This window comes from Kribbella sp. NPDC004138 (assembly GCF_053603655.1).
The window spans coordinates 112,308-169,978 of sequence record NZ_JBSGFZ010000004.1; the positions used below are offsets into that span (position 1 = coordinate 112,308).

At 64.3% G+C, this 57,671-nt stretch carries 43 protein-coding genes and 1 tRNA gene (2 of these 44 cut by a window edge); 24 read left to right on the top strand and 20 right to left on the bottom strand.

The features are described 5' to 3' along the window. The 5 genes from ACWEOO_RS06660 to ACWEOO_RS06680 all read right to left on the bottom strand — a co-directional run. Positions 1-1,936 carry the 5' portion of a GmrSD restriction endonuclease domain-containing protein gene (locus ACWEOO_RS06660; RefSeq protein WP_452142341.1) on the bottom strand. Its footprint begins 209 nt before the window's first position, so the window shows 1,936 of its 2,145 coding nt (coding positions 1-1,936); the start codon lies at positions 1,934-1,936; its stop codon lies beyond the left edge, outside the window. Between the two features lie 178 nt (positions 1,937-2,114). Beyond that, complete coding sequence (locus ACWEOO_RS06665) at positions 2,115-3,089, bottom strand: DUF6308 family protein (RefSeq protein WP_452142141.1); 975 nt, start codon at positions 3,087-3,089, stop codon at positions 2,115-2,117. Continuing rightward, positions 3,074-3,739 carry a hypothetical protein gene (locus ACWEOO_RS06670; RefSeq protein WP_452142142.1) on the bottom strand — a complete coding sequence of 222 codons (666 nt, stop codon included), beginning with the start codon at positions 3,737-3,739 and terminating at the stop codon, positions 3,074-3,076. The genes ACWEOO_RS06665 and ACWEOO_RS06670 overlap by 16 nt, the downstream gene beginning before the upstream one ends. 60 nt (positions 3,740-3,799) lie before the next feature. Next, positions 3,800-8,509, bottom strand: coding sequence for a DEAD/DEAH box helicase (locus tag ACWEOO_RS06675; protein WP_452142143.1), 4,710 nt, complete (start codon positions 8,507-8,509; stop codon positions 3,800-3,802). Further along, complete coding sequence (locus tag ACWEOO_RS06680; protein WP_452142144.1) at positions 8,506-11,835, bottom strand: hypothetical protein; 3,330 nt, start codon at positions 11,833-11,835, stop codon at positions 8,506-8,508. Before ACWEOO_RS06680 ends, ACWEOO_RS06675 begins: the two co-directional genes overlap by 4 nt. Positions 11,836-12,707: 872 nt before the next feature. On the opposite strand from ACWEOO_RS06680, the gene drmD reads away from it, so the two are divergent. From drmD to ACWEOO_RS06720, 8 genes are read left to right on the top strand one after another with little or no spacing between them, the layout of a single operon-like run. After that, positions 12,708-15,866: a DISARM system SNF2-like helicase DrmD gene (gene drmD / locus ACWEOO_RS06685; RefSeq protein WP_452142145.1), complete on the top strand. Its 3,159-nt coding sequence runs from the start codon at positions 12,708-12,710 to the stop codon at positions 15,864-15,866. Next, complete coding sequence (locus ACWEOO_RS06690) at positions 15,863-19,993, top strand: Eco57I restriction-modification methylase domain-containing protein (protein ID WP_452142146.1); 4,131 nt, start codon at positions 15,863-15,865, stop codon at positions 19,991-19,993. Before drmD ends, ACWEOO_RS06690 begins: the two co-directional genes overlap by 4 nt. Then, positions 19,993-23,784: a DISARM system helicase DrmA gene (gene drmA / locus ACWEOO_RS06695; protein WP_452142147.1), complete on the top strand. Its 3,792-nt coding sequence runs from the start codon at positions 19,993-19,995 to the stop codon at positions 23,782-23,784. Before ACWEOO_RS06690 ends, drmA begins: the two co-directional genes overlap by 1 nt. Next, a complete protein-coding gene (drmB, locus tag ACWEOO_RS06700; RefSeq protein WP_452142148.1) occupies positions 23,781-25,688 on the top strand; it encodes a DrmB family protein in 1,908 nt (635 codons plus the stop codon). Before drmA ends, drmB begins: the two co-directional genes overlap by 4 nt. Next, positions 25,685-26,494 carry a DISARM system phospholipase D-like protein DrmC gene (gene drmC, locus ACWEOO_RS06705; protein WP_452142149.1) on the top strand — a complete coding sequence of 270 codons (810 nt, stop codon included), beginning with the start codon at positions 25,685-25,687 and terminating at the stop codon, positions 26,492-26,494. Before drmB ends, drmC begins: the two co-directional genes overlap by 4 nt. Next, entirely contained in the window at positions 26,491-28,446 is a 1,956-nt protein-coding gene (locus tag ACWEOO_RS06710) for an HsdM family class I SAM-dependent methyltransferase (RefSeq protein WP_452142150.1), read from the top strand. The genes drmC and ACWEOO_RS06710 overlap by 4 nt, the downstream gene beginning before the upstream one ends. Further along, entirely contained in the window at positions 28,443-29,987 is a 1,545-nt protein-coding gene (locus tag ACWEOO_RS06715; protein WP_452142151.1) for a protein kinase domain-containing protein, read from the top strand. The genes ACWEOO_RS06710 and ACWEOO_RS06715 overlap by 4 nt, the downstream gene beginning before the upstream one ends. Positions 29,988-30,036: 49 nt before the next feature. Further along, the gene (locus ACWEOO_RS06720) at positions 30,037-32,061 is read left to right on the top strand and encodes a UvrD-helicase domain-containing protein (RefSeq protein WP_452142152.1); all 2,025 of its coding nucleotides are present in this window, start codon (positions 30,037-30,039) and stop codon (positions 32,059-32,061) included. A gap of 98 nt (positions 32,062-32,159) precedes the next feature. Here ACWEOO_RS06720 and ACWEOO_RS06725 read toward each other — a convergent pair whose 3' ends face one another. From ACWEOO_RS06725 to ACWEOO_RS06760, 8 genes are all read right to left on the bottom strand, one after another. Then, positions 32,160-32,780, bottom strand: a complete 621-nt coding sequence (locus tag ACWEOO_RS06725) for a DedA family protein (RefSeq protein WP_452142153.1) — start codon at positions 32,778-32,780, stop codon at positions 32,160-32,162. Then, a complete protein-coding gene (locus tag ACWEOO_RS06730) occupies positions 32,773-33,015 on the bottom strand; it encodes a hypothetical protein (RefSeq protein WP_452142154.1) in 243 nt (80 codons plus the stop codon). The genes ACWEOO_RS06725 and ACWEOO_RS06730 overlap by 8 nt, the downstream gene beginning before the upstream one ends. A 244-nt stretch (positions 33,016-33,259) precedes the next feature. Then, the gene (locus ACWEOO_RS06735) at positions 33,260-34,192 is read right to left on the bottom strand and encodes a hypothetical protein (protein WP_452142155.1); all 933 of its coding nucleotides are present in this window, start codon (positions 34,190-34,192) and stop codon (positions 33,260-33,262) included. Next, a complete protein-coding gene (locus tag ACWEOO_RS06740; protein ID WP_452142156.1) occupies positions 34,185-35,240 on the bottom strand; it encodes a UbiA family prenyltransferase in 1,056 nt (351 codons plus the stop codon). The genes ACWEOO_RS06735 and ACWEOO_RS06740 overlap by 8 nt, the downstream gene beginning before the upstream one ends. Before the next feature lie 89 nt (positions 35,241-35,329). Beyond that, positions 35,330-35,488 carry a hypothetical protein gene (locus ACWEOO_RS06745; protein WP_452142157.1) on the bottom strand — a complete coding sequence of 53 codons (159 nt, stop codon included), beginning with the start codon at positions 35,486-35,488 and terminating at the stop codon, positions 35,330-35,332. Positions 35,489-35,584: 96 nt separating this feature from the next. Further along, entirely contained in the window at positions 35,585-36,520 is a 936-nt protein-coding gene (locus tag ACWEOO_RS06750) for a hypothetical protein (RefSeq protein WP_452142158.1), read from the bottom strand. A gap of 879 nt (positions 36,521-37,399) precedes the next feature. Continuing rightward, the gene (locus tag ACWEOO_RS06755; protein ID WP_452142159.1) at positions 37,400-37,798 is read right to left on the bottom strand and encodes an Imm1 family immunity protein; all 399 of its coding nucleotides are present in this window, start codon (positions 37,796-37,798) and stop codon (positions 37,400-37,402) included. Further along, the gene (locus ACWEOO_RS06760) at positions 37,795-38,445 is read right to left on the bottom strand and encodes a DddA-like double-stranded DNA deaminase toxin (protein ID WP_452142342.1); all 651 of its coding nucleotides are present in this window, start codon (positions 38,443-38,445) and stop codon (positions 37,795-37,797) included. Before ACWEOO_RS06760 ends, ACWEOO_RS06755 begins: the two co-directional genes overlap by 4 nt. Before the next feature lie 246 nt (positions 38,446-38,691). Between ACWEOO_RS06760 and ACWEOO_RS06765 the strand changes: the two genes are divergently transcribed. The 3 genes from ACWEOO_RS06765 to ACWEOO_RS06775 all read left to right on the top strand — a co-directional run bounded on the left by ACWEOO_RS06765 (position 38,692) and on the right by ACWEOO_RS06775 (position 40,165). Next, positions 38,692-39,048, top strand: a complete 357-nt coding sequence (locus ACWEOO_RS06765) for a hypothetical protein (RefSeq protein WP_452142160.1) — start codon at positions 38,692-38,694, stop codon at positions 39,046-39,048. A 54-nt stretch (positions 39,049-39,102) separates the two neighbouring features. After that, positions 39,103-39,603, top strand: coding sequence for a hypothetical protein (locus ACWEOO_RS06770; protein WP_452142161.1), 501 nt, complete (start codon positions 39,103-39,105; stop codon positions 39,601-39,603). 301 nt (positions 39,604-39,904) lie between these two features. Beyond that, complete coding sequence (locus tag ACWEOO_RS06775) at positions 39,905-40,165, top strand: hypothetical protein (RefSeq protein ID WP_452142162.1); 261 nt, start codon at positions 39,905-39,907, stop codon at positions 40,163-40,165. A gap of 579 nt (positions 40,166-40,744) precedes the next feature. Here ACWEOO_RS06775 and ACWEOO_RS06780 read toward each other — a convergent pair. Continuing rightward, a complete protein-coding gene (locus ACWEOO_RS06780; protein ID WP_452142163.1) occupies positions 40,745-41,104 on the bottom strand; it encodes a hypothetical protein in 360 nt (119 codons plus the stop codon). A 26-nt stretch (positions 41,105-41,130) separates the two neighbouring features. Beyond that, on the bottom strand, positions 41,131-42,411 hold the full coding sequence (locus ACWEOO_RS06785) for a helix-turn-helix domain-containing protein (protein ID WP_452142164.1): 1,281 nt from the start codon (positions 42,409-42,411) through the stop codon (positions 41,131-41,133). Between the two features lie 295 nt (positions 42,412-42,706). Between ACWEOO_RS06785 and ACWEOO_RS06790 the strand changes: the two genes are divergently transcribed. The 7 genes from ACWEOO_RS06790 to ACWEOO_RS06820 all read left to right on the top strand — a co-directional run bounded on the left by ACWEOO_RS06790 (position 42,707) and on the right by ACWEOO_RS06820 (position 45,783). Further along, positions 42,707-42,907 carry a hypothetical protein gene (locus ACWEOO_RS06790; protein ID WP_452142165.1) on the top strand — a complete coding sequence of 67 codons (201 nt, stop codon included), beginning with the start codon at positions 42,707-42,709 and terminating at the stop codon, positions 42,905-42,907. Between the two features lie 82 nt (positions 42,908-42,989). Further along, positions 42,990-43,316, top strand: a complete 327-nt coding sequence (locus ACWEOO_RS06795) for a hypothetical protein (protein ID WP_452142166.1) — start codon at positions 42,990-42,992, stop codon at positions 43,314-43,316. Next, positions 43,258-43,776, top strand: coding sequence for an Imm1 family immunity protein (locus ACWEOO_RS06800; RefSeq protein ID WP_452142167.1), 519 nt, complete (start codon positions 43,258-43,260; stop codon positions 43,774-43,776). The genes ACWEOO_RS06795 and ACWEOO_RS06800 overlap by 59 nt, the downstream gene beginning before the upstream one ends. A gap of 100 nt (positions 43,777-43,876) precedes the next feature. Further along, a complete protein-coding gene (locus ACWEOO_RS06805; protein ID WP_452142168.1) occupies positions 43,877-44,116 on the top strand; it encodes a hypothetical protein in 240 nt (79 codons plus the stop codon). After that, positions 44,094-44,606 (top strand): DUF6879 family protein, encoded by a 513-nt coding sequence (locus ACWEOO_RS06810; RefSeq protein ID WP_452142169.1) that lies wholly within the window; start codon positions 44,094-44,096, stop codon positions 44,604-44,606. The genes ACWEOO_RS06805 and ACWEOO_RS06810 overlap by 23 nt, the downstream gene beginning before the upstream one ends. A gap of 4 nt (positions 44,607-44,610) precedes the next feature. Next, positions 44,611-45,468, top strand: coding sequence for a helix-turn-helix domain-containing protein (locus tag ACWEOO_RS06815; protein ID WP_452142170.1), 858 nt, complete (start codon positions 44,611-44,613; stop codon positions 45,466-45,468). Between the two features lie 81 nt (positions 45,469-45,549). Then, positions 45,550-45,783 (top strand): hypothetical protein, encoded by a 234-nt coding sequence (locus ACWEOO_RS06820; protein ID WP_452142171.1) that lies wholly within the window; start codon positions 45,550-45,552, stop codon positions 45,781-45,783. Between the two features lie 14 nt (positions 45,784-45,797). Here the strand turns inward: ACWEOO_RS06820 and ACWEOO_RS06825 are convergent, their stop codons facing one another. Next, positions 45,798-46,340, bottom strand: a complete 543-nt coding sequence (locus ACWEOO_RS06825; RefSeq protein ID WP_452142349.1) for a hypothetical protein — start codon at positions 46,338-46,340, stop codon at positions 45,798-45,800. Between ACWEOO_RS06825 and ACWEOO_RS06830 the strand changes: the two genes are divergently transcribed. The 4 genes from ACWEOO_RS06830 (at position 46,339) to ACWEOO_RS06845 (ending at position 48,678) form a co-directional block, all read left to right on the top strand. Next, positions 46,339-46,914 (top strand): hypothetical protein, encoded by a 576-nt coding sequence (locus tag ACWEOO_RS06830; RefSeq protein ID WP_452142343.1) that lies wholly within the window; start codon positions 46,339-46,341, stop codon positions 46,912-46,914. The genes ACWEOO_RS06825 and ACWEOO_RS06830 overlap by 2 nt on opposite strands. Next, positions 46,859-47,542, top strand: coding sequence for a diguanylate cyclase domain-containing protein (locus ACWEOO_RS06835; protein WP_452142172.1), 684 nt, complete (start codon positions 46,859-46,861; stop codon positions 47,540-47,542). Before ACWEOO_RS06830 ends, ACWEOO_RS06835 begins: the two co-directional genes overlap by 56 nt. A 5-nt stretch (positions 47,543-47,547) precedes the next feature. After that, a complete protein-coding gene (locus ACWEOO_RS06840; protein WP_452142173.1) occupies positions 47,548-47,991 on the top strand; it encodes a hypothetical protein in 444 nt (147 codons plus the stop codon). 111 nt (positions 47,992-48,102) lie between these two features. Further along, positions 48,103-48,678, top strand: coding sequence for an HD domain-containing protein (locus ACWEOO_RS06845; protein ID WP_452142174.1), 576 nt, complete (start codon positions 48,103-48,105; stop codon positions 48,676-48,678). A 423-nt stretch (positions 48,679-49,101) separates the two neighbouring features. Here ACWEOO_RS06845 and ACWEOO_RS06850 read toward each other — a convergent pair whose 3' ends face one another. Then, positions 49,102-49,878 (bottom strand): NAD-dependent epimerase/dehydratase family protein, encoded by a 777-nt coding sequence (locus ACWEOO_RS06850; RefSeq protein ID WP_452142175.1) that lies wholly within the window; start codon positions 49,876-49,878, stop codon positions 49,102-49,104. A 243-nt stretch (positions 49,879-50,121) separates the two neighbouring features. Between ACWEOO_RS06850 and mobF the strand changes: the two genes are divergently transcribed. Together mobF and ACWEOO_RS06860 are read left to right on the top strand one after the other, a co-directional pair. Continuing rightward, positions 50,122-53,949: a MobF family relaxase gene (mobF, locus tag ACWEOO_RS06855; RefSeq protein ID WP_452142176.1), complete on the top strand. Its 3,828-nt coding sequence runs from the start codon at positions 50,122-50,124 to the stop codon at positions 53,947-53,949. Positions 53,950-54,131: 182 nt separating this feature from the next. Then, positions 54,132-54,470 carry a DUF3024 domain-containing protein gene (locus tag ACWEOO_RS06860; protein ID WP_452142177.1) on the top strand — a complete coding sequence of 113 codons (339 nt, stop codon included), beginning with the start codon at positions 54,132-54,134 and terminating at the stop codon, positions 54,468-54,470. A gap of 51 nt (positions 54,471-54,521) precedes the next feature. On the opposite strand, the gene ACWEOO_RS06865 is transcribed toward ACWEOO_RS06860, so the two are convergent. From ACWEOO_RS06865 to ACWEOO_RS06875, 3 genes are all read right to left on the bottom strand, one after another. Then, positions 54,522-55,610 carry a pentapeptide repeat-containing protein gene (locus tag ACWEOO_RS06865; RefSeq protein WP_452142178.1) on the bottom strand — a complete coding sequence of 363 codons (1,089 nt, stop codon included), beginning with the start codon at positions 55,608-55,610 and terminating at the stop codon, positions 54,522-54,524. Positions 55,611-55,813: 203 nt separating this feature from the next. Next, complete coding sequence (locus tag ACWEOO_RS06870; RefSeq protein ID WP_452142179.1) at positions 55,814-57,382, bottom strand: helix-turn-helix domain-containing protein; 1,569 nt, start codon at positions 57,380-57,382, stop codon at positions 55,814-55,816. Between the two features lie 243 nt (positions 57,383-57,625). Further along, a tRNA-Lys gene (locus ACWEOO_RS06875) sits at positions 57,626-57,671 on the bottom strand (it continues 30 nt past the right edge of the window).

Below are 57,671 nucleotides of genomic sequence, written 5' to 3' on the forward strand. Positions count from 1 at the left end.
CCTGAAGCACCGTGGCTCGACCATCGGCAAATTTTCCCTGCCGAGCTCGCAGCTCCTGGCCTGCCTCGAGCAAGCCCTCCCGCAGCAGATCGGCCACGGTCACAGTGACGGAGCTCGCCGCTCGATCTGCGCCCAACGGCAGCGCGCCGACATGTCCGGCGGGAACCGGCCAGATGGCCAGGATGGCGTCGACCATCTCGCGGGTGCGGGCTGCGATTCGCGGCTCGTCCCACGGTTCGTCGAATGCCTTCACCGATTGATTCATCAGCATCACATCGTGCGCCCTCAGGTGGTTGAGCTTGCCTGTTGCGCCCAGCCACGGTCCGTTGGACACCTTGCTGTTGAGCTGACTTGTGAGCAGAGTCAGGTTCCCCATCAGGTGGACCGAGCCGGCGCGAGCAGTGCGGGCCGCCAGATCAGTGCCGACGCTCCAATGGCTTTCCCACTGTTGCGGGAGAAGATGCTCGATGTGATGGGTGTCCCGTGCAACACGTTGACCGGTAAGGCTGGGCTTGCCGGAGTCGTATCCGCGCATGTGATCCTCGATGGCCTCGAGAATCATCCGCAGGCGCCCGCGACGCATCCGCTTGTACACAGGCATGATCTCAAGAGCACGCCGCAGTTCTTCGTCACCAGGCCAATAGGTTCCGGGCGCATCGAGCTCGCGGAGGAAGCGGGTGACCACGTCGACGCAATCAGTCCGAGGGCGTGCGTTGAGCTCGTCGAGCATCAGGGCAACGGCGCTACCCAAGCTTTGCGTCGAGAGCCGGAGCAACGCCCGCCGTACGAGCCAACTCTCCAGGCAGGCGAGAACAGCGTCGATCTTGCTTTGGGGTATCGGATCTCGGGCTGAGTCGGTCAGCCACAGCAGCACCGACTTCGTGATCTCGGAATCCAGTGCACCTGTCCGGTAGACGAAGAGCTGAATCCGGTCGAGAGCACCCTCCTTGAGCGCTGCGGCTTGGCTCCATCCCTGGTAGCGAACCGCAGACTCATGGATCATTGGCAACAGCTCGTTCATCGCCGGAAGCTCACCGTGCTCACTCAACGCCTTGAACGTGCCGAACAACTCACGCGTACCGATCTCCCGGCTCGTCTGCGCGACCAGCCATTGGTTTAAGAACAGGGAGCTCCGCGCGATCGCATTGCGCCCCGTGCCTACCTCCCGCTCCCAGAACGCCGTCTCGAAAAGGTGCCAGTAGCGCTGGTACGCCTCCTCGGCCGCTGAATCCTCAAGAGACAGACGCTGGAACACAAAATTCTTGATGAGGTCGGCGGCCGTGAGGGGGGTACCCCGCGCGTTGAGGGTCTCGAAGATCTCCTGGGAGTCCTCAGTAGCCTCCAGTTGGATCACCACCAACTGAAGTGCAGTTAGCAGCACGTGGGCGAGAACTTCGCCGCGGTTCGGCTCGGATCCGCCCTCCAGCCACGAGCTCATTTCCACAGCGAAGAATTGGTGGCAGCTCACCATACGGCTCGCCCGATGGGTGAGCTGGGCGTAGTCGACCGGCAGCTCAGCAGCCATGACCTCGTTGAACGCGGGGCGGTCACGGTTGGTCGGCCAGACTTTGAACCGGTCTTGTTGGGACTTGCAGAAGTGAGCAGGATTTACGACGAGGTCCTCAACCTGCTTGGCGGGGATCCCGTCACCGGCCAGCGTCAACACCTGGTGAGCGGCGTCGTACGCCAACTGGAGAGTCGTCAGACGTTGCTGGCCATCGATGATGGTCCACTGCGGCAGATTGCCGATCGTCACCGGCTGGGTCTGGATGACGACCGCGCCCAAGAAGTGAGGCGTCGGCGGGAGACCCGTAGCAACCATACGGTCGGCCTGCCTGCGGATATCGTCCCAGAGCATCTGCCATTGGCCTTCCTTCGACCACACATATGGCCGTTGGAACAGCGGAACGAGAAGTCGCTGCGGGGCGAAAAACACATCGTGCGGGGTCCGGACCCTGGTCTCCAATAGTGCTCCTCACTCGGATCGATATCTGGCGCGCCTACACGCTCACGAACTTACCTTGCACCACTGCTGCCGCCTGCGAACCCTTACAATCGGCCTTCACCGGTGCCAGCCACGCGGGATGTGACACAGATGGCGCCGAGCCGACGAGTCAGCGACGCTCAAAGGAACCGGCGCCGCCGGCGCGCCAGGCGACGATGTCGAGTGCCCGTAACAAGCTGATCCTTGGGCTGGTGGCGACGTTCGCGATCTCGGTCCAGATGTCGAGCTGATCGACCAGATCCTTACGCATAGCCATCGCGAGGACGACGAAGAACTCGCCCCACGGCCGACCTCGTCGGACGGGAAGCGGCGCTCCCTGACCGACTTGGTAACAGCGGCGGACACGTTCGTCGTAAAGCGGGATCAAGCCCGGCCGTTTGCGGTGCAGGATCTTGGCGAGGATCGTTCCTCGCACGTCCGGGATGCCGGGATCATCGAGCACGCCGAACAGGTGCCTGATCGGCTCCAGGTCGTGGTCTCCGGCGGAGGTCAGCTCTGCGTCCTCAGGGATTGCAGCGAGGCATTCCTGCATCCGGGCCCGCTGCTCCTGCAGGCCGTAGTAGGCCTTCAGAGTCAGACGATTGACGTTCAGGAGCACCGGTGCCAGAAGATCAGCATCGTCGATTCTGTTCGGGTCGGACCTCGCCTCATACGCGTCGTACGCGGGATATGCCCAGGCCGACGCTCCGGTCAGGTATTCGCGAGCCCATTCGATCGCCTGCTCCCGCTCAACAACCACACCACCCACCCGTACGCAGTTCGGGTCGATGGCGGGCACATCCATGGTTGCGGTCTTTCCGCGGGCCTCAGGGTGCGCTCGCTCGAACGCGCTGACCAGCAGCGTCGCCACCTGCTGCACGGTGACATCGAGCGGAACGGAGACCTCGTACTGCATCGCCGAGCGCCGCCCAACGTGGGTCAGCATCATGCTGAGCCGGCCGAGTCCATCCGGCACCACCGTGGCCTCGACATCCTCGACTCGAGCCCGCATCGCTCCGAACTGGCCACTCGGCCTGAACCCGACTACCTCGAAAGTACTCTGCCAGCTCGGCCCCGAGTCAGCATGGCTCATGAGATCGCCCATCCAGACGACGTTGAATTCCAATCCTCCGGAGCGTCACCGAAGACTTTGCGCGCAGAGGCAATGACACCCCGACCGATCACATGGTTGCCAGCGCTCCCTAGTACTGCGCCAACTCCAAGCGGCACCTGCTTACTCAACACCAGCAGCCCTTGCCTCGTCCCGTACTTCGTGATGAATCGAGGTCCAAGGAGCTTGTTGAGGCGATTGATAGACGTTATCGGGATCGCAGTCACGATACGCCTCGCCCAGTGAGGCCCGGTTCGACCTACTGCCGCTCTGAGGGCACCGGTAGCGCTGTCGCCGATAAGAACCGTCAGCACCAACAGTCGCCGACGTTCGAGGTCCTCCGAATGGAGGCCATGCACCTCAGCGCACGACAGTACGTATAGAACGGAAGCCTCAGTCAGCGCAGCCATGTCGACCAGGGCTCCGGGTATACCCACTCCTGGAACCACCGCCGTCGCCCCCGCCGCACCTCCCGTCGTCGTGACGGCGATCAGATAGGTACGGTCGAGGTACCTGAGCAGTTCACGCGGGCCCATCTCAGGATGAACGCGACGTAGACGAGAAACGTTGGCGACGGCCAGCGCCTGCTGTGCCACCAAGGCTTTCTCAAATCCCCGCCGCGCGATGTCCTTCGGATCGATCACACCTGTCTCCTATCGCTCCAGCGTGCTGGAGAGCCAACAGCATCTGTGCCCGAGTCATGGTCATGCTTGATGCCGCCCCAACTGCTCGGCAGGCATAGGCCCGTCGCCACCGTTGCCGAGGAGCCTGTGCAAAAGCTGTTGGGCGGAGCCCCGGGAGAGTTCGTCATGGTCGCGCTGATTGCCGTAGCTACGCAGGCAGCCGTAGCAAGAGGTTTCCGGACCGCATTCGCACGAGCTCACGCGCCGCAGCGCAGCCTCGAGAACACGCTCGAGGTTGGCCTCGATCTGCAGCACGTGACCTGCGCCGCCGGCGACTGCGTCGAAGAGGACTACCAGCCATTGATCAACACCGAACGGTGACAGCGATCCTCCGACATCGTCGCGCGCGATTTCGAGCACGTCACATGCTGCCTCGATGATCGCGTAAAGGACTGACTTCCACGCATGTTGCTCACCGTTGAAGCCCGGCAGGGAAATGTCGAGTGTCAACAGGTCTGTCTCGTAGTCATGGGCCAGGTCGAGCATTCGCTGCGGGCCGGAGCAAGGCAGATTCTTGAGCAAGTGATTGTGTTTCGGCGGCTTCCTCGGATGCAACATCCTGGCTGCCCCGTGACCACACCAGTCACACACCCAGAACCCCATGCTGGAGGGGCCATCAGCAACGGCGATCAGGCGGCCGCGCGGACCGACAGTAACGGCGATCTCTCCGCCGTGAAACATCAGCTTGCGAGATCCGGCCTCAGGTGGCTGGGACAGAACATGGACGGCGCCGCTCCAGGAGCGTCGAGGCGGCCGTGGGCCTGGCTTCTGCGGCTCCCGGCCTGCCACGAACCCGTACTCCGGAATCGTGAGGCTCCTGGGCACCGACTGCGCTACCTCCCCACAATGTTCGCAGCCGGGCTCGACATGCTCGACGCCATGCCTGAACCCCCCGCAGCGCCTGCACACCTGGTACTGGTACTCCACGAGATCGCGCCCCGGGAGCCGGTATATGCCGCGCGAGGTCCACAGCTGACCGCCGGCCACGATGCTTGCATCCGGAGCGTACTCGTAGATCGCTTGCGACAAATCTCGCGTGAGGTCGAGGTTTGCGCCAGCACGTGTCGCGTAGCCGAGATTGGTACGCAACTCGACTGAGTCGACCGGGAAGCCGTATTTCGGCAGAACGTTGCGGTTGGCCAGGAAACCAAGGAGATCCCGCTTGCGTAGCGTGTTACCAACCTGCTGATAACGCTGTGCCAACTGGAACTTCTGGCTCTGCGCGGCTTCATATTGGAGCTGCTCCAGTGTGACAACCTCGTTCTCGAGTTCGGCACGCACCGCATCGAGCAGCTCGATCAGCCTGGTCGCCCATGTCCCGCCAGCGACGTCCAGCTCGCGCGCGACGTCAGCGGGAAGGATGTGGCCGAGTGACTCTGTGATCTCGTCAGGTACAGGGGTGAGGTAGCCGTTCACCAGTGTTACCGAGGCGTCCTGGCCGCTCTCGGAGAGGAAGAAATCGCCGGCAGTCCTGTCGATCCGCCCCGCGGACTCGAAGCGCCATCGGAAGAAGGCCGCCATCGCAACCGAATGCGCATGCCGTCGGTCGATACGCTGGTTCGTCAGTGGAACGTACGGCGCCCGGACTGCTCCGGTGATCATGACCTCCGGCTCAGCGAACCGAGTCAAGTCATGGGACCGTCGTTGTGCGTACGTCACTACCAGGGCGGCCGCGCCGGAGCGGCGACCAGCACGGCCTGCACGCTGTAGGTAGTTGGCAGTACTCGGAGGCATGTTCCGCAAGAACACGGCCTGGAGATCACCGACATCGACCCCCAGCTCGAAGGTTGTCGAGCAGGACAATGTATTGACGTCACCACGAATGAACTTCTGCTGGATCGCGGCAGCTTCGGTATTCGACCACTGCGCGGTGTGCTCCATTGCCTTGAGAGAGACGGCGTGCATTGACCGGTAGATCGACCTGTAATGGTCCTCGTCATTCTCCACCGGTGGAATGAACCTCTCGAGGGTTCCCTCACAACCGATGGCTGCACACACGCCACGTACCGAGACTGGGGCCATACGACGGCATACGTCGCATTGATAGACTGGATTGGCGTCGGTGACCCAGCTCAGCCGCAGGCGCTCATGGTCAATCTGCTGGACAACGCCAAGGCCGCGCTCGGTAATCGGCTTAAGCCAGTCGATCGGCGTATGTGATGCGGTCAGAAAGTTCCAAATTCCGTTCAGCAGCTTCAGAGCGTCGCCATCGACGCCTAGGGCTTCCAGGACACGCCGTGTGTAATCGACGCGCCGGTTGCTTCCCTTCCCAGGAAGCCAGGAAAGCACCTTGCGGACGGCTTCTGGCCCTGAAAGCCGGAGCCAGATCGGTCCCAGCCTTGGCGCGAAGATCTCGTGGTTGGGGGGTACTTCGTCTGGCATCGTGACTGCGCCCTGCTGCCGGACCGATCTCAAGAGTTCCTGGATGAAGGCCCATGCCTCATCCTCGTCCAGTCCCAGATCGATCAACGGGCGCGGCGCTTGCCAATTCGGATCCCGGTAGAGAGCAACGCGCATCAGCCCAAGGCCTTCGAGCGACTGCCTGTCATCGGTAGCAAGTACCTCAGCCATCACCCAAGGAGCGATGACGCGAGCTTGCTGCTGAGCGGTCATGCCACCATAGAAGTGTTTGACGGCCGACGCAGCCGCGCGAGTCGTGAATACCACGTCGTCTGGCGCCACGGGATCCTCGTTGGCGCGTGCCGCGACCAGACCTTGCGTGATCAAGCGTCGGCGCTGCAGACGCGCGTAGGAATCCTCGAGATATGGCGCGAAGTAGGCCGCGGCCTGGCGACTGTCGCTGAATGCCAGAAGTTTCCGGCCCTCGCCAGGCCGTTGCCCCTCGCTCAGGTCGGCGCTCGGCGGGAGCTTCTGGTAGAGCGACGTCGTGATGACTGCGCCGCTGGCGTCCGAGCCTGTCTCGAAGACGCGTACGGTGCCTGAACCACGTGCCCCACAGACCAGGCAGCCGGCGATGTCCTCGCCACTCTGCTTGAGACGTCGTACTGCGCGGAGTTCGCTGGATGCGCAGGCCTTACAGACGCCCGCGCTGGCCTTTTCGATATTGCCACAAGCCGTACACAACTTGACGTCGTCAGCCGTGATATCTACCCCATCGTCAGCAACTGCGTCTTCGTCTTCGTCGGTCAACGCCAGCTGCTCACCGAGCACCATCCAGGTGCCTTTACTTCCCGCCTTCCGTGGACGCAGACGAAGCACGCCATCTTCGGGGGTCGGCGTACCGACGACATGGACGGCGCCGCATCGCTTGCAGGATCCAATCTCGAACACCGGCGCCAAGCAGTCCGGGCATGTGTCGTGCCGTGCGAGGTGGACATGCGGTCCTGTGGACGATAGGCAGGCGAAAGCGCCTTCGGTGGCTCGCAGGAAGAGGTGGTACCGCGCGGACAGCGGTGTCGTGCCGTCCTTCGCGCGCAGAGCACTGCCAACTTCGACCAGTGCCGCTAATCCGACGGCGTCCTCGGACCCCGCGCCGAAGACATCGGATGCGGCTTCATCGAAGGTCTGCGGGCCAGCGGCCAGCCGGCTGCGGAGCAGCGCCAGCGACTGCTCGTGGAGCAGGGCATCTGCCGCGGTCTGGCGAGCATCAGGTGGTTGCCATCCTGCATGACGCGCTGCTGCCAACACCGCTGCGTCCCTGTCATCTGCCTGGGCCAGTCCGATGTAGTCGCGTGCTGAGAGCGGGCCCCAGTACGGACCAGCTGGCGCATCGACACGCGTGGCGGTCACAAGGTCCTGCCGCTCAGGTGCACCATCGATCCACTCGAAGGGCTGACCAAACAGGTTCGATGCGAACCGGGTGACCTCTTGCGGGTCAGAGTCACCGCCTACGGTCGCCGAGGTAGCGATGCACTGAATCGGCCGGTCGCGCGCGACTCGGTCACGTACGCGCCGGAGGAGCATCGCGATCTCGGCTCCCTGGCTGCCGTCGTACACGTGAGCCTCGTCGACGACGATGAACCTCCACTTGGAGTCGTCCCCGACCGCGAAGAGATCCATGTCAAGCGGGCGCAGGAGCAAGTATTCAAGCATCGCAAAGTTGGTCAGCAGCACATGCGGAGGCGTGGCACGCATCTCCTGCCGGCTCAAGAGCTCATTCGGGAGCATCGGCTCACCGATGTTGAGTTCGCCGAAGACCTCCCGGGCACGCTGGGCATCGTTCTCGGTGTCGCCGGTGTAGCGGCCAAACGTGATGGCGGGATATCCCGCCAAGAGCTGACGAAGGCGCTTCATCTGATCGTTGGCCAGTGCGTTCATCGGGTAGAGGAGAAGCGCTCGTACGCCAGGGCCCAGCTCACCCCGCTCGTGCTCGCGGACCAGACTGTCCAGGATGGGCAGCAGAAACGACTCCGTCTTGCCGGAGCCAGTACCGGTGGCAACAACAACATTTCGACCGTCAGCCACCTTCCGGATAGCCTGCTCCTGGTGCACATATAGGGCGCGATCCAGAGGGAGCGCTTCGCTGGCCAGATCGACAAAGCCAGGGGCGATGACGCCTGTCTTGATGAGATCTTGTATGGACACGCCGGGAGCGTACGGTGGAGTCGCTTCCAAGTACGGTCCCTTGTCGAGCATCGGCGTCTGATCGATCGCCGTTCTCAACGCGGCGCCGATCTTCGCATCTCGTACGGCCAGGAGGGACTGTAAGTATCGCCTGTACGCGCGCTTGATCTCGTCGGCCGTGGCGATACCGTCGATGCTCGTCGTCACTGCTTCGTCTCCTGGCTTTTGCTGGTCACTGAGCTTGCCGTGAGAAGCTCAGCGAGGACTAGATCGATGGTGACCAGTTGAGGAACGACTGTGGCCAGGGCGGTCCAGACGCGCGACCGCCGGTCGAGCCAGCCTCCGGCGAGTTCGTTGCCACGCGCAGCACTTCTTGCGGCGAGCGCAAAACCCAACGAGATGGACGGAATGACCCGCCACCCACCGGTCGCGGTCAGATGGCGCCGGGCAGCGAAGGCAGCTTTGGCCACTGGGTCACCGAGCATCCTGATCATCCGGTCGGCCTCAACTAGGATTGTGTGTGCATTTCTCACCGACCAGTCAAGGCGCCGGTCCCGACGCTCCTTGACCAGCTGCATTGCTGCAATCACTCGAGACTCTGCCGACAGGAGGCCCTGGGGAATCAAACCGGCCTGGCGGACGAACTCCTCACGCCTCACTGGCTCGCGATCGAATATGTCTGCAGCCGCGTCCAAACGTCCTGCCGTTGCAAATCTGTCGCTTCCCCCGAGCAACTCGCTTACCATCTCGCCACAGACACCGATCGCGGCCTCTACTTCGTCCGCGGACCACTCCGCATCCGCTCCTGAGAGGAGCGCCGCTGGAAGGGCGCCGCGCATCGACCATTCCGGTGCCTGATCATCGTGAGCATCCTTCAGGTTTGCCCAGGCCAAATGGGCCCGGACGATGAGGTTCGGGATAGCGTCAGTTGGCGCTTGAGAACTGGTCAGTGCAAGAAGCGCCCGACGCGGGTCTTTGTGTACTGCCATGTCGATCGCATGCGCGATGTCGTCGATCCGAGATCCCACCCCGAGCTGGACCAAAAGACCGCGAACAGACCACAAGCGGGTGAAATCCTCGATGGGCGACGGGAAGTCCCGTAAGCCTGCCAGGAAGGCTGACAGCGCGCTTGACTCGGCGTCATCGTCCAGGATGTAGCCGTCGGCTTCCACGAACCTGACTTCCGGTCCCTCGGGCCACACTGGCACGGGTAGCGGAGCCCAGGGATCATCGACACGGACCAGTACGCGTAAAGGACCGCCATCGACCAAGCACTCCGGCAGGGGTGCTCTTCCGTCGGTCACTGGGATTATCGCTGGCGGACGCCACGGCGCGCGGGTGGCGTAGACGAGCGCCGTCAGACCCTCCACATCAACACAGTCGGCGAGCTCAAGGACACCGTCATCCACGATGATGCGCCTGACGAGTTGCCGAGGGCTGACCGTTGCTACGACCAGACTGCCGTCAGCGCCCAGCGCCAGCTTTGCCTGCGGGTTCGCGGTGAGGGTGTCCACAACCCGGGCGAGCTTGAAGTGGAACACGCCGGCCCGACCGAAGAGGGGCTCAACGACTTGGAGGGCACCCGCAGAGGTGATGACGTGCAGTTTCGGCTCGGCATCTGCGTCCAAGTTGAGGATCAGGCTGCCTGGTTGCTCGATGATCTCTTCTCGGGCAAGTCTCAGCGGGCGAATCGACGGATTGGTGACCGTCTCCGACGACTGATAAGACACGGACATGTGAGGAGGCATCACGACGAGCGTTCGGGACTGATCGCGAGTACCGAGGCGGACGTAACGCTCTCTCTGGTGCTCGGCGAAATCGATTGACGCGCTGGTGCCGTCGGCGTTGGACGGCAGTGTCAGCCGCGCGTGACAGGGCTGCAATCCCGACGATGTGAATCGGCGCCACGGCGGATTGAAGGCTGCTCTGAGGCCTTCCATTACCGTCACTGTCCTTGTGGCTCCGCGTCCCCATGGTCCTCGGACTCGGACCGTGAACGTTCCGACGACGGGTCGCGGGATGACATCCCAGATGGAGTGCGGACCGGCCGCGCCACCGTCTGTGGATTTCCATCGGGCGACCTGACGTCCCGTCGCATCGAGGAGCTCAACCTCCCATTCGGCGCCTTCGAGTTGCTCAGGGAGCCGAATACGAGGGATCGACGGGACGATCTCATGACCTGTCGAGGTCCGCACTCCGCGCAGTGGGGCGTCTATCTCGATGCGAGCCGATGCCCGATCACGGACAACGCGGTCGCTGCCTCCTACGGAGAGCCTGCGTACGAGCCGAAGATCCAGCTGAAGGAGACACCAACCGGCCCAGCCCGGCGGTAGCGGACTCTCCGAGAGCTCGGCTGCTTCCCCGACGACCTCGAGTGAACTCGGCTCTCCGGGGAAGAGCAGCCACGTTGGCCGTGCAGGCACTGGAAGTCCTGGCGGGAGAAGGACTCCGTCTTCCCCAAATGCAAGCAATGGGTCGGCGTCGTTGATCACGGGAAAGACGACCCGGAGATGTTCATGGCCGTCGAGTGCGACCGACGCTGACCGCACTGGAGAATCGATTGCAACATCCGTCGATGGCGCAGGCTCGCCTGAGCCTGGCCACAGCGCCTGTGTCGGAACCCTCCTGGTCTCGCCATCCAGGTCGACCCGCCATACGGCCTGCCCATCTGGAGCGTCACCGACCGGCGGAAGCCGCAACAGCACCCCCTGGTCGAAAGGGTCGACGATCAGTTGCGGCTGGACATCGCCGGAGGCCAGCACCGCGCCGCCGTCCCGGCGAGGTGTGATCCCCCGCTCCTGGTGGAATCTCCGCGCAGCGGCGCGGTATCTCGCCGGCAGGGGGACATCCTCACCTGATACGCCTGACGCAACGGCGTCGACGAGGTCGAAGGCCCGGTCGGCGACATCGACTGCAAACTCTCGGCCGTAGCGCAGGAACCGCTGAACCGGCACGTCGACGTTCTGAAATCCAACACCTGCGGCTCTGGTAGCAGCCCAAGACACAAAGGCTTCGGGGGTCAGGCCTGTAACAACGCTCCGCTTGTACGTCAGAATCTTGAAGAAGTCGCCGAGGCAGTACGTCGGCATTCCGGCGTGGATCAGGATGCGGCCAACGTACTTCGACCCAGCGTCGCCGTCGCCGTCATCGAAGGTCGGCAGCCGCAAGCGCCGCAGATTGGCGAGGAACGCCTCCCCCCACTCGGCGTGGAACACCTGCTCGTTGCTGATTCCGAGGAGGGACGCCAACTTCGGCCAGAAGATGCCACGCTCGTAATGATCGGCCGCAACACCAGCCATCGTCAGCACAAACACGGACGGCCATCGCCGAAGTAGTCGCACCCTCTCCGCGGCTCCGGGTTGACGCTTATACAGATGACCGAGGGCAGCCAGCGCCTGCTCGCGATGGGCGCGATCGATCTGATCGAAAACCTCAGCAGCGAGGGAAACGACTTCGACGCGGCGGCGCCAGTCACCTTCGCGGATATCCAACAACTCCGTGCGAGTCACAGTCCGCGGCGTCTCGATCCCCACAACATCCCCCAGTACTCCCGCTGTGCAGCAACAACGTCCCCCAGATCACTTTGCTACGTCACCGTTGCGCGACGGTTCCGCATTCGGGCAGCCCTAGGCCGCCTAACATTCAGGCAAAGACTGTGCTGCCCGGTCCGCGCGCCATGCACTGATCATCGTTGTAACGCGCCCACCGTTACACCGAGTTGCCACAGACATCAGGCCTCGATCAGGACGTAGCCGCGCCGGATACATTCCTGCAAGGAATCGCGCAGCTGGCGACTGACCTGCTCGCCAAGGTCTCGGGGAACGCTGCATCCCCCTCCGCCGCTGCTCCCGTAGCCGGGCTCTTGACCGACCTCACACCGCAGAGACGGCGGAACGCCGCGTCCGACCGCCACACACAGCTCGTGCGAGTGATCACGGCATTGCAGTCGAACTCGGACTCGATGGCTGTTGTCGTTCATGTCTTCCTCTCGTGCCGGCGAGTGCCAGCAGGACTGTCTGTCTTGAGTGGCCTTGTCGGCTGCGTTGTCGACCGATCCCAGCAAGGCGACGCCTCCGACTACGCCGGCGACGAACACCACGCTGAGGACTGAGCCCTCGGCCTTCCCGATCTGAACGATTCGCGCTGCTCGGCGAGCAGCGGATGAAGAGTCAGGCCGAGCCGGCGTACCAACCAGACACCGGCTCGACCGCTCCTCCCCACGACCCCAGTGAATCATGTGTGAACTCAGTTCACAAGCTACAATTCGGTGTAATATGAACACAGCTGCCCTGGTGTGTAACAACCAGAGCACGCAACCGATAACCCGGGTACACAGCGTGACGGTCGCCTGGAAGACTGCGGCCTTGTCGGTGTTGCTGGGCGGCGACGACACGGAGGGGATGGAATGGCGAACGGCAGAACGTCCGTTCAGGCAGCTGAATCGGACGGCCTGGGGATCGGCGCACTGGTCGAGGTTCGAGGTCAGCGATGGATCGTCGGAGACCTCGACAGTGGCGACTCGTGCACGTTGGTCACGCTGCAGAGCACCGAGGACGGCCGGTACGGCGACACTCTCGAAGTCGTGTGGGAGGTGGAGCCGGGGCGCCGCATTCTGCCCAGCGGTTCGTTGCCTGAGATCGCCGCCCGCCGCATGGATCCGCCCGAGCGGCTCGCGGCCTTCCTCGACGCAGTGCGGTGGTCCGCGGTGACGTCGGCCGACACCCGACTGCTACAGGCTCCATTCCGGTCCGGCGTGGCGATCGAGGACTATCAGCTCGAGCCGGTCGCACGAGCGGTTGACGCACCCCGGGTCAACCTGCTCCTGGCTGATGACGTCGGCCTCGGCAAGACGATCGAGGCCGGACTGGTCGCCCAGGAGCTCATGCTCCGCCACCGGGCCCGCCGGGTAATGATCGTCTGCCCGGCCGGCCTGACCCTGAAATGGCAGGACGAACTGGCGGAGAAGTTCGGTCTCGACTTCACCATCGTCGACTCCGACCGCTGCGCCGACGTACGCCGTACCTATGGCAGCGCGGCCAACCCGTTCCACATCTATCCGCTCACCATCGTCAGCCTGCCGTGGTTGCGGGGCCCGAAAGCACAGCGTTTGCTCCGCGAGGTCGTGCCGGCGGAGGGCCCGTCGTACCCGCGGACCTTCGATCTGCTCGTGCTGGACGAGGCGCACCACGTCGCACCAGCTGCTCCGAAGCAGCGATACGCCGTGGACTCGCAGCAGACGAAGCTTATCCGTTGGCTCGCCCCGCACTTCACGCACAGATTGTTCCTCTCGGCCACGCCCCACAACGGCTACCAGGAGTCGTTCACAGCGCTCCTCGAGATCCTCGACGATCAGCGCTTCGCCCGCGGGGTCGAGCCAGACCGGCGTGCGGTTCGCGAGTCTGTTGTACGGCGACTCAAGCGCGACATCGTGAACGCCGACGGGCAACCCCGGTTCGTCGAGCGGGTCGCGACGGCGATGCCGGTCGAGTATCCGGAGAGCGAGCGGGAGATCCACGGCCTCCTGACCGACTTTGCCCGCATCCGGCGGCAGCGGATCCCGACTCGCGGTGGGCGGAAGGCGACCGACCTGGTCACGTTGCTGCTGAAGAAGCGGATGTTCTCCAGCCCGGCTGCGCTCGCGCACACCGTCGGCGTCTACATCGAGACGCTCGAGACCAAGCGCGGCACGCGCCGCGCGGTCGCGGGCGACGATGTGCCGGAGTGGTTGGACGAGTTCTTCGAGGTCACAGCGACGTACGACGACGAAGAGCTCGCCGACGCCGAGGATGACGCGATCGGCCGCTCGCAGTCACTACAGGCCTCGGCGGATGACGTCGAGACGAGCCTGCTCAGGCGGATCGAGTCCTGGGCACTGGCTCAGGAGGCCCGCCCGGACGCGAAAGCCCGCGAGCTCGTGAAGTACCTCAGTGCGGTTTGCCGTCCCGACGGCGCGCACTGGTTGAACAACCGCGTCGTCGTGTTCACCGAGTACCGCGACACCCAGCGTTGGCTCGCGGACATCCTCCGCCAGGAAGGGCTCGGCGGAGACCGGCTCGAGCTTCTGCACGGCGGCCTGCCGACCGACGAGCGTGAACGCCTCCGACTCGCGTTCCAACGGGAGCCGAGCGAGCATCCGGTGCGAATCCTGCTCGCGACCGACGCTGCAAGCGAGGGCATCGACCTGCAGAACTACTGTCACCGGCTCGTCAATTACGACATCCCCTTCAACCCGAACAAACTCGAGCAGCGGATCGGCCGCGTCGATCGGTACGGCCAGACCGTGGCACCCGACATCCGGCACTTCGTCGGCACTGGGTGGGATCGCGCCGCCGACTCCTACGAGGCGGATCTGGAGTTCCTGTCCCGGGTGGCGAAGAAGGTATCCCGGATGGAGGAAGACCTCGGCGCGGTCAACAGCGTGCTGGCCGACGCAGTCCAACGTCGGATGCTGGGGCAGCGAGTCGATGTCGACGTCGAGAACGTCCACAAGCCGACCGAACGCGACCTGCCTGCTGAAGCGACATCCGGCGTTCGCGAGCAGGTACGTCGTTTGCGGGACAACGTCGAGCAGACCACGCAAGCGCTCAACATCACGCCGGGTAGCGTCAAACGCGTCGTCGATACAGCTCTGGGACTTGCCCGGCAACAACCGCTCAAGTGGCACCTCGACGAGAAGGCGCTCGCCGAGGGCATGTACGACGTACCTCCACTGACGGGGTCATGGCAGCGGGCAACAGTCGGCCTGTACGAGAAGCTCGACCGACCCGGCGAGGATCCGCGGCAACTGCCGATCACCTTCGACGGTGCGGTGGCGAACGGCCGTGACGACGTCGTACTGGCTCACTTGAACCACCCGCTGGTCGCTATGTCGACGAGACTACTGCGAGCTGCGGTGTCGAGCCCTGAGGTCGGCCTGCATCGCGTCACGGCTGTGGTGAGCGACGATCCGACGCTCGAAGACGTGCTCGTCGGCGCGTACTCGCGGTTTGTCCTCGTCGGCGCAGACGGTGTGCGCCTGCATGAGGAGGTCCTGTATGCCGGTGGATGGATCCCGCAGACCGGGCGATTCCGCCGGCTCGAGAACCTCACTACGCTCGGCGGTCTGCTGGACCGCGCACTGTCGGAGGGCATCGAGGCATCCGCCGTCGTGCAGGCGCGGATCGCCGAGCGCTGGCCAAACGTCAGCGACGGCCTGCTGGCCGCGATCGACTGGCGGGCTCGGAATCGGCAGGAGTCGTTGGATCGCCAGCTTGCGCAGCGTCGGGAATCCGAGGAGGCCCGGATCACTGCGAACCTTGACCGGTTCGCCGCGACATTGCGCGACAAGCTCGCGCAGGAGGACGATGACGACGGCATGCTAATCCCCACGATAGATCTGAAGAGTCCCGAAGAGTTGGCTCAGTACCGGCGCGACCGCGCGTCGTGGGAGACAAAGCTCGCCGGCATCAACGAGACCCGCGATCGTGAGCTCGCCTTGATCGCGGACCGGTATCGGGACACTCAATGGCATCAGTTCCCGGTCGCCGTCGTGTTCGTCGTACCGCGGCGGGAGGCAGTCCGATGAGCCCGGCACCCCGTCGGCGTCGTGGCCACGCGCCGGACGGCGCGCAAGAGCACCGCGACTGGCTCGCTCTGGTCGAGACCTCCGGTCCGTTCCTCAGCATTCCGGTACTTCGTCGCGCCTGGCCCAGTCTTGACGCGATCGATGCCAAGCAGCGTGAACGTCTCCGTATCGAACATGCGGCCTGGCAGGAGGACGCCGGTGCCGGGCAAGCGGCGTGGATCGACTACGTTCTGCGCGAGCTCCTCGAATGGCGCGACGATCTGCATACCGACGACCTTGATGCATTCACGGTCGAGGTCGGTGAGCACGATAGTCAGGTGACACCGTCCTTCGTGCTGCCGAGCCCTGGCGAAGACCCGAAGCTCGACAATGCGCGGCTGCTGGGCATGGTCGTGGAGTCCGGCCAGCACCCGACGGCCCGCTTCGCTGGGTCAGAGTGGGCGGCAACTCCAGTGGACCGGATCGCGTTGCTCTGCAGGCGGCATGGGGTCGAGCTCGGCCTGATCACGGATGGCCGGTGGTGGGCGCTCGTCTACGCGCCGAAGGGCAAAGCGACCGGCACTGCCGTGTTCGACGCTGTCGCGTGGCCGGAGGCTGCGGAGCGCATTGTCCTTCGAGCGTTCTACTCCTTGCTTCGCCGTCAGCGGTTCTTCGGTGTGCCGGACGACGAGACACTGGTTGCCCTGTTGCATGGCAGCGAAGCCGCCGGCGAGGAGATCACCGAGCGGCTTGGCGTGCAAGTCCGGCAGGCGGTTGAGCTGTTGGTCGCCGCGATCGGCCGATCCGACTTGCAGGCGCGGGAACGCGACGAGCCTGGACTGACCGATGTGTCGGCGCACGACGTCTATCGCGGCGCGGTGTCGGTGATGATGCGGATCGTGTTCCTCCTGTTCGCAGAAGAGCGAAGACTGCTGCCGTCGGACAACGACCTGTACGCAAGCTCCTACTCAGCCGGCCGGCTGTGCGCCGAGCTGGAGGAGCGGGCACTGGAGGGCACCGAAGACGAGCTAGCGAACACGTACGGCGCATGGCATCGGCTGCTCGCCCTGTTCTCGGCCGTGTATCACGGATTCGAGCACCCACGACTCGTCATGCATGGGCACGACGGTTCATTGTTCAACCCGGATGCTTACCCGTGGCTGCCGCTGACCATCGACGACCGGACAGTACTGCACATGCTTCGCTCAGTGCAGTACGTCGAAATCGGCACAGGCAGGTTGCGCGAACGACGCGCGCTGAGCTTCCGATCGCTCGACGTCGAGCAGATCGGCTATGTGTACGAAGGCCTGCTCTCCTTCAACGGCTACTACGCCGACGAGCTCATGGTGGGTCTGGTCGGCAAGGAAGGTCTAGAGGAGGAGGTCCGCCTGCGCGACCTGGAGTCGCTTGCTGCTACGACCACCGATGTGCCTGCACTCGCAGCAGCGCTGGCCGAGCGCTACAAAGACTCCAAGATCGGCTCGACCGCGGCGCTCACGAAGAGGCTCACACCACTCGACGGCGTGGACCGCGAAGAGGCCCGCAAGCGCCTGCTGGCTGTTGTCGCTGGCGACTACCCATTGGCCGAACGGCTCCTCCCGTTCTATGGGATCATCCGCCAAGATCTACGCAGCCTGCCGGTCGTCATTCTGTCCGGTGGCCTATTCGTCACGGAGTCATCGCTCCGGAAGACAACCGGAACGCACTACACGCCCCGTCAACTGGCTGAACAGGTCGTTGAAGGCGCACTGGAGCCGCTCGTCTTCTCACCTGGACCGCTCGACACTGCCGATACCAAGCAGTGGGTGCCGAAGTCGAGCGCAGAGATTCTGTCGCTCAAGGTCGCCGACATCGCAATGGGCTCCGCAGCATTCCTGGTCGCCGCGGCTCGTTACCTAGGCGCTCACCTAATCGGCGCATGGTCGCGCGAGGACGATCCGCGGGCGGTCGAATACGTCGCCCGCGGCAACGATGGAGGTGCCGAAGCAGACGAGGATCCGCTCGTCATCGAGGCTCGGCGCCAGATCATCGAGCACTGCCTGTACGGCGTCGACATCAACCCAATGGCTGTCGAGATGGCCAAACTATCCCTGTGGTTGGTCTCGATGGACCCCGAGCGCCCCTTCACCTTCCTCGATGACCGTCTAGTGGCAGGCGATTCGCTGCTGGGCATCACGTCGCTGGAGCAACTCGAATACATGCACCTCAACCCAGCCGCCGGCCGCAAGCTCCACGAGGATCTGTTCAGTTGGGCCTCTGGCGTACGGTCGCTGGTTGGTGAGGCGGCTGCTGAGCGTCGCAAACTGACCGAACTCGACTCCGACGGCTCCGATCCACTCGCAGCACTGACCGCCAAACGCGCCATCCTCAACGACGTCGGCGACCGCACGAAGCAACTGCATCTGTTCGCGGACCTCATGGTCGGTGCCTCCCTAGCCAACGCCAATCGTGGCCCTGCCGGGTTCGACACAGCATCTGTCACCTCAGCCGAACTCGCCGCCAAGGTCGCATCAGGCGCTGCAGATGATACGGACACCGAAGACAAGCGCGTCCGCTGGCTGGCCACCGACCGAGTAGCCGATGGCTTCGACCGCAAGCCCATCCACTGGCCACTAGAATTCCCTGAGGTTTTCGAGAACGGCGGCTTCGATGCGATCATCGGGAATCCCCCATTCATGCGCGGCTCCGGCATTACAGGGAATCTCGGGCATGCGTACCGTGAATATCTCGTCAATCAGATCGGCCACGGCCTTCGAGGGAATGCCGACATTGTCGCTTTCTTCATCCTGCAGTCACATAGTCTCGTAAACTCAGTTGGCCAAGTCGGCCAAATAGCGACCAATACGCTCGCACAGGGAAACGCACGAGATGTTAGCCTTGGACAACTCTTGATCAGCGGCGTCACCATCCGCAAGTCGATAAAGAGTGAACCATGGCCAACACGGAGTGCCGCTGTAGAATATTGCGCAATTTGGACGTCGCAACTGGCTCTTGGCCATGGAGTGCCTTGCATATCCGACGGGCGGCCTGTCGCTGGAATAACGTCGTCACTTGATCCCGCCTCCAGAGCCGAAGGAGACCCTGAGACTCTTGCCGCAAACAAGGGCATGGCATTCATCGGAACATACCCTCTCGGCACAGGCTTTGCCCTTGACACCGTCGCTGCCGCGACATTGATCGCCAGCGATTCGCGAAATCGTGACGTAGTGTTCCCGTATCTAGTCGGGGACGATGTAAATTCGCGGCCAGATCATAGCGCGAGCCGATGGATCGTCAACTTTCACGACTGGAGCGAAGCCCACGCGAGGACGTATCCGCAATGCTGGGACCACATAGAACGCGGCGTCAGGCCCGAACGCCAGCGCGCAAGCGAAGCACGTCTCCGTACGGCTTGGTGGAGGTACAAGCGACCGACACCGGCGTTGAAAGCAGCGATCGCCGGACTCGAGCGAGTCCTGGTCCTCGCCCAAGTGAGCAAGACCGTCATCCCGGTATTTGTCCCCAATGGACAAGTGTTTGACCAGAAGCTGATCGTCTTTGCAAGTTCGGACGCAGGATTGCTCGCATCCCTAACGAGCAACATGCACTTCGCATGGACCACCCGATATAGCGCCACAATGAAGGCCGATCTCAGCTATTCCCCATCCGAGGTATTTATGACAATTCCGCTGCCTGAGCCCTCTCAGGATCTCCGGATCCTCGGCGATCGACTCGATAAATTTCGCCGATCAACAATGAATGCACGCCAACTCGGATTGACCAAGCTTTACAATCAGGTCTTCGACGCGAGTATGCGGGATCCTGAGATCGAGGAGTTGCGGCGGATTCATCGGGAGATCGATGTCGCGACAGCTCGGGCCTACGGGTGGGATGATCTGCTCGAACAGGGACTGGATCACGGGTTCCATCAGGCCGGCGCATATGTACGGTACACAATCGGACCCGCGGTCCGGCAGGAGATTCTTGATCGGCTGCTGGAGCTGAACCACCAGCGGCACGCCGACGAGGTGAGGGCCGGTATGCACGCCAAGAAGAAGCTTAAGAAGGCGCGTCCGGCGAAGCCCGCGGCTGAATCGCCACAGGATGGGCTGTTTGAGCTACCAGCAGGCGACGACCGCAGTTCAGCCATCCAGGACGGGGGCAAGTGATGACGGAGTCGCAAGGCTCAGAGGCAGAGGGAGCGGAGGGGCGAGACATAACGCCACAAGGCGCGGCACAGAGCACAGCGGCTTCTCTGGACTTCGCGCAAGAGTTCGACGGCGGTACGTCGTACGAGATCCGCGACGAGATCGAAGAACTGCTGCGGCGGGATCTTCTCGGGCCGTGGGGCAACCAGACGGAGCGGCTGCCAACGAGCGAACGCCCGCGCGAGCGTTACCTCATCGGCATGCTGGGGCCCCGGCACGATGCGAAGTCAGTGATTACCGATGCTAGCGATGTCCCTGACACACAGATCGGCGTCGAGGCGGACGCTAGCGACCCCGAGCTGCCGGAGATCCTGACCCCGCAGAGCCTGGGGCGAATCTGGGCTTCCTCGATGGGCATGTCGTTTGCCGTATCGGAGGATGTAGACGTCCTCACGGTTCGCTACGAGTGGGCGCGGTACGAGCGTCGCCAGGCCACGGATGAGAAAGGCAAAACGTCGCGGGCCTGGGAGCGTGAGCCCTTTGCCGACGAGCGGCAGGTCCGGATCGATGGTGGTTCGAGGCAGGACCGCCTTCCGCTCACGGCCTCCACGGAGACTGAGCCTGGCGTTCAGCTTGCGGTGACCGTTCGGCCGCGGGAGGGGCGGAGGGTTGTCGAACTCGCACTGATCAACGCCCAAGCGGAACCGATCAGCGGTGACAAGGAGCCTGCTTGGCTCTTCCAGACGAAGCTGACGGTGACGGCCACTGACACCACACCGATCTTCCTGCCGGTCGAGCCAGCTGTTCAAGGCGAGTCGTCGCTGGACGAGCCTGAAGACGTCCACCTCCAACTGCTCTACCGTCACCAACACCGGTACGCCAACGGCCGCAATGTCGCCGTTGACGCTATGGTTCGCGACGGTGAAAGTTCGGCGTACCAGCTGCAGACCACCTGGCTGCCTGCGTACGAGGTCCCGCCGACAGTCGCCCCGACAGGCAGCGGATCGCCACTCGTCGACGTCGAGCTCTCGATGGACGCGCTTGCCACCGCGACCCCGCAGGAACTCGCCACAGGCCTCGAACCACTGGTGTCGAAATACCGAGACTGGATCGGCGAGCGGGAACGGGAGATTGGCAGCCTACCGGCCAGGCTGCAGCCCTCGGCCCACGGCGCCATCGCTGCGGCGCTGGAGGCAGCGGATCGGATCGAGGCCGGCGTCAAGCTCCTTGCAGACCCGACGGCCGATCGGCACGCGGAGGCGTTGGAGGCCTTCCACTTCGCCAACGAGACGATGGCGTTGCAACGGCGCCACACTGCAATTGCCCGCATCCGCCAGGAAGAAGAGCTCGATTACCGTGCCGCGGCCGCAAAGGTCGAGGCCGAAGGCGCGAAGGCCGCGTCGTGGCGCCCGTTCCAGCTGGCGTTCGTCCTGCTCAACCTACCGTCTCTGACGAACCCAGCACATCCCGAGCGCGCGGCAACACCTGAGGCTGTTGTCGACCTCCTGTTCTTCCCGACCGGTGGCGGCAAGACCGAGGCGTACCTGGGCCTCACGGCGTACACGCTAGGTATCCGCCGACTTCAAGGCATCGTGGGCACCGCCGACGATGCCCGCGACGGCCTTGCCGGTACCGCTGTGCTGATGCGATACACGTTGCGTCTCCTCACGGCCCAGCAGTTCCAGCGTGCCTCCGCACTGATTTGTGCAGCCGAAGTGCTCCGTCGGCAGAACGAGAGCCGCTGGGGAACCGAGCCTTTCCGGATCGGTCTGTGGGTCGGGTCTGGCGTCTCTCCGAACTGGTACGACGACGCGGCGACGCAGATCTCCGAAGCGCGTGCCTCCGGCGACGGGCGCCATACGAACGTGCTGCAGGTGCTCGCATGTCCCTGGTGCGGTACGCCGTTGCGCACCGAACGTGACCTGGAGTTCAACGACGAGACTCGGCGCGTCATCCTGCATTGCTCGAACGGCGAAGGCGTCGATGCCTGCCCGTTCTCGCGGCGCCGCGCCGCGGAGGGCCTGCCGATCCTGACCGTCGACGAAGAGATCTACCGCTACGCGCCTAGCCTCGTCATCGCCACCGTCGACAAGCTCGCGCAACTTCCATGGCGAGGCTTCGCCGGCCACCTGTTCGGGCATGTCACAGAGAGGTGCCCACGGCACGGATACCGCCATCCCGACCTCGATCCGCGAGTCAAGTGTGGAGGTCGCCACAACCGAAGCAAGGGTGGCCTCGGCGCAGTCGTCAGCCACCCGGTCCGGACACTCCGCCCACCAGACCTAATCATCCAGGACGAGCTCCACCTCATCTCCGGCGCACTTGGTACGACGGTCGGTCTGTTCGAGGCCGCCGTGGATCAGCTCTGCACGTGGTCAGTGGAGGGCACGGCTCACGACGTCGGCCCAAAGATCGTTGCCTCGACGGCCACGACCAAACGGGCGCGGGCGCAAGTGCTCGGACTGTTTGCCCGCGACCTCGCAGTCTTCCCGCCGCAGGTGTCCGACGTCCGCGACACCTTCTTCTCCAAGCAGGTCGAGATCACGCCGATGCAACCAGGACGTCGATACCTCGGCATCTGCGCGCACGGCGTACGCATGAAGGCCGCCGAGATTCGTCTCGCGGAGATCCTGCTCCTCGCAGGTCAGACCGCCTTCGACAAGCACGGTGCACCCGCCGACCCATACATGACTCTGGTCGGCTACTTCAACGCCGTGCGCGAGCTGGCCGGCATGCGCCGGTATGTCGATGACGATGTGACCACTCGCGTACGTCGAGACGGCCGCCGGCTGCGCGGGATCTCGAACCGCATCGTCACCCGGACCGGAATGCTCGCGACTCAGGAGCTCACCTCCCGGATCTCCTCGGCGGACATCAGCGACGTGCTCGCCCGACTCGAGCTCGGGTTCGACGACGAGCTCGACACAAGTGATCGGCGGCGCGCGATTGTAGATGATCTGCGGGAAGCGCTGAGCGGCAGCAGCCGGGCCCGTCGGGAACCGCACGCTCTTGCGAGCCGCTGGACCGAACGCCGGCGAAACGGGAAAGATCCAGTCGACGTCGTACTCGCAACGTCGATGCTGCAGGTCGGTGTTGACGTGTCCCGCTTCGGTCTGATGATGGTCACGGGCCAGCCCAAGAACACCGCCGAGTACATCCAGGCGACGTCCCGGGTCGGCCGGGATGCGAAACGGCCGGGCCTGGTCGTCACCCTCTACAACTGGGCGCGCCCGCGGGATCTCGCTCACTTCGAGGACTTCGCCCACTACCACGCGACGTTCTATCAGCAGGTCGAGGCCCTCTCGGTCACTCCGTACACGCGGCGCTCGCTCGATCGCGGCGCAGCCGCCACCTTCGTTACGGCGGTCCGCCACGCAGCTTCAACGTACTCCCGAGATATCGATGCACACGACGTACCGCTGGATGCGCCACTCGTGCAGGAGATCGTCGACCGGTTCGCACGGCGCGCAGAACATATTGACGGCCCACGCGGGCGACGTCACCTGGAGGAGAAGGTCCGCGCGATCATCGATCGCTGGCAGGACAAGAAGTCGCGCCCTGCCCGTCTCGCGTACGAGGCGTCACGGCGAGACAAGGAGCAACTGCAGCCACTGCTAGAACGTGCCGGCAGCGACAAGTGGAATGTGCTCACGGTCGGGCTTTCCATGCGCGAGACGGAACCGGACGTCAACCTTCTGGTGCCAGGAGGTGACCAGCTCTTCTCCCCGCTGTTCAACGCACCGGGCTGGTCGTTCCGGCCGCCGGACTCGGAGGGCACTGCACAAGCTGGAGAGGACGGAGAGGACGAGTGAGCGGCAAGCACATCCGACGCGTCGGGACTGCTCGACCCAGCCACCTGATGTTCACCAGCGGCGTCGGCGCGCTCGTGGACCTGCCTAACTTCTCTGTGCTCGTGCAGGGACTCGATGAGTGGCAGTACGGCGGCGTACCACCTGAGCTACAGACGATCGGCGAGGTGCCGCCCCACCTGATGCGGGCAGTTCGGAAACTCGCCGGAAGGTCGGTCAAGGAACTCCGTCCGGCTCCGCGAATGCCGGAGTCCGACTATCTCCGCACCGACGACCCATCACTGCGTGTCGGCGCACCCGCGGTGCCGTTCCCTGGCTGGCTTCGTTGTACGGCGTGTGACGAGCTCGCATCGATCGCGTCAAAGGCCTTCGGGTTCGAGAACAGTCGGGTACGGCGCCCACACGACGCCCGCTTCTTCCACGCGAACTGCGGACGCAAGCGTGGTGGTCGGGCACCACTAGCGGTCGCGGCCCGATTTGTACTCGCCTGCCAGGCCGGCCACCTCGACGACTTCCCTTACGTGCTGTTCGTCCACAGCGGGGGCAGTTGCCCAGAAGGCGCGGAGAACCCACGGCTGCGGATGGAGGACCGCGGCGGCATGCTCGGAGCGAACGTCCAGATCACCTGTCTGGCCTGCAAAGCCACCCGGAATATTCGGCAGGCGCTCGGCGAGCGTGGCCGGGAGAGCTTGCCGTTCTGTCGTGGCCGGCATCCGCACCTGGGTAACCACTTCGAGGAGTGCGGCGCCGAGGCAAAGCTGTTGGTCGTTGGCGCATCCAACCAGTGGTTCGCCCAGACACTGAACGCCCTGGCCGTGCCGAAGCCCGCCGCCGATGAGCTGCACCTCAAGGTCGAATCTCATTGGGCCGCTCTGGAGGCAATGCCTGGTCTGGAGATGATTCCTTATCTGCGGACCGTCGTTCCGGCGCTGCGTGAGTTCGAGAAGTGGAGTGATGCGCAGCTCTGGGACGCCGTACAGGCCCGCCGCGCAGCGGGTGAGCAGAGCGCCGATGACGATGCCGTACCTGATCTCCTCGCGCCGGAGTGGGAAGTCTTCACGGCCGAGCGGGCTCCGGATCCATCGGACGACTTCACCATCTCACGGTCCGCGGACGGCGTACCCGCGTTGCTGAAGAATCTGTTCGACGACGTGGTGCAGGTGGAACGACTGCGTGAGGTTAGGGCCCTCGCGGGGTTCACGCGGCTGGACGCGCCTGATCCGGAGGATCCCAATCTCGTCACGCGGGTAAAACTGTCGCGAGGCGAGCCGACCTGGCTTCCGGGTGCGGAGGTGCGCGGCGAGGGGATCTTCCTGCGCTTGCCCGAGGAGCTGATGCGGGACTGGGAGGGACGTGTCGAGCAGTCTCCTGAGATACGCCGACACTTCGAGGCGTACGGACGGTTCCGCGCGAATAGGTACTCCGACCGCCTCGGGGCGGGATTCGATCCTTTCGACGGGTGGCCGGGTGAGCGATACATCGCGCTGCACACGCTGTCGCATCTACTCATCCGTACGATTGCGCTCGAGTGCGGATACAACGCCGCGAGCCTGTCGGAACGGATCTACACCACGTCACGCGACGGTGAGCCGCGGGCCGGAATCCTCATCTACACAGCGGTTCCCGATGCCGAGGGGACGCTCGGCGGCTTGGTGTCACAGGCCGAGCCGCGCACCCTGGAGAGGCTCGTCAGGACGGCTCTGCATGGTGCTATGCACTGCTCGTCGGATCCGTTGTGCGCCGAGCGGCTCCCACACACACCCGAGGATTTCCTGCATGGTGCTGCGTGCCATGTTTGCCTGTTCCTGTCCGAAACTACGTGTGAACGCGGCAACAGGTTCCTAGACAGGAGGTTCGTCGTACCGATCGACGACCGGAGTCTGGCACTGTTCCGGGATCTTCCGTGAACGACGTCGGCGTTGGAGAACCCATCGAACAACTCGGTCTGAGCGGCGTGGCTTTCGCCGAGCGCTGGGGCCCGGCCAGGCTGCGCACGACGCTGTCCAAGGTCGCCGCCGGCATCTCGAGCGAGGTGCTACGGGCCACGTCGCACAGCACGGAGTACGCCGAATCGATCGATGCGTTGCGGTCCGCGATCGAACATTCTGGCCGGCCGAGGAACGAGGCACTTGCGTTGCTGGAAGGCATCGTGACCGGATACACCCGCGGCGCGAGTTCTGTGCGTGCTGAACTGGTTTGGAGTGGGCCGAGCACACATCGCGTCCCAGTGCGCTCGACTGCGCAGGTTCTGATAGACGTCATCGAGGCGGCCGAACATGATGTATTGCTAATGACTTACTCTGCCAAGCCGTACCCACCGCTGCTCGCAGCGTTGACCGCGGCTCGGAGCCGTGACGTCGCCGTCACTGTGATCGTCGAAACGATCCAGGGCGCGGCCGGAGCCATCGTCGGTTCGGAGCCCGCCACAGCCTTCCTCGAGGTGCCGGGTGTCGAATTGTGGCACTGGCCAGTCGGCCGGAGAACGGAGACTGGGGCGAAGATGCACGCCAAGCTCGCTGTCGCTGACAGCCGGTTGCTGTTCGTCTCCAGTGCCAACCTGACGCAATCGGGCGTTGCCAAGAACATCGAGGCAGGGGTGCTCATCCAAGGGGGCTACGCCCCGACACGCGCGATAGAGCACATCCGGGAGCTGCGGGCGGGCGGAACATTGAGTCGTCTGCAGGTCGGTGAGCCCGGGACGGTGGTCCGATGACCGAATCCAGCGTCACCGTCGCGGCGCTGGACATCGCCCGGATTGCCGGAGTGGGGCGCGCTGCGGTCAGCAACTGGCGTCGCAGGTACCCGGACTTCCCACAACCGGTGGGAGGCACAGCGAGCAGTCCACTGTTTTCCTTGGGCGAGGTCGAGAGTTGGCTCGGAGAACACGGCAAGTCGTTCCGCATGAGCGATGTCGATCGACTCTGGCAGCTTCTGCGCTCCGCCGTCGACGATGTGCAGCTTCGAGAGTTCATGGGTCATCTCGGCGCATTCCTCGTACTCGTCCAGCGCCAGGCCAAGGGACTAGGCCGGCTGTCCGGAGCAACGCTGGCAACCGCGCAGCGCGAGCACGCTGCGGCGGTCCCCGGTGACTTCCCGGACGACTTGCCCCACAACTGGGGCGCGATCTTCGCCGAGGCGGCCGAGCTGGCGGCAACTGACAGCGCCAGTCGCATCTACGAAGGTCTGTGCCAGCAGTACTTCGAAGCAATATCGCGCCGCGGAGGCACCGCCTCAGGTGATGTCGCAAGCCTCGTCCTCGATCTGGTCCGCGAGGTCGCGCCTCCCGGGTCCAGCGTGCTCGATCCATCGTGCGGCTTCGGAAACCTGTTAGTCGCGGCACGGACACGCGGCCTCCGTCCGACACTGGGCCAAGAGGCGGATGAGGCGACCGCGCGGGTAGCCGCCGCACGGCTCTTGCTCGGGGGTGGAGCCGACGCGGACGTTCAGATCCACCTTGGCGACGCTTTACGCGCGGATGCGTTCGAAGGCGCCACCGTAGGTGTGGCAGTCTGTGACCCAACCGTCGAGCGAACCTGGGGATACGACGAGCTTGTCGCGGATCCGCGGTGGACATACGGATTGCCACCCAGAACCGAGCCCGAACTCGCATGGCTGCAGCAATGCTTGACTCACCTCGGTCCAGCTGGGGCCGCCGCGGTCGTTCTGCCGTCAGCGGTTGCTGGTCGGCGGGCCGGCCGCCGGATCCGGGGCAATCTGCTACGTGCCGGACTGGTGCGGGCAGTTATCGGACTCCCTCAGAGCTCAGGGTTGTCCGGGCCGAGAGATCTCTGGATTCTTGTCCGACCCGATCAGGGTGAGATCCCCCAGCAGGTGCTGCTGACCGATCACTCGCTCGATGCCGATGCGGTTCGGGCGGCCTGGCGGGCATTCCTCAAGTCCGAGCCCCTGCCGTCCGCGGCCCACGCCGTACGGGTGATCGAGCTGCTCGACGACGAGATCGACCTTAGCCCTGCGCGTTACCTCGTCACGGAGAGCCCGTCCGAAGGCGGGTACGCCGAACTCGCCAGTCGGTGGACTCGGCTCCTGAGGGAGCTCGGAGATGCGCTGCCCGATCTGGACACAGGCGCCAGAGGTGCTGCCACCAGCCAGACCACGGTTAGCGAGTTGGCGAAGGCTGGCCTGGTCAGCATCCAGCAAGCCCCGATGAAGATGGACTCCGACACCGGTGCTCGGCCGGTTCTGACCGCGCACGACGTGCGGCATGGGAGCGGGCCGTCCGGCCGTGGAGATCCGTTGCCGGGGGCAATTGATCTCAAGGCCGGCGATGTCGTCGTACCGGTCCTGCGCGATGGACAGGTACGGGTCGTGCAGGAGTCGGGCGCGCTACTCGGGCCCAACCTGGTTGTGTTGCGACCGGATCCGCAACGGATCGATCCTGAGTTCTTGGCCGGCTGCATTCGGTCGGCGACACAGGAATCGCCGGGACGGTCTCTGACGATCTCGGCACGGTTCGATATCAGGCGAGTGGGTGTCCCTCGGCTCGGGATCGACGAGCAGCGGCAGAGGGGCGCGGTCTTCAGGTCGCTGGCCGCTACCGAGCACAGGCTCGGCGAACTCGAGAAGATCGGGCAGCAGCTCATCCGTTCTGCCCGGCGGGGGCTCATCCACGGTGAGCTACGTCCGCGTCAGCCGGAGCCGTCATGAGCAGACGTGTCGTCGGTGGACGCTACGAACTCGAAGCTCTGCCTCTGGCCCGTGGCGGCATGGGCGAGGTCTGGGTCGGTCGCGACGTGAAGCTGGAACGCGAGGTCGCTGTCAAGTTCCTCCGTGTTCCGGACGGCACTCCGGACGAGGAACTCGTCCGGCGCTTCGTTCGCGAGTCTCGCATCACTGCCCGACTAGAACATCCGGGAATCCCGTCGGTATACGACGTTGGCACCGACGAGGACCGGCCATACCTGGTGATGCAGCGCATCCACGGCAGCACGATCGCCGACGTTATCGCCGAGAACGGCCGACTGCCGATCGGCTGGGCTGCCGCGATCGCGGCTCAGGTATGCGCCGTTCTGACCGTGGCGCACCGAGCGTCACTCGTACACCGCGATCTCAAGCCCAGCAACCTGATGTTCTGCCCCGACGGAACAGTCAAGGTGCTGGATTTCGGTCTGGCGGTAGCGCTCGACCTCGCCGACATCTCGCAGATCACACGCACCGGCCAGACAATCGGGACACCGGCGTACATGGCGCCCGAACAGGTGATGGCCGCACTCAGTGGCCCACGCAGCGACCTCTACGCGCTCGGCTGCTGTCTGCACGAGATGCTCACCGGCAGGCAGACGTTCGGCGGACCGACGCCGTACTCCGTGATGAATAAGCAGGTTGGCGAGCGGCCAATGGCCGCTCGCAGTACCCGGTCCGAGATTCCTGCAGAGCTGGACGAGCTCGTTCTCGAATTGCTGGAGAAACAGCCAGACGACCGCCCGGACGGTGCAGAGATGGTGTTCGAACGGCTACGGCCTTTCGTCAGGGGCCTGGGGCCACTGCCACCGGTCCTGCGGGCAACGGACGGCTATGACGCCGTACGTATGTACGCCGCGGTGCTCGCACAGGTGGGTCCAGGAGACGACCAGGAGGTCAGCACGCCGCCTGCCGCGCCGGTTGAACCACGCAGCGAGCAGTTCAGCCGTGGACGACTGGATCGCGCGCGTAAGCAGGCCGGCGAGCTCATCGAGCAGTCACGCTTCAGTCAGGCTGCTCAGGTTCTCGATGCCGTGGCCGGCCCAGCGACCCAGACTCTCGGACCAACCGATCCGGCCGTTGTCAGCCTCCGGCTCGAGCTCGCGAACGCGCTGTTCGAGGGTGGCGACTACCGGAACGCCGCGCCTGCGTACCGGCGGTTGGGGCTGGACGTCGCCGAGCACAACGACCCGGACTCGGAGCTCGCCTTCCGCTGCCGTCTCCAGGACGCGACCTGTCGCGCTCTGATCGGTGAAACCGACGACGCGATCACGCAGTTACAAGCCTTGCTCAAAGACATGACTCGTGTCGACGGCGCCATGGATGCTCGCACGCTCGACCTGCGCCAACAGATCGGCCTCCTGCTCCTCGGCGCTGGGCGTGTCGATGAGGCAACACACGTCCTGGCCACGCTGTCGGTCGACCTGGAAAAGCTGCATGGGCGGGATCATCCTTTGACCTCCAAGGTTCAGGGACTTCTCAACGGCATCCGGCAACGGGAGGGATGACATGCCGCGACTTGGAATCGACAAGGACTTCCTTCGTGAGTACGCCCGGATGGATCGCAAGCTCCAGGATCGCGTTCAGGAGGTGTTCGCGAAGTTCGGCGCGGCAACACACGCCGGAATCCACCTCGAAAAGATCGCCAACGCCCGCGACGACCGGTTCCGGTCGATCCGCATCGACCAGTTCTGGCGAGGGATCGTGCTGGCCCCCGAGTCCGGCGACAGCTTTACGCTCCTCAAGGTGCTGCCCCACGACGATGCGTACGCGTGGGCTCAGCGCCGACAGGTGTCGGTCAACGCCGCGACCGGACAGATCGAGATCAGGGATGTCGCGGCGATTGACGCCACGATTCCCGAACTGGACCGATTCGCTGCTGGCAGAGCTGGCCGTCTCTTCGAGAACATCAACGACAAGGATCTGCGGCGCCTTGGGGTCGATGAGCAAACACTCCAGTTCGCCAGAGTCCTCACTGATGAGCTCCAGCTCGAAGCGGCACGCTCGTTCCTGCCACAGAACCAGTGGGAAGCTCTCTACGGGCTCGCCGCCGGGCTGTCTCCGGAAGAAGTATGGGCGGCGCTCGGCGTCCCGTCGAACGAGCCGATAGATCCGAACGACGTCACCGCTGCCGTGCGACGGACGACCGAACGTGTGCTGCTAGTCGACGGATCCGAAGAGCTCCTGGAGGTGTTCCGTCGTCCGCTCGATCTGTGGCGTATCTATCTCCACCCGGTTCAGCATCAGGTAGCCCATGCGACGTACAAGGGTCCTGCTCGGGTCACTGGTGGTCCGGGCACGGGAAAGACCGTTGTCGCGATCCACCGGGCCCGGCATCTGGGCGAACATGGCGACGGCAACGTGCTCGTGACAACATTCACTACGAACCTGGCCGCGAGTCTTCAAGCCGGCCTCGATCTGTTGGTGGAAGACGAGGATGTGCGGGACCGGATCGCCGTCCAGCACATCGACCAGTTCGCACACCAGGTCTTCCGGCAACGTCACGGCCATCCTCGATTGCTTTCAGACGAGACAGGTCACTGGCGCGAGATCCGGGAGCGGCTCGACCTGCCTTTCACGGAGACATTCCTCGCCGAGGAGTGGCGGCAGGTCGTGCTGGCACATCGGGTGCAGGACGCGCAGGCCTATTTGACGGCGAAGCGAAGTGGCCGTGGCCGACCGCTCACTGCACGGCAACGAAGTCAGGTTTGGGAGGCCATCGAGGACTTCCAGGAGCGGCTCCGCGATCAGCGGTTGTGGACGCATGAGACCATCCGCGCGGAGGCGACCGATCTGCTGGTCGCACAGGTGGACAAGCCATTCCGGCACATCGTGGTCGACGAAGCCCAGGACCTCAGCCCTGAGCAATGGCGGCTCCTCCGCGCGGCAACGCCCACTGCTCCAGATGACATCTTCATCGCCGGAGACACGCATCAGCGGATCTACCAACACCGCATCAGCCTTCGCGAGGTTGGGGTGCGCGTGTCCGGACGATCCACGCGGCTGACCGTGAACTATCGGACCACGGCCGAGATCCTCGCCTGGAGCTTCCGGATCCTCCGCGGTGAGGCGATCGACGACATGGACGGCGATCTGGACACTGTCGCGGGTTACAGATGCGAGACACACGGGCTTCCTCCAGAGCTGCGATCCTTCCAGACTCGGAGTGACGAGCTGCGAGGTTTGAGTCAACAGATCCAGTCCTGGACGTCGGCTGGTGTGCAACTCAACGAGATCGGCATCGCGGCCCGCTCCAACGGGCTCGTCGATGGCATCGTGAACGAGCTTACGAGATCCGGCCTCCCGGCCCACGCCATCGACCGGTCGAGCCCGCAGGCAGACGCAGTCGCGGTCGGAACGATGCACAAGATGAAGGGGCTCGAATTCCGGTGCGTTGCCGTTGCGGGCGTGACGGCTCAGCAGGTGCCCCCAACCAACGCGATCACTCCGATCGAAGACGATCGGGCCACGCATCTGCAGGACGTCCAGCGCGAGCGCTGCCTATTGTTCGTCGCATGCACGAGAGCACGCGAGCAGCTCTACGTCTCCTGGTATGGCGCACCGAGTGAGTTCATCACATAGCGCCTCGAGAGCGAGGAACCCTGAGTATGCGGCCACGCCTTCAATGTCTTACACCTGTCCCGCGTTGCGAGAGTTTAGGCCGGCGCCGTGAAGGCTCCTCACTCGGCGTGGGCATCATCCCTGCCGTCCTGGCGGTGACGCCGCCGAATTGTCCCAATCATGATTGTGGCAACGCCAAGCGATGCGAGGAGAACGGCGGGCCCCTGATGCCCAGCGAGCCAGTTGCCTGCCTCATCGATCTCGCCGCGGACGCGAAGGCCGATCAAGAGGTACGACGCAGAAATCAGGCCGGCGCCAAGAGCGTTCGCCACCAGAAAGTGGCTGAATCGGAGGCGTGACAGAGCGGCACATGTGACGACCGGGGTCGTGGAGTAAAACACGCACAGCACCAGCAGCCACCCCCGCGTCACTCGTCGGCCGACCGCGACAGCCCTGGCTCCTCGCCTACCAGCGAGTTTGACGACTATCCGGGATCCGTGGCTGGCGACGATCCGAAAGACCGTTAGGTCGAACAGCACTCGGCTGGCCACAGCACAGATCCATACTGCGATGAGTTCGTGCTTGCTCGCGTCCGATGAAGCGAGCATCAGGACCTCACCCGATGGCCGTGCCAGCACCAACCAGAGCGAAACGTGCGAAAGGTTGAAGGGAACGGCGATCAGCGCCAGCGCTCGCGCGGCGACCAGTACCCAGTAGGCAACCTCCGTGAGCTTACTCATCCTGTTCGTCGCAATGGTTCGCAAACCGGCACATCCAGAGCCGGCGCGTGTCGTCACCTTGCAGCGGACGGAATCCGAGGCGTCGATAGACAGTGACCAGCCGGCGCTTCTGCGGATCGACGCGAATGACTATCGATTTGGATGCCTCGTCAGCAGATCCCAAGAGCCATCGCATTACGAGCACCGCGTCAGTCACGCTGTCATCATTGCTTCTGCTGGCAAGATCGAAAACCATCAGTCCGTCGCTAGGCAACCTGACATGTGCATAGAGGGCCCGGAGTCGAACTGTGAGTCCGAGGCGACGCACGCCGATCACCAGGGATCCTGACCCCGTGATCCAGTGTGATCGCATCACGGTCGTTGCCCATGCGTATGCCCATGACGCCGCCCATCCTCCCAGAGGGAACCCTTCACGGATAAGCGCCGCTGCCATGCATGCATTCGACCAGCTAACAGGACGGATGTCTGCTGGACACCGTTCAAGGGCGCGCGGGCGACGGGTCAGCACACGCGACCAGTTTCTGTTGGGTGTGACGCAGCCGCCTCGTCGCTGCCTGGGCCAACGGCACCATACCGATGGCTTCAGAGAGGCGCCTGACTTCGGCGAGTCTATCCGCAGCCATTTGGAGACATGCCTCTCTGGCGCCACTGATCACGCTCAGCGCCACCAGATCGTCTTCGTCAACGTCGTTGGAGGGCCAGCCACGCAAGCCCATCGAATGGTAGAGAATGAGGTTGAGTGGTATCGACGAGAGCCCATCGCGGTAATCGACCGTGAGGTCCGCCAGGTCGTCAAGGAGCTGTAGTGAGCCGGCAAACAGCAAGAACGCCGCCTCAGCCTCGTCTACGATGTCGTCTCTGCCAGAGGCCAGCAAGATAGCGTTGAGCGGCATGCACGCGGGCGCAGATTTCATACCCAGGATTGGCAGGTCGTCGCTGCTGATAGCGCGTAGTTGGCGACGCTGGGCGTGCTCGATGAGGACAGCGGACGCATAGTCGTCGTAGAACCGATCATGGACGGCGCGGACATCCAATAGGTCGCCGAAATCGCGCTCCATCCGGGCGAGGTAGGTCGTCATCATGATCTGAGCGGCCGGTAAAGAGGGAGGTGAGACAACTTGTTCGTCCAACATCCGGTCGACCAAAGCGAAGTGACCGTGCCCGACTGCAATCGAGACTGCCAAGCGGAGCAAGCTGTCCTGCGACTCATCGCCGTAAAACGCCGCGAGTGACAGCGGAAAGTAGAAGAAGCCGGTGTCGACCCCGTACAGCCGCACATGGTGCAGGAGCGGAAGGGCGCTGAACACGTCTGTCGCCCGATCCATCAGGCACTTCGCAGCCTCGGCCGAGATGACGGTCGGCGCCACCATCTCGCGAACCAGCGAGAACCAGTCGGTCGCCTGATCAGGCATGCCCATTAACTCTTCTCCCATTAACGATCCGCAACACCGCCTTCGGTATCGCGAGCGAGACGCCGACGATAATCGGCAGCAGCCAGTAGCCGGAGATCGCAGCCGCCGCGAGCAGGAAAGCCGCAGCGTTCAGCAGGAGATGCGGTGGCCGACTCATGAAACGCGTCAGCGCGTCGCTTTGTCCGGGAGGCAGAGCAATGCCGGCGACCTGGCCCTTCGGGCCCAGCCTGCGCGCGAGCGCAAATGGCGCCGTCAACGCCACGAGGGCAGACGGCGTCCCCATCAGATCCCATGCAACCCCGGAAGCCAACAGGCCCCAACAAAGCGTCAGAGAACTGGTGACCTGTGCGTACAGCAGGAATGCACGGTAGCGAGTTGGGAAGGACCATTCCTGCTTATCAACTCTTCGGACGCCAAACCGAGTTGCCACCGTCTGTGCTCCGACCTGCAGATCATGCTCGAGATCCTTCAGATTGCCGGAATACGAGTTGAGAACGACCATCTGAAAGAAGAATGATGCGGCGAGCAAGCCGAAGCCGGCGGTCAGAGTACCGCCGAACCCGACGCAGACAAGGAGCATCGGCGCCGCCATCGTCAGGCCGAACAGATGGTCCATCACGGCTGGATGCACAACCCGCGACGTCTTCTGGAACGCGTTGCCCCATGTGGTGAGAACCAGCAGGCCCAGCAGCCCGATCTTCGCAAGTGCAGTCACCGGGGATGCTGTGAGCGTCGCGGTCAGCAGGATCAACTCGATCGATGCCCAGAAGCCGACCCGCTCCGGCTGTACGCGACCGCTGATCATCGGACTTCGCGTTCGTCCGGCATTGAGCCGGTCCGTGCGATAGTCGGCCAGGTCGTTCACCTTGCAGGAGTACGAATAGAAGAGCAAGGCCCACAGGATGCTCGCCACCACGGATTGCCGGTCGGCACCGGCCCATAATGCGCCGAGCAGGAAAGGGATCGTGTTCGGAAGAGCCACGATCGAACGGCTGATGACCAGATACGCGTGAACCGTCTGGAGCGGCCTCAGTGCCAGCGACCCCACGGTTGGTAGATCGGGTCCGCCAGGACTCGCTGCCATACTTGTCCGACTCTGCTCCGGACGGGACGCCCTCTGATCGTAGCCTGCAAACGTCACCAGCCGTCGACTTCGGCTCGATGTGCCCGAGCCTCACTTGTTTGCTTCACGTCCGACCAGGAGGCGGTCTTCGCGATCGACGGATCCACCGGCTTCAGTCGCGCCACGGCGGTCTCCACCACATCGATTTCCGGCTCGGCAGTCTTCCCAGTCATCTGTTCCCCCAGAATCCTGTGCACGAAAGTCGTTCCAAACTATACGGGCAGGAATGCCGCCTGACTAGATATCACGTCGGACAGGCGGAGATCCAATTATCCAATCGATCCACCTGGGGTCGACGCCGCAGGAGAATCCGCGACGATACTGGTTATGGTTGCACCACCACCTCGCAACGCACTCAAGGTGCTCGACTCGATCTGTCCGTGAATCAACGCTTGGATCACCTCGGACCGTGCGCGGCGACGCTTGTCTGCAGCATGCAACGAGAAGACAACCGGGACGGGCGTACCCAGCAGCCACCAGGCGTTGCCAGTTGTGGCGGTTAGCACTACAACCAGCGCGAAGGCCGGAACCACCAGGTTCGCCCTGAGATCCGCCTCGCTCGCGAGCCGATCGTATGCGTGATACAGGCGCTCCCGGTCCTGGATGTGCAGGCGAGTCACGAGCTGGGGCATCTCGCCGAGAACCTGGCGCACGACCACGTCCGTCTCATCGCCTCCTGCATCTCGCAGAAGATCGTCCGGACCACCGACGTTCACGCTCGGCTCAGCGCCGTTTCCGTTTCTCTGCTCGATCGGAGCAGCGAGAAGGTCCACCTCGCGCCGAAGATCCATGTACGTACCTTCGGTCAGCGAGCGCTGCCTCCAGTAGCGCAAACCAGTGTTGCCACGCGAGGCCCGTCCATATCTGAGCACAACCAGACCCAGCGTCCCCAACGTCCCACCGAACCAGCAATGTTTCTTTGACAACAAGATGAGTGCCCGACCTACCCGAGTAGCGAAGTACGCAGTTGCGGCATTCGACGTCACTACGGCGCCGAGCGTGTAAGCGATGAAGGTCAAGGCCGCCAGCATCGCAGTCGACCCCACCACGTGACCCAACTGATACACGCGGGCAAGAACGCCGACGGCGTCTTGCTCAGTTGGCAGACTGCCGCCAATCAGGAACCAGAAGACGGTCAACCACGCATACCCCACAGCCAACGGGACTCTTAAGTCCCGTAATCCCGGCAGCAGCGACGTGATCATGCGGCCCCCTTACGCGCGTGATTCGTACCGCTACCCGGACCGAATCCATACAATCGTGTGCTTCATGCCCAGCGCATTGCATCCCCTCATATGATGCACCGAATAGCGACTGTCCGGAATATCCCGCCGAGATCAGCGGTAGGCGCTCGTGGTCGTCACCGAGCGCGCCAGCGACTGCGTCCGCAATCCCGAACGATGCTTGCTCGTAATCACGACCCTTGTTCGATAGTCAGTCGGACTTGCTATCGCGCAAAGGAAGGATGTCGATGTCCACAACGGGCCAGCGTGCGTATGTCTGTGTCTCGTGGTGGCGACCGCCGGTATCGTCGGGTCTTCGGCGTGGCCGAATTCCGCTGGCTGCCGGTGGCCGACGTCCGTGCCGGCCTTCTTCCACCGCCAGCGTTGATAATCGCGTGAGCCTGTGCACCCGGGCGGGAGATGAGACTCGCGAGTCGACGGCGAGGAGAGCCTCGACGACTTGGCGGGAGAAGCCGCGGCCACGGAAGTTCGTGTGTGTACGCCGAGCTCGATCACCGCGAAAAGAGGGCCTGAAGCAACGTCTGCAGGAGGCGGATCAGCCTCGACACCGGTCCTCCATCGTCCAGGCGGAGTAGGCGTTCGCGTAGGGCGGCTTGAGCCTCGGGACGAGTTCAAGCGTTTCGGTCCCCGTACAGCGGGTCAAGGTCAGGGTCATGGTCACTCCCTGGCATAAGCCACTGGCAGCCTTAAGCCGGGTACCAATGGTTGGACCGGACGCCAGATCTGCCCCCGTCCCGAGCGATCGGCCAATTGCTCGCAACCATTGGCGGCAGTTCGACAGGACGAAAGCCTCGACCGGACACACCATTCGCGTATGTTCTATCTTCGCCATGGGCGCGCTTAGCCGACCGCCGGCTCCCAGGCCACCAGCTCAGGACGTCTGCCAGTGGCGAGGAACTCGGAGGCCGCCGCACGGGCCTCCTTCAGGGTGATCGCGCTGCCTTTGCCCATGGTCGTCGGCACGCCACCGTAGTCAAATGTAGCTTCCTGTGGCTCGTCGAGCGTGCCAGCTGAGCGGTACTTTGCGGAGCCATCGACGTCGTCGTAGAGCGTCAAGGAACTGAAGGCGGCCCCCAGCCCAATGTTCATTGTGGCGAGCTCGTCCGCGCTGACCAGTTCGACCCAGGTCGGCCGGGGCAGACTTGCGACTCGGTCGAGCAGCTCGTCGAGCTCGGCCTGGCTGCCGATGCGCTGCTGTCTCGTGTCATCGTCGTAGTAGGCCGTCAAGAAGTCGTTCATGCGAGTCCTCTCCCATCACCGATGTAGACCTTATAGCCGCCTGGCCAATAGACCGTCAGCTTGGCACCGGGTGGCAACTGCCACGGCAATGTGTTGTCGCAGCCGTACCGTCCACCGCAGGGACGCTTGTTCACGTACAGGGTCATTTCTCGAGGCATTCCGGCACGGCGCATGAGGGCGGCCGCGTGGCCCTCAGCGTGTTCTCGCGCAGAGTCGAGGCTGGCGGTTCGGCCGCCAAGACCTGGCGCCGTACCTCCGGGTCCCCGCGTCCCGCTAGGCACATGAATCAGGCCTCCACCGTCCGGCCTGGTCAGAATGCCGGATGTCGGCCCGACGTCTCCCAGCCGCTCGGGTAGTCGCCGAAAGATCTGCTCGATGAACGGAGCGGGCTCCGGCTGATCTCCAGCTTCATCACTACCGCCGCTACCCTGCGCCCGATTATCGACGGCGCCCCGCGACGGCGGTCCGTCTTCCTCCGAACTCGTCTCATCACTGGCTCGCCCAATCCTGTCCGGGTTCTTCGCATCCGCTTCGTCGTCATGGTCGTCACGCCGGCGGTCCGCGGAAGGCGTTCTGCCACCTGTTCCTGGAGACCGTCCATCCCTCGAGCCACCGCTTGGCTCGGCGGCTCGAATGCCGCTCACCATCTGCTCCACCCATTGCTTCGCACGAGCCTCAGACTGAGAGAAGTAATGGGCCGCCCCTTCGCGGCGCCTTGCCGCCCCTCGAGCTGCATGGCGGCCATTCGGACGCTCGGGTTGTTACTGGTGCTCCCGATCCACGCCGCGGCTTCGCGGCACTTCCTGGCTCGGTCATGCAGGTAGCCGACCGCCCGCGGTGCCTCGTTCAGGCAGGCGAGCAGCTGTTCGGCGATACGCTGCAGCTCGGAAGGCATGCGCTGCCTCGTCTGGCTAAATCTGGTCGGCGTAGCCGCGACACCCGGCTTCGGCGATCTGCAACGACTGGACAGCCTGGTCAACCGACTTGGCGGCGGCATCCAGCATCGTTGCGATGTCCTGATCAGCCCGCGTCGCTGTGCCGCGAATGAGGGCCTGAACCTGCTGACTGGACTGTTCGAAACGCTGCTTGAACCCAGCCAAATGGCTGCGCCTTGCCTCGACTGGTCAGCCAAGCCGTGCAGCTGCATCTTCATCTGTTCGACTTGGGACATGTACGGCTCCTCACTTGGTTGGACAATCAGCGATCTGCTGAGGTCCGGATTGACAAGCCGCGCAGTGGCACGGCAATGATGTTCCCGATACGGGAGGACGATCAGGCTGACGATTCGACGCAAGAACGCCTTGTTGGACACGGCTCTCGCCTGCGTGGAGCGTGAGATTCCGGTGCGGGCGGCAACGATCGCAGGTACGCGGGACGGCGATTGGATCACCGATGTCGATGCAGCCCGCGTCGTCTGGGATGTCCCCGAGCCGCCGAACTTGTCGGTCACGTCGTGCCCGACCCTGGCGATCTGGCGCCTGCCGCGGATCGCCGGCGCTTACGGCAAGCGGCTGTACGAGCAGGAGCGACCTGGGATCTGGCCGCCGACGATGAAGCTGCCGGACGGCGACTGGATCACCTGCACGCTCCAGCCCGAAGCCAACCTCGGACCGCTGGCTACCGGCGTAGAGTACGTCGAGCCGGGGACACCCGTAGTCATCCCGCCGTCGACGACCACAGGTGGCCGGTTGAGGTGGGACGGGTCGAACTTCCCGCTCCATCCACTGCCGAGCGCCGATGCGGTGCTGTCGAAGGTGCTGCATGCCGGAGTGGAGTACGTCGAGCTGCACGGCCAGCTTGGCTGAGATCTCGCCAGCAGTGCAGCACGACACCATGGCTCAAATCTTCTGGCCAGCGGCCAGGAACAGCGAGCTAGCCACGACCAGCTCGGCACGCGAAGCGCCGCGTCATGCCCGCTTGGTACCGAAGGGCGGCGGCCACCTCGCCGGTGTAATCCGCGATGACGTGCTCACCGAACCAGACGCCGACGCGCCGGGCGGCGGGTCGTGGGACGTCAGCAAGTGCTGCCAGTCGCCCTACCGTCGACAGCCGCTGGAGGATTCGCAATGCGCGTCGCCGCGCATCGCATTGTCGTAGCTTTGGCTCATGAGTCGCCTCGACGACGCGCCGATTCGCTTCACTCTGAACGGGCGGCGCTACGAGCTCTCTCGGGCCCAGGTAGAGGCTCGGCTGGCCGACGCCGCGCCAGAGGTTATCCACAAACACGCTGTTCGCGTCAACAACATCTGGTTCCCGACAGTCCAGGCCCTCGAAGCAGCCGTGGGCGTGCCGCAGTCCGAGTTCATCTCCCATACGGCGCGGCGACATCTGGCTGCCTTTGGGGTTCGAGCTCCGGGGCGTGATTGAGCCGCGCGGATCGGCCACTGACACAGCCGACACCCCAGACATTGGACTAGCTGGTCCAGACAAGCCAACGACGATTGCCCGTCCCGAAGAAGAGTGGCACACCGAGGCCAACGTCCAGGCCGCAGTCGTCACGGCGTTAGCACATAGAGGCTGGCGCATCCTCTCGGTAGCGAACACCGCCGCGCGGGAACATGGCATCGACGTAATCGCGAGGGGGAACCGTGGAACTGTCGGGATCGAGGTGAAGGGCTTTCCCAGTCGCAGCTACGCCGACTCCAGCGCGCCCACGAGATCAAGCGCACGAGCCCAAGCACGCAGGCCGGTCATTGGTTCGCAGCAGCAGTCCTGGCCGCTATGCTGCTCCGCGGCAAGGAGCCCGACTGGCAGAGCGCCATCGCACTCCCCGAGTTCAACGCTACAGAGACTTATGTGGCGAAGTGGCCGCGTCACTCAGCGCCGCGCAGATTGACGTCTGGTGGGTCCACGCGGACGGCAGAGTCGAGCTGTCATGAACTAGCCTCGACGAGCAGTGCAAACCGCGTTCGCAGGTAGCACGACCTGCACAGATGGCAGCGGGTGTCAGCTCACGCCTTCGATCCGCTCGAAGATGTCTGCGTCAGTTTCTTGCTGCCAGGCTGGCAGGTCGTTCCAGTCGGCGACGTAGCTGGGTTTGGGGTCGGGGATGTGACGGTGGATCTGCGCGATCCAGCACAACGCCACAAACCGGCCCTTCTGCTCCCGGCTGAGCTTGCTCGTGTTCCCCTCAGAGACCTCAACGAATGCCCGCACCTGCTCGTACACGGCTGCCGCGCTCTCCCGCTCCCAGTCGGGTGTCTCTTCCCACGGTGCGACGTACCCGGGCTTTGGTTCGCCGGGGTAGTGCTTCGTCACGCCTGCAATCCACGCCTCGCGGAAGATGCGGCCCTGTTCGTTCGACAACAGCGTTGCTCCTTTGGACGGGGGTCTTACAGCGGCGAGCGCTCGACGGACAGGCGTGCCGAAATGTCTTCGCTCAAGCGCAACAGTTGGGCATCGTGCCGGTGGCTGGCGAGTTCCTGGTTCAGACCGGAGAGTTTGCGAGCGATCACGCCCGACCCAGACTGCTCCGTCAGGTCCATGGCGGCGGTTGCGTAGCTCACCGTCTGCTCGACATCTCGGCGCATCACTCCTACGTTTGCCAGGTCCACGAGCACACTACCGCGCCGCCGCAACGACACCGACGTACTCAGCGCTGCTTGCAAGGACCTCTCCGCCAGGTCCGGTTTGCCGAGGAGGGTGTAGCAGGTGCCACGCTGCTCGGGTAGCCGCGAACCGTCGAAGCGCAGCCATCCTCCGGTCTGACTCTCGCTGCCCAATCCTCTGACCTGTTCGGCCCGTCCAAGTGCTCGCTCGCAGGCACTCAAATCACCCAGTCCGGCGGCGGCCTCGGCCTGCACGGCACTCACCCAATAGCGTGTGGAGAGGGCGCTGTCGCCTTTAGCGGCCAGGTCGGCCGCCGAGACCAACATCGGGACCGTGTCCGCGAACTGTTGTTCGTACACGCTGATGAAGGCATGCCGAGTCAAGGCACAGGCCCACATGTCGCGGGCATCCGCCTCGCGGGCAGCCTGTGCAGCCAGGGTGTAGCAGTGGGCTGCCGAGGTGTACTGGTCGTTGTCGAAGAAGACCTCGCCCGCGAGCTGGAATAGGTCGCAAGTCAGCTCGCAGAGGGCTTGGCGCGTAGCTGCTCGGTGTGTCCGTTTCAGCCGGTCGACCAACTGAGCGAGTTGTTGCGTCACCAGTGGATACACAGCCTGCTTGGCAGTTGCCATGGCGAAGATCCGCCACAATTGCTGGTTGAAGTTCGCCAGCTCCGCAACCGAGCCGGCATCCAGAGGTCCGTCGGCGACGAACTCGCTCCGGTCACCGACTATCTCGGCGCCCGCAATGACGGTGCCCGCCAGGCTGAGGAGTCGCAGCAAGCCTCGGCGCGGCAAGTCGGTCTCGGCCAGTCTTCCAGCGACCACCGCCTGGGCGGCCGGCCGCAATCCTGACGGTCCACTGTCGCCTAGGACGGCGTTGAGCTCCGCGCTTGAGACGCCCAGAGCCGCCGCGAGCCGCGGGCGGGCGAACGGCACTGGCACGGTACCGCCAGACTCCCAACGCGCGACCGTCGAGCGGTCCACGCCGAGATGCTCGGCCAACCGCTCCTGGCTGTACCCAGCGGCGCGTCGCCACTCGGCCAAACGGGTTCGCTTGCCTGCCACCGTCGTTTCTTCACCTCCCCAGCGGTTGCCCGGCAGAGTGCCGCGACCGTACGGCGTTCGTCAAGGATGCGCCAGAGATGCCACAAACGTGCGCTGTCGTGTACCCAGCGTAAGCGATGCAATGGGTCTAGGCCGGACTGGTGGTGTCGCTGGACCTTCCACCCGCCGCAGGTTGCCGCCCCTCATCCCGAGTAGGAGTTGAAAGCGCCATGACCGGTATATGGGTCCTCACGCTCGTCGCAGTTGTGCTGTACGGGTTCATGATCCGAGACATCTCGGAGGAGGTGCGTGGCAAGTGACTGCCCTCGTCGACGACCCGCGCCTGCCCGACCGCCGTGTCCGGGTCTGGTTTGGTGAGCACGTCATCGCGGATTACACCGCCGAACCGTCGACTGCCATCCAGTACCAGGCCGCGATGACTCGACGCTTCGCCCGCCTTCGCATCACCATCGAGCCAGTAGCTGTATCGGTGGCTGAAGATGCTGCTGACTCGTGAACGGCCAGCACCGACGGGGCTGGTGGTCCCGACTTTGGGAACGTTTGGTCGCCAGGTTCAGCCGGTGGATGGACGAGGAGCGGTGACCGACTACACCCGCCTCTTGTTGCTTGGCTATGCCCGTCGTGACCTGTACCTGTCGGACCGACACGTCGACGACCTGAAGCGTGAACTCGAAGTATTCGCCCAGCTCGAAGGCTCCGCTATGGGCTCGGTCTACGTCGAAGACCCCGACACCGCTCCGGCTGCGTTCGAGGCGCTGGTGGCCTCGGTCAACCGCTACCAGATCGCGGCAGTGGTCCTGCCAAGTCTGCGGCACCTGGCGCTGGTCGGAAATCCGGCAGAGGTACATGTGCAGTTCGAGCGCGTCACGGGGGCTCGCATCATGCTGCACGAGGTCGCCCCATGAACCGGTGGGATCGGTGTGGAGTCGTCGTTCTCAGCCCCTCACGTGCAGAAGATCGCTACACACCCATCGATCCCGCCACTTGCGGTTCTTGTCCGAGTCCTCCTCTCCCCTGTGGACGGCTCGGCCAAGGACCTCCATTGACCGGCTGGCGCGGGACGCGGAGGCGAGCCCGTCCTGCGCCAGCCGTTCCACCATCCCTACGGCGCCTCGGAGTGAGCCCACCTATGTCCCAAGTCGAACGGACGAAAACGCAGCTGCACGGTCTCGCCGACCAAACGCGGGCCATCCGGAAGACTTCGCGCTCGACTCCGAGGATTCACTCGACGTGCTGCGAGCGGCCGTCAAGGACTTCCTTTACGGCGGCGGCCAGCGCCCCACAGGCGTTGAGTGGCGGGCGTGGCCGAGAACATCGGCTGAGTCCGATCTCGCAACCCCAGATCTGGCAAGTACCTTGCGCTGACTTGCGAGGTACTCGCCAAGACGCTTGGCCACGGGCGGAGGACGCTCGATGATTTGGCCGAGCGCTACCCACAACGCAGTACTCAATCCGGGAGGTCATCGTGGCACTACAGTTCTACGGCAAGGATCCCGACTGCCCAGGCAACAACTGTCCTGCGGTTTTCCGCGACGAGGAGACTGGAGACGTGTACTTCCAGGGTGAGACGGTCGTCGATCCCGCGCTGCTGGCCAGGTTGTGCGAGGACTGCGGGATCTCGGACTCGGAGTCTGTGGTGAAGCTACCCGCCAGGATGGCGGCGATGATTGTGGAGGCGTGCCGTGCCGGAGCCGTCGTTCGATGAACTGCTCGCGAGCAGCACGCGAGATGTGCTGAAGCTGGAGCTTCGCGACCAGTACATGCTGGACGATCCCGCCTTCGCAGCATGGAAGGCGGGTGATCTCGACCAGGCGGTCCGCGAGTACGCCGGCTGGACAGAGATCGCCAGCTCGGCAACAGCACGAGGCGTCGCGTTGAAGCGGGTCCGGGTCGTCAGCGAACCGGTGTCGGAGTACATCGCGTTCGAACATGCCGTGACCTCGCGAGTCAACGTGGTTGCCGGCGAGGCGATTCGCTGGGTACCCCGCGCGCGAATGTCGGCGATCGCCCTGCCTGGCAACGACGTCTGGATCTTCGACAAGGCAACTCTGCAGTTCGGCCTCTTCGGCGGCAATGGGCGATTCGTCGGCAACGAGGTCAGCACGGATCCAGACGCAGTGAAGCTATGTCTCTCGGCGTTCGAGGCCGCCTGGGAGCTTGGGATCGACCACGAGCAGTACTCCGTTACCCTGTAGCGGGATGTCTGCTTCACAATCCTCGAGTGCTCAGAGTGCCCGTCAGGCGCTCGCCGACCGGCTGCGGGATATCAGGCTTGACGCGGGACTGTCCGCGCGAGCCCTGGCCACCGCGGCCGGTTGGCATGAGGCCAAGACCTCGAAGATCGAGCACGGCAAACAGCAGCCTTCAGAGGCTGATCTCCGTATCTGGTGCGCAGTCTGCTCGGCGCCTGAACTGCTGCCGGAGCTCACCTCCGAGCTACGGTCCGTCGACTCAATGTGGCTGGACTGGCGACGCGCCGAACGGTCCGGACTCCGCCACCTCAACGCCTCCGTCCGCGACCTGTACGAACGCACCAAGCAGTACCGCTCCTACTGCCAGACCATGGTGCCCGGTCTCCTGCAGACCGCGGACTACACCAACGCCGTACTCACGTCGATCCGTGACCGCCGACGCGTCGCGATCAACGACATCGACGCGGCACTCGCCGAACGGATGGACCGCCAGCGCATCCTCACCCAACGTCGGCACACCTTCGCGTTCGTACTCGAAGAAGCCGCTCTGCGCTGCCGGCTCGGTGGGCCGGCAGTTCTGGCGCAACAGTTGCGCCACCTGCTCGACGTTATGCAGCTCGCATCGGTGAGCCTCGGTGTGATTCCTGCCGACATAGATCGATCGTCCCGGTGGCCGGTCGAAGACTTCTACATCTTCGACAGCACTCAGGCCAACGTGGAACTGGTGTCGGGCTTCCTGACGATCACCCACCCACGGGAAATCGCCATGTACGCCGAGACCTTCACGGCACTTAGCAAGCTCGCCGTCTACGGATCAACCGCGCGCGCTCTTATCAAAGCCTCGCTTGCAGAACTGCCTGTCTAAGGTCCCTTCCGCTTCAGAGGACGCAAGCAAGTTCGAGCAAGTTCATCGAGGCATTCGCCGCCCAACTTCTACGGTCAGAGCGTGACCATCGGGAACAGCTCTCCGGCCGACTGGACCGATCGATACGACAGCGTGACCCCGCCGCCGGCGGATCAGTTGCAGAGCAGGGTCTGCGTATGGCTCGACGCTCACTTGATCGCCGAGTGGACCGGCCCGAGCTTGAAAGCCGACGACTACGCGTGCCTTCTCGCGAGCCAGTTCCCAAGCCTCCGCGTGACCCGTGAACTCGCACTCGACACGGCTGTGGGCCACTGATGCGTCGGTTCGAGCTACTCAGCAAGCGCGATCCGTCCGGCGGTATCGGAACCGGGATTGTTGCCATTGGCGTCGAGTTTCCGATCGACGAGAAACGCAATGCATGGGTTGCGTTCAAGTGGCTCGGCGCAGATCCAGGCGTCGCGTTCTGGCCATGCCTTGGCGATCTTCTCGAGGTTCATAGTCACGTCGGCGCGGCCGGGGTCGTCTGGCTCGACCCCAACGAGGCCGACCAAGCCGAGGAGTCCAGCGCGGAAACCGCCCAATGCCCCCAACCCCACGGCGCGTCCATGGAAGCCGGCAAACGTCACACCTAGACAGCGCGGCCGGCGTGCTGGCAGATCCCCTGAGCCCGCGCCGGTCGCGCCCACCAACAACCAACGAGGGCGCTCCATTCCAAGGAGGAATTCGTGAGGCAGATGTCGGCCGATGCGGGTCAGTGGGCCATGATGGTTCCCACTGGAGGTGTCTTTGATGGTTCGCAGGACAAACAGGCTGCTCATGGCGGCACGCGTGTACGTCGAGCGTGGAATCGCCGTCATGCCAGCATCGCCCATGGTGCCCGACCCAGCTGGTACCAGTTGGCGTACAACGTGGATGTGCGGCTGCGGCGACCGGTACTGCGAGACTCCTGGCGCCCACCCACTGAAAACAGAGCCGCTGACTCAGCTGAAGCAGGTATCGGCCGCCTACGACGTAGCCGCCCCTCCGAACCTCCTGATCGCGTCGGGACCGGAGGTCGCTATCTGGCGAGTTCCACTCGCGCCCGGCTCCTACGCAATGCGTCGACTCGAGCAGCAACGCCTGACGATCTGGCCGCCAGTCATGCGGCTACCGGACCAGGGCTGGATCTTCTGCACGGCACCGACCAAACAGCGCGTTGCGCTCGCCGACGTCGACCTGGTCAGCGAGGATTCGCCGGTCCTGGCGCCACCGTCACGAGGACCGAATGGCCGAAGGCTGCGATGGCTCTGGAGCCCGCGCTTTCCTGCCGTCCCGCTGCCGGAGGCAGAGCCAGTGCTCGCTGCCCTCGCCATCGGCTCCATGGACGAGCTCCGGGTAGCTGGGGCGGCCGATGAGCACCCCGACGTGGCTTCCGGGCCGACTGAGCCAGCCAACACCGGCCGCTGACGCTCGGCACGATCGATTCCCTCCGCCGACCGTTGGCGGCTGGTGCGAAGACGCGCGCGACGACCCGATCACAGGTCTGGTCGCCTGGCCCGGCTTCTTCACCCGTCTACCTGGCCTGATCGCCGACGCCATCGGGCACGGCGACAATGTCGGCCTGGCGATCGGCGATGTCGACAATCTCAAGGACTATGTCGAAGGCGCCAAGGCCGTCGATGCCCAGTCCTTCGGCCATCTGGCCGGCAACGCCTTCATGGGCCGCCTAGGCACCCTGGCCCGGAACTGGCTCTGGCGCTCGAGCATCGGACAAAGCTGCCTGGCCACCTTCGGGGGCGACGAGATCGTTCTCCTCGCGACGACAACGGATGAGCAATCATTCCTCTCCCACATCGGAGGCTTGCGCGACCAACTGTGCGCGGGCCTACCACGGACCGTTTCGTTCGGCGCAGGCGTGGTATCACCAACCGATCTACCCACGACCGTGGTCGGAGACCACTGGTGGCGCGAGTTCACGGTCCACACAATCGGGGCGATCGAGCACACCCTCTTCGACCACAAGCACGCCCGCACGGCAGGAGCCGCAATCGCACAAGGCTTTGTCGCGCACGCATCCCTCGACCCGAGTCGCTGACGCCCATGGACCAGCCAGGACCCGGCCGCAACGCCCGCGGATCGACTGCCGGGCAGAGAGCGCGCCGCAGGCGGATCCACACGGCCGGCAACTGCTATTCGCTGACCTGCAACTGTGAACCCGCTGACCGCAAGCAAGCAGCCAAAAGACCACGCGCCTACGCCTACATGTGCGGGCCTCTCCTCATCTGCCAACCGGAGGTAACTCGCACCAGACAGCTCCTGACAGCCTATGCAGCCAGCGCAGGCCTCGAACTCGCCGCGATATTCGTTGAGGAAGACTGGCTGTGCCTATCGGCGTTCGAACGCCTCCTCCAAGCAACCATCCGCGACAAGGTCGAGATCATCCTCCTACCGAGCATGCTGCATTTCTCGGTCCTCGGCTCACCCCGCTCGATCAAGCCGTCGTTCGAAGCAGTCACCGGCGCTCGCGTTGTCACGATGCCCTGACACCACGTTCCATGGCTGACTGGCGAGGAGAGGTATGGCGGAAGCCTCTGGATGTCACAATCGGCGGTGCGCAGCGCAGCTGGCCAACCGCTGATCGAAAACGGAGTAATCGTGACCGATGACGCTACCGACCGGGACGCAGCAGGAGTCGCTGCCTTCGCCTACGAGATGGGTGTGCTCAAGCGGCTCCGGCGGGCGGGATGGTGGCATGTCGGCGTCCGCGACCCCGAGTCCGTCGCAGAGCACAGCCTGCGCGTTGCGCAACTTGCGGCACTGATTGCCAGCGAGGAGGGCGGCGATCCGGCACGGGCGGCGTACCTCGGCATGTGGCACGACTCGCAGGAGACCCGCATCGGCGACATTCCGCACAGTGCCAAGCCGTACATGGATGTCGCTAGCAACGAACGCATCACCGAGGACCAGGTAGCCGTCCTTCCGGAGGCGGCCGCCAAGAGCATCAGGGAAGCCGTCACCGAGTACGAGGCCGCCGAGACGATCGAGGCTCGCTGCGCGAAAGACGCCGATCGTCTCGAATGCCTCATGCAGGCCGTCGAGTACGGCGAAGCCGGCTACAAGCGGGTTACAGGCTGGATCGAGTCGTCCCGCGCTCGCATCCAAACCGACTTCGGTCGCCGCCTTGCCGAAGCAGCTCTTCATACCTCACCACTCGCCTGGCGCGACCGCTGACAGTCCTCATTCATGGGCAGCTGACCGCGAACTGACTGCGAGCCTGAGGACGGTTGGAACAACTATCTCGTCGGCTCACCAGTAGCGATCGGCACGAATCCGCAGAGGCCGACGACTTGCGCGATCAAATCGAGGTCTTCAACTCCGAGGCGGTCTCGCTGCTGGCGCTACCGAGCGCTCGGCGACTGGGCGTCATCCCAGGCGTCGAGGAGTTCAGCCTCCCGTTCGCGCCCCATCCCCAGCTGGCCTTGCCGTGGATGGTCGATGAGCCCGTCGCGGTCAAGCGCCTCCTTGAAGTCGTGCAGCGTGTCGCGGAGTGGTCTGCAGACGAATCCCTCCTCGGCGGCGCGTCGGCCGTCCACTTGCCAGGTGCCTCGAGGCACCCGCCATAGCGGGATCTCCGTCCACTGCCGGACGGCCTGCTCATCCAGCCATCTGGGATCTACCCCAAACCGGATGAGCACGGTGTCCGGTCAGTGCCAGGCAGACGTCGATCATGGAGCCGTACGTCGAGTGGCCGATCGGGGCGACGAGGTTGAAGACACCGTCCTGCTTCGCCTCGACCGAGTCGAGGAGGAACGTTGACACGTCGCGTACGTCGACTGGCTGAATGGGCTGCTCAGGAGGCGCAGGGAGCAGCCACCGACCACCGCGCGAAGCTCGTGCCAGCAACTTGAGTCCGCGGCCGACGTACTCACCCGGCCCCAGGATGACTCCCGGCCGCACAATCAAGCTGCGCATGCCCCCTTCCATCGCCGCTGCCTCGCAGCCCGCCTTCAGCGTGCCGTACTGGCCGCCGATCGTGAGACCGGCCAGCTCGGGAGAATCTTCGGTATAGGTCGGCGACGATGGCCAGAGCGCCGAATCCTCGCTGACAGAAACAGCCGGCCAATCGAGATAGGCACTCACGGTCGAGATGAGCACGTACTGCTCGACGTGCTGTCCGAGCACTGCCGTCACCCGAGTGACGTCGACGGGTTCATAGGCACTGGTGTCGATGAGCGCGTCCCACGGGCCAGACTCGGCCAAGCGCTGGAGGTCCGCTTCGTTCCGACGATCTCCGAGAACGTGTGTCGCGCCAGCCGGCGGCAGACCATTCTTGCCACGGGAGAAAGCCGTGACTTCCCATCCCCAAGCCAAGGCGTCCACGATCAGCGTTCGCCCCAGGAACCAACTGCCACCAAGGATAAGAAGTCGCATGAGCCAATCCTGCCCCGTGACGGCGTGCCGGGCTGGCGCCACGAAGTTGCACCGCCCCATCAAGTTATCCGCCATGCCAGATACGGCTGGCCGTAATGAGGCGACACTGACCGAGCAACACATGCTGACCCGCGTAGCAACCATCGCCGTCAGGCACGGAATCAAGGACATCCAGGACGCCAGCCCCGCGGCCATCGCCGCTCGTCCTCTCCGAGCCGCGATGATTCGTCAGATGTTTAGGGAATGAGTGAAGGCGCTGACTCGAAGCGCCAAACGTTGCCGTGGGCGACGAGCGTCGCTGGCCATGAAACGACAGCCTCGATCCGAGCACACCTCTTGCATGCTCGGCCCGACCCTCCGAGAGCCGTCACGATCAAGCCTGTGAGCGCTCAGCCGTTGAGCTTGCATGAGCGATCTGACGAACCCACGCAACAGCCTAGTTCCAGGCGGGCGACTGTGCTGAGTATCCACCGGATGAATGCCGGAGAAGGTTATCTGTATCTGCTTCGGCATGTCGCGGCTGGTGATGTTGATCGGCGGATGGCGACGCCGTTGACGGCGTACTACACCGCGTCGGGATACCCGCGCGGCCGGTGGATGGGCCACGGCCTTAGCGGTCTCGGCGACGGCGAGTTGGTGCCTGGGAGCGAGGTGATCGAGGCGCAGATGGCTGCACTGTTCGGACGTGCGCAAGATCCGCTAACCGGCCGGAATCTCGGCGAGCCGTACCGCGTTTTCAGGAGTCCGGAGGAGCGCATCCGGGACCGGATCCGCGAACTCGACCCAGCCGTGCCGGACCCGGAACGTGAGCACGCTGTGGCGCAGATCCGCCGCGAAGAGATGCGGAAGAAGTCGCGGCAGGCGGTCGCTGGATTCGATCTCACGTTCTCGCCGGTGAAGTCAGTTTCGGCGCTGTGGGCGACTGCCGATGTGGGGACGCAGGAGCAGATCGTCGCCGCGCATCACGCGGCTGTCGCCGACGTGTTGTCGCTGATCGAGCAGCATGCCGCCTTCACCAGGAGCGGCGACGGCGGCATCGCGCAGCTGGATACTCGCGGGATGATCGCGGCAGCGTTCGATCATTGGGACAGTCGCAGCGGCGACCCGCAACTGCACACTCACGTGGTGGTCGCGAACCGCGTACAGGGCCCGGACGGCGCCTGGCGGACCCTGGATGGGCGCGTGCTGTACCGGGCCGCGGTGGCAATGTCGGAGATCCACAACGTGCTCCTGGCCGACCATCTCACCCGCCGTCTCGGGGTGAATTGGGAGCTGCGCGAACGCGGTTCCCGGCGCAATCCGGCGTTCGAAATCGACGCGATTCCCGACGAACTGATCGCTGAGTTCTCCGCCAGAACCGCACAGATCGAGGCCAACGTAGACGCACTTCTCGACGACCGCGACGACCAGATCCGGACACCCAACCGCCGCGAAATGTACGCCTTACGGCAGCAAGCAACCCTCATGAACCGCCCCTCCAAGCACCACGCCCAACCCCTCGCCGTGCTCATGGCGCAGTGGCGAAAACGCGCCGACCAGGCCATCGGACACGGCACCGTCGCCGCCATCCAACGATCCCTCAACGCGGCCGGCGAGCGTCCCCTCGCAGCCGCAGACCTGAGCTCGGAAACACTCGACGCGTACGGCGCCGCGACCGTCCTGACACTGCAAACCAAACGCGCGACCTGGACCCGCTGGAACATCCTCGCCGAAGCCGCACGCCAAACCCGGCTCCTACGTTTCGTTTCCACCAACGACCGGTTCGCCGCGCTGCAGGCGATCGTCGAACGCGCCGAACAACACTCGATCACCCTCACCCCACCCGACCTGGTCACCACCCCCGTTAGCCGCGCCAGCGGCGAAGACGTGTTCACCATCCACAACGGCCAGATCTACACGTCACCCGTCATCCTCGGCGCCGAAGCAGTCCTGCTCGACCTCGCCCGCGACACCACCGGACCCACCATCGCCCCAGCCACCATCCACACCGCCGGCGTCAGCCCCGACAAAGCCGCCGCGCTCCACCGAATCGCCGCCAGCGGACAGAAGCTCGAAGCCCTGGTCGGACCCGCCGGCACCGGCAAAACGAGCCTGCTCTCCGCCCTCACCACCAGCTGGGAAGCCAGGTACGGCGACGGATCGATCATCGCCCTCGCGCCGTCGTCAGCCGCCTCAACCATCCTGTCCGACGCCATCGGCACCCCCACCGACAACATCGCCAAATGGATCTACGAATCCGCCGGCCTCGGCGCCGAACAACGCCGCGAGCAGATCCAGCAGACGTCGTACGCCGTACGCCTGGCCGACCGGTCGCACCGTCGACGGCGTCAGCAACGGCTTGCTGCACAGCTTGCCGCGCTCCGCGCCGAACAGGACCGCTGGAGCTTCCACAAGAACCAGCTCGTCATCGTCGACGAAGCCTCCATGGCCGGCACCATGGAACTCGCCACCCTCGCCCGCTCCGCCAACGCCGCTGGCGCCAAACTTCTCCTCGTCGGCGACGACGCCCAGCTCTCCGCAGCCGACACCGGCGGCGCGTTCCGGCTCATCGCGCGCGACACGGAGGCTGCCGAACTCACCGACGTCTGGCGCTTCACCAACCCCTGGGAACGCGACGCCAGCCTTGCCCTACGCCGCAGAGACCTCACCGCCATCGATGCCTACGACGACCACCATCGGCTGACCGCGGGCTCATCAGAGCCGATGGAAGATGCCGCCTACAAGGCTTGGCTCACCGACACCCACCACGGCAAAACCAGCCTGCTGATCGCCGCGGACAACGCGACCGTCGCCCGGCTCAACGCCCGCGCCCGCCTCGACCGCATCACCACCGGCGAAGTCGAACCCGACGGCATCGAACTCCACAACGGCAACCACGTCGGCCTCGGCGACCACATCGTCACCCGCCTCAACAACCGCCGCCTTCCCTACGGCCGCCGCCAGTTCGTCAAGAACGGCGACCACTGGACTGTCATCCACCGCTGGCCCGACGGCTCCCTCACCGTCCAAAACCAAACCGGCGACACCGTCACCCTGCCCAGCGCCTACGTACAGGAATCCGTCGAGCTCGCCTACGCCACCACAGCCCACCGAGCCCAAGGCGCCACCGTCGACACGGCCCACCTACTCGTGACAGCGCAGCTCACCCGAGCCCTCATGTACGTCGGCATGACCCGCGGCCGCCACACCAACCAGGCGTACGTCGCCACGCACCAAACAAGCCCCGACCTCCACGAGCCCCAACCCGAGCAGACCATGCAGGACGTCCTCGAAGCCGTCCTCAACAAGCTCGGCACCGAACAATCCGCCCACGAAGTCATGCGCGAAGAACTCGACAACGCCACCCGCCTCGACCGACTGGTCCCCATCCACGAACACCTCTGCCAACTCGACGCCAAGAACCGCTACCAACCCGCCATCGCCACCTCCGGCCTCGACCCAGCCGACCAAGCAGCACTCCAAGCCTCCCCCGCCTACGGCCCACTCATCGCCGAACTCCGCCGCGCCGAGAACGCCGGCCTCAACCCCACCGACCTACTCCACCGCGCCGTCAACCAATCACCGCTCACAACCGCCAACGACCTCGCCGCCGTCATCCACCACAGGCTCCACCGCCTGACCGCCCGATCACTGCACAAGACCGGACACCACCCCGCGCAGATCCTCGGCCTCATCACCCCAGCCACCCACGTCAGCGACCCCACACTCGTTGCTCCACTCCGCGAACTCGAATCCCAAATCATCGAACGCGCCAACTGGCTCGCCGAGGATCTACTTGCCCATCCGCCCACCTGGTACCGCGAGTTGCGCCATGCAGCCGGTGAGCCTCCGGCCCATGAACTCGCCGACCTCGCCCGCGAGATCGCCGCGTACAGGGAGCGCTACCAGATCCACGTCCACTCGATCCTCGGAGACGCCCCACCAGCCAGCGCTGACGATCGACACCGTCAGCACTCCCGACTCGCGAAGTTGCTCACCAGCTTCTCGTCAAAGCCTGACGAGCGATCGGTCGACAGCACAGGCATCGCTGCGGTGCCAACGCAATCCGACCCGCTGCCGGACCCAGACTGACGGCGCCGTATCAGGCGGTCGGCCAGACGTACCGGCCGTGGCCGGTAGGGTTTGGTACGACGGTCGCCGACCTGCATGCTTCCAGCAGAGTGTCGACCAACCTGCCGCGCTCCACACGCCGATCGGCCAAGCCGCTGACCAGATCAAGCACGGCTCCCGCCACCCGACGACTGGTGATCCGAATGGCTCTTCCCGAACTGGATGTTGCACGCGTGCAGCGATGGTGCATCGCAAAGGTTCCTGAGCACGCTCGCGACCAACTGCGCGTCGAGTGCGAACTCGCTCCGCGCCACCTGACGATCGTTGAACGGCGCCCGCCGTGGCGCGAGGATCTCGGGCCAGACTGGGCCAGTTCCGCAATCGCTCGCCTGCACTACAACGCCACTGATAGGTCCTGGACGTTGTACTGGGCCGACCAGCACCAACGCTTCCACACCTACGACCAAGTCGGTCCGTCTCAGAGCGTCAACGACCTGCTGACCGAGATCGACCGCGACCCCACCAACATCTTCTGGGGCTGACTGCATACGCGTCGGCATGCCGGCATAGGGCAGTTCGGGGTGCGCGACGATCTACCTCTTGTGAATAACGAGGCCAGCAGAGGAGACAGGTCCGCAGTACACGGGGCCGTCATCTGACTTCGCGAAGTTGGTGCGTTCATCTGTCACCGCGACCCTCCGGATCTCGTCAGGCGTCATACCGCTGACTTCGCTCAGATCTGTACCGCGAAGGTCCGCACCCGACAGGTTCGCACCCTTGAGTCCCACGCCGTCCAGATCGGCGCCCCTCAGATCCGCTTTGGTCAGATCCGCGCCTCCGAGGTCGGCGTTGGTCAGGCATGCCTGGCTCAGGTTCGAGTAGGAAAGATCGGCGTCGAACAACCATGCGAAAGTGAGGTCTGCTGCGCTCAGGTCCACCCGACTCAGATTTGCGGCCGACGCACTCAAGCGCGGAAAGAGGGCCTCCGACAGGTCCACTGGACCTACAACATCCTGAGTGAGGGACGCCGCAATGGCGAGCGCCGCTGCGACATCTGTGGGCAGTCGCTTGGCCAGCCGAACATTCACGAGGTCCCTCATCGAGGCGCCGCATTGTGGGGCAGGTGCGGTCGATCCGCAGAAGTCGTGGTGACGGACGAATGCGGCGAGGACGTTCCGTATCGTCAGGCGATCTCTCGGGGAATCTGCGGCAATGCGCTGCAGGGCGTAGATCGCGCCGAGACGCACGTCGACTGTGGAGGACGCGAGTTGTTCGACGGCCTTTGTGTAGCGGTCTGTGATCTGCCCTTCCTGGGTCGATCTCAAGGCCCTTGCGGTGTAGATCAGGCCAGAGGCGGTAAAGGCAAGAGTTAGGAGCACCGCGAACGACGTAATCAACCCAGTGACGACTTGAAAGGGCCGTTGCCGATGCGCATCCCACAATTCCTGACGTTCCTTGGCCGGAAGTGCCTCCAGTTCAGCGCTGGTCGGCCGACTGACGGGCGGACGACGGCGCAGTCTTCCGAACCAGGAATCGGCGGGTGGCGGCGAGGCTGTCGGCATGATCCAAGCATTCCATTCTGAGGGCAGCTCGTCGCGCTGTACGGCGGCGTACACCAAGTCCACCAGGTTGCCGGTGGTGAGTCTCCGGCAACCTCGACAAACTGTCGGTGTCAGCGGCATCTTCGCATGCAGCGCCGCCGCGAGCGGAACCAACTATTCGTACGACCGCTGGATGAGGTCAAGCACGTCGTGGACCAGTGGAGAGACGGCTTTGATCAGCGCAGTGAGCGCTTGGATCAGTCGGGTCACGCGACTAAGCCGTACTCGGGCGGAGTGACCCGCCTGCTTGGGTGCCAGCCTCCGGTCAGAAGTCGTCGACATGTCTAGCGTCTCCAGGATCGCGCTCGAGATCCTGTCGACCTCGGGCTGCTACCCATAGAAGGCAGAAGATTCGGTCGGTCTGTGACAGGCGAGTCTCCAGTAATCGGCCCTACCTTCCACCGGCGACGCGGTGCGATTTTCACCAGAGGTCGAGGTTGGCGAACTCTTGGTCTAGGGCCTTCTGCTGCGGAGGGGTTGTGGATTCGGCGGCCCATGTAGACGTCTTGGGTTATGGAGACTTGGGCTTGGCCTAGGTGGTCGGCGATCTGGCGGGCGGATTGGCCTCGGCGGTCTAGGGCGGTGGCTGTGGTTTTGCGGAAGGTGTGGGAGCGGATCCAGGTGAGGGCGTCTGAGGGTGAGGGTTGGGATGCTTGGTCTACCTGGGCGCTGAGCGCGGGTGATTTGTCGAGGTTGATGCGGTAGGTCTTGAGGAGGGTGGCTACGAGTTCGCGGTCGAGCTTGATGCGGCCGGTCTCGATCAGCTCGAGTCTGGTCTTTGGCCAGCCGAGCTTCGTGGCGACCTGTTTGCGGGTCAGGCCAGCCTGGAGGCGGGCGGATCGGAGGGTCTCGCCTAGGTCGCGGCGGGCGGTGCTGGCTACGGGGGATAGTGCACGGCGGAGGGCTCGGCGGACGTTGGACGGGTCGCGGAAGCCTCCGAGGGAGTCGGCGAAGATGGGTTCGTCGAGGCTCACGCCGGCTGCGTGGCGGCGGCGGAGCATGGTGACGGCCCCGTCGGGCAGGGGTAGAGCACGTACGCCTGCCCTGGACTTCGGGGCCTTGCGGATCAGGCCTTGGCCTGGGACGCGAACAACGGTGTGAGTGATTTGCACCGCGCCGGCTTCCAGGTCGACCTGCGACCACAGAACCGCGAGAGACTCGCCGATTCGGACTCCTGTTCCGAGCATGAAGACGACGAGGTCCGGCAGGTCGGCGTGCCGGGCGGCTTCATCGGTGGTCAGCTGTTGGCGCAGGAGGGCGATCTCTTCGGTGGTCAGCGCTCGGGGCGGGTCTTTTGGGCGGGCCTCGACTGCTTCGACCTCGCGAACCGGGTTGACAGTCAGGGCGCCGTACCGGACGGCGAGTTGCATCATCCCGGAGATGACCGCGCGGCAGGTCTTCGCGGTGGGGCGGCCGGCGTTGCGCTTGATGGTTCCGATCACTCTGTCGATGCGGGGCGTGGTTGCCTCACCGATCAGGAGTTCACCGAGGGCAGGACGCACGTAGTTCTTGATGGCTGTGCGGTACGTCGTCAGCGTCGTCGGTGATCGCCGGCCGTCTTCGATGCGTTCCTCCAACTTCTCGATCCAGAGGTCGATGAGGTCGTTGATCTTGTCGGTCGGGCTCAGCTCGCCGTACTGCGAGACCTTTGCCCGGTCTCGCAGCTTCGTTAATAGGCGGTGCTCGGCTGCGCCCTTGGTCTTGGCGGACGCGGTGACCTCACGGGTACGCCCGTCGTGGTCACGGAAGTACGCGGACGCGCGCCAGGAGACCACCTTGCCCTCGGCGTCCTTCCTCTCTGCACGGGATCGGACGTTGCCCCACGTTCCGATCGGAAGGTGCGGTCTGCTCATCTCAGCCCTCCACAGTCCAACTGCACGTGGCAGCTCAACGGCTGGGCGAGCCGGAGATCGGGCGAAACGAGATCAGTGCGACAGGATGCGATACGTCGCTCAGCAACGCGCAGCCAGCTGGCCGCGCGTGAGCCGCCGACCCCTCTCAGGCGGGCATGCATCGGCCACTCTGAGTATTGGCAGAGTTTGCGCAGACACAACTTTCACGGCCGAGGCGCCGACATGCGCCTGACCTGCAGAAACTGGTAGGCCCCGTGGGACTCGAACCCACAACCCGCGGATTAAAAGT

Bases quoted from the DNA above. Each gene is read 5' to 3' on its own strand.
- ACWEOO_RS06665 (WP_452142141.1), bottom strand. From the start codon at position 3,089: ATGGGCGATCTCATGAGCCATGCTGACTCGGGGCCGAGCTGGCAGAGT.
- drmD (WP_452142145.1), top strand. From the start codon at position 12,708: ATGGCGAACGGCAGAACGTCCGTTCAGGCAGCTGAATCGGACGGCCTG.
- ACWEOO_RS06690 (WP_452142146.1), top strand. From the start codon at position 15,863: ATGAGCCCGGCACCCCGTCGGCGTCGTGGCCACGCGCCGGACGGCGCG.
- drmA (WP_452142147.1), top strand. From the start codon at position 19,993: ATGACGGAGTCGCAAGGCTCAGAGGCAGAGGGAGCGGAGGGGCGAGAC.
- ACWEOO_RS06710 (WP_452142150.1), top strand. From the start codon at position 26,491: ATGACCGAATCCAGCGTCACCGTCGCGGCGCTGGACATCGCCCGGATT.
- ACWEOO_RS06715 (WP_452142151.1), top strand. From the start codon at position 28,443: ATGAGCAGACGTGTCGTCGGTGGACGCTACGAACTCGAAGCTCTGCCT.
- ACWEOO_RS06720 (WP_452142152.1), top strand. From the start codon at position 30,037: ATGGATCGCAAGCTCCAGGATCGCGTTCAGGAGGTGTTCGCGAAGTTC.
- ACWEOO_RS06725 (WP_452142153.1), bottom strand. From the start codon at position 32,780: ATGAGTAAGCTCACGGAGGTTGCCTACTGGGTACTGGTCGCCGCGCGA.
- ACWEOO_RS06730 (WP_452142154.1), bottom strand. From the start codon at position 33,015: ATGGTTTTCGATCTTGCCAGCAGAAGCAATGATGACAGCGTGACTGAC.
- ACWEOO_RS06735 (WP_452142155.1), bottom strand. From the start codon at position 34,192: ATGCCTGATCAGGCGACCGACTGGTTCTCGCTGGTTCGCGAGATGGTG.
- ACWEOO_RS06745 (WP_452142157.1), bottom strand. From the start codon at position 35,488: ATGACTGGGAAGACTGCCGAGCCGGAAATCGATGTGGTGGAGACCGCC.
- ACWEOO_RS06750 (WP_452142158.1), bottom strand. From the start codon at position 36,520: ATGATCACGTCGCTGCTGCCGGGATTACGGGACTTAAGAGTCCCGTTG.
- ACWEOO_RS06755 (WP_452142159.1), bottom strand. From the start codon at position 37,798: ATGAACGACTTCTTGACGGCCTACTACGACGATGACACGAGACAGCAG.
- ACWEOO_RS06760 (WP_452142342.1), bottom strand. From the start codon at position 38,445: ATGGTGAGCGGCATTCGAGCCGCCGAGCCAAGCGGTGGCTCGAGGGAT.
- ACWEOO_RS06765 (WP_452142160.1), top strand. From the start codon at position 38,692: ATGCGCTGCCTCGTCTGGCTAAATCTGGTCGGCGTAGCCGCGACACCC.
- ACWEOO_RS06775 (WP_452142162.1), top strand. From the start codon at position 39,905: ATGAGTCGCCTCGACGACGCGCCGATTCGCTTCACTCTGAACGGGCGG.
- ACWEOO_RS06800 (WP_452142167.1), top strand. From the start codon at position 43,258: ATGTGCAGTTCGAGCGCGTCACGGGGGCTCGCATCATGCTGCACGAGG.
- ACWEOO_RS06815 (WP_452142170.1), top strand. From the start codon at position 44,611: ATGTCTGCTTCACAATCCTCGAGTGCTCAGAGTGCCCGTCAGGCGCTC.
- ACWEOO_RS06830 (WP_452142343.1), top strand. From the start codon at position 46,339: ATGGTGCCCGACCCAGCTGGTACCAGTTGGCGTACAACGTGGATGTGC.
- ACWEOO_RS06825 (WP_452142349.1), bottom strand. From the start codon at position 46,340: ATGGGCGATGCTGGCATGACGGCGATTCCACGCTCGACGTACACGCGT.
- ACWEOO_RS06835 (WP_452142172.1), top strand. From the start codon at position 46,859: ATGAGCACCCCGACGTGGCTTCCGGGCCGACTGAGCCAGCCAACACCG.
- ACWEOO_RS06840 (WP_452142173.1), top strand. From the start codon at position 47,548: ATGGACCAGCCAGGACCCGGCCGCAACGCCCGCGGATCGACTGCCGGG.
- ACWEOO_RS06850 (WP_452142175.1), bottom strand. From the start codon at position 49,878: ATGCGACTTCTTATCCTTGGTGGCAGTTGGTTCCTGGGGCGAACGCTG.
- mobF (WP_452142176.1), top strand. From the start codon at position 50,122: ATGAGTGAAGGCGCTGACTCGAAGCGCCAAACGTTGCCGTGGGCGACG.
- ACWEOO_RS06860 (WP_452142177.1), top strand. From the start codon at position 54,132: ATGGCTCTTCCCGAACTGGATGTTGCACGCGTGCAGCGATGGTGCATC.
- ACWEOO_RS06865 (WP_452142178.1), bottom strand. From the start codon at position 55,610: ATGCCGCTGACACCGACAGTTTGTCGAGGTTGCCGGAGACTCACCACC.
- ACWEOO_RS06870 (WP_452142179.1), bottom strand. From the start codon at position 57,382: ATGAGCAGACCGCACCTTCCGATCGGAACGTGGGGCAACGTCCGATCC.